Source organism: Uliginosibacterium sediminicola, from assembly GCF_039631295.1.
Classification (GTDB): Bacteria; Pseudomonadota; Gammaproteobacteria; order Burkholderiales; family Rhodocyclaceae; genus Viridibacterium; species Viridibacterium sediminicola.
The window spans coordinates 303,157-359,939 of sequence record NZ_JBDIVE010000003.1; the positions used below are offsets into that span (position 1 = coordinate 303,157).

Annotated in this window: 49 protein-coding genes, 1 tRNA gene and 1 pseudogene (2 of these 51 only partly in view); 26 read left to right on the forward strand and 25 right to left on the reverse strand. The window is 63.7% G+C overall.

The features are described 5' to 3' along the window. From ABDB84_RS08335 to ABDB84_RS08345, 3 genes are all read left to right on the forward strand, one after another. Window positions 1–178 carry the end of a sensor histidine kinase gene (locus ABDB84_RS08335; RefSeq protein WP_345919253.1) on the forward strand. Its footprint begins 902 nt before the window's first position, so 178 of the gene's 1,080 nt are visible here — the last part of the coding sequence; the start codon falls outside the window, past its left edge; its stop codon occupies window positions 176–178. Continuing rightward, window positions 179–943: a LytR/AlgR family response regulator transcription factor gene (locus ABDB84_RS08340; RefSeq protein WP_345919254.1), complete on the forward strand. Its 765-nt coding sequence runs from the start codon at window positions 179–181 to the stop codon at window positions 941–943. Between the two features lie 988 nt (window positions 944–1,931). Next, on the forward strand, window positions 1,932–2,435 hold the full coding sequence (locus tag ABDB84_RS08345) for a hypothetical protein (protein WP_345919255.1): 504 nt from the start codon (window positions 1,932–1,934) through the stop codon (window positions 2,433–2,435). A 22-nt stretch (window positions 2,436–2,457) separates the two neighbouring features. Here ABDB84_RS08345 and ABDB84_RS08350 read toward each other — a convergent pair whose 3' ends face one another. Continuing rightward, entirely contained in the window at window positions 2,458–3,480 is a 1,023-nt protein-coding gene (locus ABDB84_RS08350) for a transporter (RefSeq protein WP_345919256.1), read from the reverse strand. Between the two features lie 109 nt (window positions 3,481–3,589). Beyond that, window positions 3,590–6,352 (reverse strand): phosphoenolpyruvate carboxylase, encoded by a 2,763-nt coding sequence (gene ppc, locus ABDB84_RS08355; protein WP_345919257.1) that lies wholly within the window; start codon window positions 6,350–6,352, stop codon window positions 3,590–3,592. Window positions 6,353–6,585: 233 nt separating this feature from the next. On the opposite strand from ppc, the gene hemC reads away from it, so the two are divergent. The 8 genes from hemC to ABDB84_RS08395 all read left to right on the forward strand — a co-directional run bounded on the left by hemC (window position 6,586) and on the right by ABDB84_RS08395 (window position 14,214). Continuing rightward, entirely contained in the window at window positions 6,586–7,530 is a 945-nt protein-coding gene (hemC, locus tag ABDB84_RS08360; RefSeq protein ID WP_345919258.1) for a hydroxymethylbilane synthase, read from the forward strand. Beyond that, window positions 7,523–8,296 (forward strand): uroporphyrinogen-III synthase, encoded by a 774-nt coding sequence (locus ABDB84_RS08365; protein ID WP_345919259.1) that lies wholly within the window; start codon window positions 7,523–7,525, stop codon window positions 8,294–8,296. The genes hemC and ABDB84_RS08365 overlap by 8 nt, the downstream gene beginning before the upstream one ends. Window positions 8,297–8,305: 9 nt before the next feature. Then, window positions 8,306–9,448, forward strand: a complete 1,143-nt coding sequence (locus ABDB84_RS08370; RefSeq protein WP_345919260.1) for a uroporphyrinogen-III C-methyltransferase — start codon at window positions 8,306–8,308, stop codon at window positions 9,446–9,448. Window positions 9,449–9,454: 6 nt separating this feature from the next. Beyond that, the gene (locus tag ABDB84_RS08375; protein ID WP_345919261.1) at window positions 9,455–10,630 is read left to right on the forward strand and encodes a heme biosynthesis HemY N-terminal domain-containing protein; all 1,176 of its coding nucleotides are present in this window, start codon (window positions 9,455–9,457) and stop codon (window positions 10,628–10,630) included. Window positions 10,631–10,742: 112 nt separating this feature from the next. Beyond that, the gene (locus ABDB84_RS08380) at window positions 10,743–11,795 is read left to right on the forward strand and encodes a YjgN family protein (RefSeq protein ID WP_345919262.1); all 1,053 of its coding nucleotides are present in this window, start codon (window positions 10,743–10,745) and stop codon (window positions 11,793–11,795) included. Continuing rightward, entirely contained in the window at window positions 11,776–12,810 is a 1,035-nt protein-coding gene (locus ABDB84_RS08385; RefSeq protein WP_345919263.1) for a M48 family metallopeptidase, read from the forward strand. The genes ABDB84_RS08380 and ABDB84_RS08385 overlap by 20 nt, the downstream gene beginning before the upstream one ends. A 125-nt stretch (window positions 12,811–12,935) precedes the next feature. Further along, window positions 12,936–13,517 carry a hypothetical protein gene (locus ABDB84_RS08390; protein WP_345919264.1) on the forward strand — a complete coding sequence of 194 codons (582 nt, stop codon included), beginning with the start codon at window positions 12,936–12,938 and terminating at the stop codon, window positions 13,515–13,517. A 13-nt stretch (window positions 13,518–13,530) separates the two neighbouring features. After that, entirely contained in the window at window positions 13,531–14,214 is a 684-nt protein-coding gene (locus ABDB84_RS08395; RefSeq protein ID WP_345919265.1) for a S1C family serine protease, read from the forward strand. 17 nt (window positions 14,215–14,231) lie between these two features. On the opposite strand, the gene hemF is transcribed toward ABDB84_RS08395, so the two are convergent. From hemF to ABDB84_RS08450, 11 genes are all read right to left on the reverse strand, one after another. Continuing rightward, window positions 14,232–15,137 (reverse strand): oxygen-dependent coproporphyrinogen oxidase, encoded by a 906-nt coding sequence (hemF, locus tag ABDB84_RS08400; protein WP_345919266.1) that lies wholly within the window; start codon window positions 15,135–15,137, stop codon window positions 14,232–14,234. 17 nt (window positions 15,138–15,154) lie between these two features. Continuing rightward, window positions 15,155–16,438 carry a phosphoribosylamine--glycine ligase gene (gene purD, locus ABDB84_RS08405; RefSeq protein WP_345919267.1) on the reverse strand — a complete coding sequence of 428 codons (1,284 nt, stop codon included), beginning with the start codon at window positions 16,436–16,438 and terminating at the stop codon, window positions 15,155–15,157. Between the two features lie 18 nt (window positions 16,439–16,456). Then, a complete protein-coding gene (purH, locus tag ABDB84_RS08410) occupies window positions 16,457–18,052 on the reverse strand; it encodes a bifunctional phosphoribosylaminoimidazolecarboxamide formyltransferase/IMP cyclohydrolase (RefSeq protein WP_345919268.1) in 1,596 nt (531 codons plus the stop codon). Between the two features lie 34 nt (window positions 18,053–18,086). Next, window positions 18,087–18,323, reverse strand: coding sequence for a helix-turn-helix domain-containing protein (locus tag ABDB84_RS08415; protein WP_345919269.1), 237 nt, complete (start codon window positions 18,321–18,323; stop codon window positions 18,087–18,089). Then, window positions 18,320–19,360 (reverse strand): tRNA dihydrouridine synthase DusB, encoded by a 1,041-nt coding sequence (gene dusB, locus ABDB84_RS08420; RefSeq protein WP_345919270.1) that lies wholly within the window; start codon window positions 19,358–19,360, stop codon window positions 18,320–18,322. Before dusB ends, ABDB84_RS08415 begins: the two co-directional genes overlap by 4 nt. A gap of 126 nt (window positions 19,361–19,486) precedes the next feature. Then, window positions 19,487–25,876, reverse strand: a complete 6,390-nt coding sequence (locus ABDB84_RS08425) for a hybrid sensor histidine kinase/response regulator (protein WP_345919271.1) — start codon at window positions 25,874–25,876, stop codon at window positions 19,487–19,489. Between the two features lie 50 nt (window positions 25,877–25,926). Continuing rightward, complete coding sequence (locus ABDB84_RS08430) at window positions 25,927–28,140, reverse strand: methyl-accepting chemotaxis protein (RefSeq protein WP_345919272.1); 2,214 nt, start codon at window positions 28,138–28,140, stop codon at window positions 25,927–25,929. A 74-nt stretch (window positions 28,141–28,214) separates the two neighbouring features. Beyond that, complete coding sequence (locus ABDB84_RS08435; RefSeq protein ID WP_345919273.1) at window positions 28,215–28,730, reverse strand: chemotaxis protein CheW; 516 nt, start codon at window positions 28,728–28,730, stop codon at window positions 28,215–28,217. 42 nt (window positions 28,731–28,772) lie between these two features. Continuing rightward, window positions 28,773–29,138 (reverse strand): response regulator, encoded by a 366-nt coding sequence (locus ABDB84_RS08440; RefSeq protein WP_345919274.1) that lies wholly within the window; start codon window positions 29,136–29,138, stop codon window positions 28,773–28,775. A 15-nt stretch (window positions 29,139–29,153) separates the two neighbouring features. Then, the gene (locus ABDB84_RS08445; RefSeq protein WP_345919361.1) at window positions 29,154–29,522 is read right to left on the reverse strand and encodes a response regulator; all 369 of its coding nucleotides are present in this window, start codon (window positions 29,520–29,522) and stop codon (window positions 29,154–29,156) included. Window positions 29,523–29,669: 147 nt separating this feature from the next. Then, entirely contained in the window at window positions 29,670–29,822 is a 153-nt protein-coding gene (locus ABDB84_RS08450; protein WP_345919362.1) for a rubredoxin, read from the reverse strand. Window positions 29,823–30,003: 181 nt separating this feature from the next. On the opposite strand from ABDB84_RS08450, the gene thiD reads away from it, so the two are divergent. From thiD to hemL, 3 genes are read left to right on the forward strand one after another with little or no spacing between them, the layout of a single operon-like run. Then, complete coding sequence (gene thiD / locus ABDB84_RS08455) at window positions 30,004–30,813, forward strand: bifunctional hydroxymethylpyrimidine kinase/phosphomethylpyrimidine kinase (protein WP_345919275.1); 810 nt, start codon at window positions 30,004–30,006, stop codon at window positions 30,811–30,813. 2 nt (window positions 30,814–30,815) lie between these two features. Beyond that, complete coding sequence (gene thiE / locus ABDB84_RS08460) at window positions 30,816–31,430, forward strand: thiamine phosphate synthase (protein WP_345919276.1); 615 nt, start codon at window positions 30,816–30,818, stop codon at window positions 31,428–31,430. 32 nt (window positions 31,431–31,462) lie between these two features. Continuing rightward, a complete protein-coding gene (gene hemL, locus ABDB84_RS08465; protein ID WP_345919277.1) occupies window positions 31,463–32,743 on the forward strand; it encodes a glutamate-1-semialdehyde 2,1-aminomutase in 1,281 nt (426 codons plus the stop codon). 132 nt (window positions 32,744–32,875) lie between these two features. On the opposite strand, the gene ABDB84_RS08470 is transcribed toward hemL, so the two are convergent. After that, window positions 32,876–34,027, reverse strand: coding sequence for a glycerate kinase (locus ABDB84_RS08470; protein ID WP_345919278.1), 1,152 nt, complete (start codon window positions 34,025–34,027; stop codon window positions 32,876–32,878). Between the two features lie 74 nt (window positions 34,028–34,101). Next, a complete protein-coding gene (locus ABDB84_RS08475) occupies window positions 34,102–35,421 on the reverse strand; it encodes an MFS transporter (protein ID WP_345919279.1) in 1,320 nt (439 codons plus the stop codon). Window positions 35,422–35,544: 123 nt separating this feature from the next. Here ABDB84_RS08475 and ABDB84_RS08480 point away from each other — a divergent pair, with 123 nt between their 5' ends. Further along, entirely contained in the window at window positions 35,545–36,678 is a 1,134-nt protein-coding gene (locus tag ABDB84_RS08480; RefSeq protein ID WP_345919280.1) for a sugar diacid recognition domain-containing protein, read from the forward strand. Window positions 36,679–36,886: 208 nt separating this feature from the next. Here the strand turns inward: ABDB84_RS08480 and ABDB84_RS08485 are convergent, their stop codons facing one another. Next, on the reverse strand, window positions 36,887–37,177 hold the full coding sequence (locus ABDB84_RS08485; RefSeq protein WP_345919281.1) for a hypothetical protein: 291 nt from the start codon (window positions 37,175–37,177) through the stop codon (window positions 36,887–36,889). 205 nt (window positions 37,178–37,382) lie between these two features. Here ABDB84_RS08485 and ABDB84_RS08490 point away from each other — a divergent pair, with 205 nt between their 5' ends. Further along, window positions 37,383–38,291: a LysR family transcriptional regulator gene (locus ABDB84_RS08490; protein ID WP_345919282.1), complete on the forward strand. Its 909-nt coding sequence runs from the start codon at window positions 37,383–37,385 to the stop codon at window positions 38,289–38,291. Window positions 38,292–38,399: 108 nt separating this feature from the next. Here the strand turns inward: ABDB84_RS08490 and ABDB84_RS08495 are convergent, their stop codons facing one another. The 4 genes from ABDB84_RS08495 to ABDB84_RS08510 all read right to left on the reverse strand — a co-directional run bounded on the left by ABDB84_RS08495 (window position 38,400) and on the right by ABDB84_RS08510 (window position 42,524). After that, a complete protein-coding gene (locus ABDB84_RS08495) occupies window positions 38,400–40,967 on the reverse strand; it encodes a hypothetical protein (RefSeq protein WP_345919283.1) in 2,568 nt (855 codons plus the stop codon). A 344-nt stretch (window positions 40,968–41,311) separates the two neighbouring features. Next, window positions 41,312–41,387 (reverse strand) — tRNA-Ala (locus ABDB84_RS08500). A 52-nt stretch (window positions 41,388–41,439) separates the two neighbouring features. Next, window positions 41,440–41,712 carry a glutaredoxin 3 gene (gene grxC, locus ABDB84_RS08505; RefSeq protein ID WP_345919284.1) on the reverse strand — a complete coding sequence of 91 codons (273 nt, stop codon included), beginning with the start codon at window positions 41,710–41,712 and terminating at the stop codon, window positions 41,440–41,442. Window positions 41,713–41,825: 113 nt separating this feature from the next. After that, a complete protein-coding gene (locus ABDB84_RS08510) occupies window positions 41,826–42,524 on the reverse strand; it encodes a pirin family protein (protein ID WP_345919285.1) in 699 nt (232 codons plus the stop codon). A 175-nt stretch (window positions 42,525–42,699) separates the two neighbouring features. On the opposite strand from ABDB84_RS08510, the gene ABDB84_RS08515 reads away from it, so the two are divergent. The 3 genes from ABDB84_RS08515 to ABDB84_RS08525 all read left to right on the forward strand — a co-directional run bounded on the left by ABDB84_RS08515 (window position 42,700) and on the right by ABDB84_RS08525 (window position 45,086). Continuing rightward, entirely contained in the window at window positions 42,700–43,704 is a 1,005-nt protein-coding gene (locus tag ABDB84_RS08515; RefSeq protein WP_345919286.1) for a LysR substrate-binding domain-containing protein, read from the forward strand. Beyond that, window positions 43,649–44,524 carry an ADP-polyphosphate phosphotransferase gene (locus tag ABDB84_RS08520; RefSeq protein ID WP_345919287.1) on the forward strand — a complete coding sequence of 292 codons (876 nt, stop codon included), beginning with the start codon at window positions 43,649–43,651 and terminating at the stop codon, window positions 44,522–44,524. Before ABDB84_RS08515 ends, ABDB84_RS08520 begins: the two co-directional genes overlap by 56 nt. Window positions 44,525–44,588: 64 nt before the next feature. Further along, window positions 44,589–45,086: a heme-degrading domain-containing protein gene (locus ABDB84_RS08525; protein ID WP_345919288.1), complete on the forward strand. Its 498-nt coding sequence runs from the start codon at window positions 44,589–44,591 to the stop codon at window positions 45,084–45,086. 164 nt (window positions 45,087–45,250) lie between these two features. Here the strand turns inward: ABDB84_RS08525 and ABDB84_RS08530 are convergent, their stop codons facing one another. After that, window positions 45,251–46,339, reverse strand: a complete 1,089-nt coding sequence (locus tag ABDB84_RS08530; RefSeq protein ID WP_345919289.1) for an RNA methyltransferase — start codon at window positions 46,337–46,339, stop codon at window positions 45,251–45,253. 174 nt (window positions 46,340–46,513) lie between these two features. Between ABDB84_RS08530 and ABDB84_RS20070 the strand changes: the two are divergent. The 3 genes and pseudogenes from ABDB84_RS20070 to ABDB84_RS08540 all read left to right on the forward strand — a co-directional run. Beyond that, a pseudogene (locus tag ABDB84_RS20070) lies at window positions 46,514–46,843 on the forward strand (PAS domain-containing protein); the annotation flags it as partial. 3 nt (window positions 46,844–46,846) lie between these two features. Then, a complete protein-coding gene (locus ABDB84_RS08535; protein WP_428715082.1) occupies window positions 46,847–48,103 on the forward strand; it encodes a methyl-accepting chemotaxis protein in 1,257 nt (418 codons plus the stop codon). A gap of 45 nt (window positions 48,104–48,148) precedes the next feature. Continuing rightward, a complete protein-coding gene (locus tag ABDB84_RS08540; protein ID WP_345919291.1) occupies window positions 48,149–48,553 on the forward strand; it encodes an OsmC family protein in 405 nt (134 codons plus the stop codon). Here ABDB84_RS08540 and ABDB84_RS08545 read toward each other — a convergent pair. Next, a complete protein-coding gene (locus ABDB84_RS08545) occupies window positions 48,542–49,522 on the reverse strand; it encodes a LysR family transcriptional regulator (protein WP_345919292.1) in 981 nt (326 codons plus the stop codon). The genes ABDB84_RS08540 and ABDB84_RS08545 overlap by 12 nt on opposite strands. A 140-nt stretch (window positions 49,523–49,662) precedes the next feature. On the opposite strand from ABDB84_RS08545, the gene ABDB84_RS08550 reads away from it, so the two are divergent. Together ABDB84_RS08550 and ABDB84_RS08555 are read left to right on the forward strand one after the other, a co-directional pair. Further along, a complete protein-coding gene (locus ABDB84_RS08550) occupies window positions 49,663–50,262 on the forward strand; it encodes an FMN-dependent NADH-azoreductase (RefSeq protein ID WP_345919293.1) in 600 nt (199 codons plus the stop codon). A gap of 61 nt (window positions 50,263–50,323) precedes the next feature. After that, window positions 50,324–51,226 (forward strand): pirin family protein, encoded by a 903-nt coding sequence (locus ABDB84_RS08555; protein ID WP_345919294.1) that lies wholly within the window; start codon window positions 50,324–50,326, stop codon window positions 51,224–51,226. 152 nt (window positions 51,227–51,378) lie between these two features. Here ABDB84_RS08555 and ABDB84_RS08560 read toward each other — a convergent pair whose 3' ends face one another. Continuing rightward, a complete protein-coding gene (locus ABDB84_RS08560) occupies window positions 51,379–52,347 on the reverse strand; it encodes an alginate lyase family protein (RefSeq protein ID WP_345919295.1) in 969 nt (322 codons plus the stop codon). Between the two features lie 450 nt (window positions 52,348–52,797). Here ABDB84_RS08560 and ABDB84_RS08565 point away from each other — a divergent pair, with 450 nt between their 5' ends. Then, a complete protein-coding gene (locus ABDB84_RS08565; protein WP_345919296.1) occupies window positions 52,798–54,540 on the forward strand; it encodes a DEAD/DEAH box helicase in 1,743 nt (580 codons plus the stop codon). 99 nt (window positions 54,541–54,639) lie between these two features. On the opposite strand, the gene ABDB84_RS08570 is transcribed toward ABDB84_RS08565, so the two are convergent. Together ABDB84_RS08570 and ABDB84_RS08575 are read right to left on the reverse strand one after the other, a co-directional pair. Next, complete coding sequence (locus tag ABDB84_RS08570) at window positions 54,640–55,140, reverse strand: dihydrofolate reductase (protein WP_345919297.1); 501 nt, start codon at window positions 55,138–55,140, stop codon at window positions 54,640–54,642. Then, window positions 55,137–55,931, reverse strand: a complete 795-nt coding sequence (locus ABDB84_RS08575) for a thymidylate synthase (RefSeq protein WP_345919298.1) — start codon at window positions 55,929–55,931, stop codon at window positions 55,137–55,139. The genes ABDB84_RS08570 and ABDB84_RS08575 overlap by 4 nt, the downstream gene beginning before the upstream one ends. Before the next feature lie 228 nt (window positions 55,932–56,159). On the opposite strand from ABDB84_RS08575, the gene ABDB84_RS08580 reads away from it, so the two are divergent. Further along, window positions 56,160–56,783, forward strand: partial view of a hypothetical protein gene (locus ABDB84_RS08580; protein ID WP_345919299.1) — the beginning only. It continues 801 nt past the right edge of the window; 624 of the gene's 1,425 nt are visible here — the first part of the coding sequence; its start codon is at window positions 56,160–56,162; the stop codon falls past the right edge of the window.

A 56,783-nucleotide genomic window follows, 5' to 3' on the forward strand; every position in this document is an offset into this window, starting at 1 on the left:
TATCAGCAATCCTTTGACCGGCAACCCGCGACGCTCGACGGGTAACCGCATGGCCCTCAACAATATCCGGGAGCGATTGGCCTTGTTCTTTGATCTGGAAGCATTCTTGAGTACCGAAGAGCGGGATGGACAGTTCCGCGTCAGAATCCGCATGCCCTTGCGCAAGGAGGAAAAATAAATGGAGCAGCTCGATACCCTCGACGTGCTGATCGTCGACGACGAAGCGCCCGCCCGCGAACGGCTGCGCGACCTGCTCGGCGATATCGCCGGCGAACAACCGACACGCCTGGTCGGCATGGCCGGCAATGGCGTCGAAGCCCTGCGCTTTCTCGAAACGCAGCGCCCGCACGTGCTGTTTGTCGACATCCGCATGCCAGCCATGGATGGCATCGAATTCGCCCAGCACGCCACGCGTCTGGAAAACCCGCCGCACATTGTCTTCATCACCGCCTACGATGAGTACGCCGTGCAGGCCTTCGAACTCAACGCCATCGATTACCTGCTCAAGCCGGTGCGTGCCGAGCGTCTGGCCCTGGCACTCGACAAGGTGCGCCGCGTGGCGCCGGTGGCGCACGACAAGATCGACCAGTTCGCCGAACCGCGCCGTCACCTCACCTGCAGCGAGCGCGGACGCATCCACCTGATCCCGATTCCCGACGTGGTCTTCCTCAAGGCCGAACTCAAGTACGTCACAGCGCGTACCGCCGAGCGCGAGTTCCTGCTGGAGGAGTCCCTGGTGCAGCTGGAGCAGGAATTCCCAGAGCGCTTCGTGCGCATCCACCGCAATTGCCTGGTTGCCCGAGCGGCCGTTGTCGGCTTCGAGCGTGCGCTCGGCGAAGACGGTGGCGAAGGTCACTGGTCGGTGCGCCTGAACGGCGTGCCCGACGCACTGCCGATCAGCCGCCGCCAATGGGCTCACGTGCGTTCCGTCCTCGGCGGCTAAAAAATACCGCATAAAGCTACTGCGCGACTCAATCTCGAATCTCCGGTGCTCACTGTACTGAAGTACAGTTCCGCGCCTCAATTCGACCTTGAGCCGCTCGCTACGCTTTCTGCGGTATTTTTATCCTGCAAGGTAGTCCAGCGATGAATACTTATACCGTTATCGTGGAGTTGCAGGGGAGTACCTACGTTGCTCAGCTGAGTGCAAAGCGCGAGCTGGACGTTATTCAGCTCTGGTGCGCGCACGTCGCGGAAGACAGGCCATATGGTGCAATGTCAAAGCGGATTGCGAGCGCGGTAGCCAAGTGTATGGACTCTCCTGGCTTGACTCCGGAGTTCGGTGTGCCAAATGTTTGGTGGTTTGCGGCAGTATATAAAACGAAACTGGTGCTGGGCCACATAGTTTTGACAGCTTCGTCCGGTTAAATGCCCACGTAGATCGCTTCAGCATGTTCCGGTGGGGGCTATTGTGGTTCAATCCTCGGCGGCGAAAAGTCCCATGTAGCTACTGCGCGACTCAATCTCGAATCTCCGGTGCTCACTGTACTGAAGTACAGTTCCGCGCCTCAATTCGACTTTGAGCCGCTCGCTACGCTTTCTGCGGTATTTTTCGATGAGTCCAGGGTCTATGTCTATGGAATCAATAAGGCTGTTGCTTGTTTGGATTGAATCAGACGATTTCAGCCGTCCTGACTTTCCCTGAGTTCGGCGCTTTCGCGCGCAGCTTCCTCACATTTCTTTCTTCCAATCGCACAGCCAGTTCGCTTACTTGCTGCGCGATTTTTACGCTGGATGACAAGTTTTAGCGCTTGTTTTGATTTCTGAAGAGCTTGCTTGTTTGCTTGCCTGGATCTAACGCTCATTCACCCAGCTTTACCCGGCGCTATCTCAAGTGCTTCTACCCCTGACCGATGAATGCCACACGGACTCTGCACAGCGATGGGCGTTGTGCGTGAGGCGGCTGTGGCGGATCGATTCAGGGGAAAGACATGAGCATAAGCGTTTATAGCAGCACATCGTCCAGCGTGAGGACGCAGTATTCGTACAGCGCTCAGACAACGGATGGTGACACTCAGCGAAGTGAGTCGAGCAGCGAAAGCGCTGAGCAAGAGATCAGCGAGACGCGCGAAGACTCACAGGAGCTCAGCGATGCGAGCGTCAAGGCTCAGGCCCTGGCTGATGCGCTGGACCGTGTGGCCATGAATGCACGCTTGCAGGCGGGTGGCATGTCGGCGCCGGCAGGGCGTGTGGATGATCCGGGTTTTACCAAGGCTGAACTGGGCCACATGGCTGAGCAGGCATCCGCGCAGGACGCCAAGCGCTCGGCGGATATGGCGTATGTCGCCGCCAATTTCGATGATGCCGATGCGGATCAGAACGGCAAGGTGACGGCCAGCGAGGCCGGCAAGTTTCGCGAGAGCCAGCTGAGTGCGGCGGCGTCGAGTGCGCGCGCGAAAGACGAAGCTGAGGATCCGGATGCCGCAGCGGCTTAGATTGCGGCAATACCGAGGGCGCTCATTTTTTCTTGAACGCCCACCAGGCTGCCAGTCCCGTGAAGCTGGCAATCAGCATCACCACGATCCAGAAGCCATCCTCGTGCTGCGCCAGGGGTATGCCGCCGACATTCATGCCGAGCAAGCCGGCGACGATGTTGATCGGCAGGGCGAGCACGGTGACGATGGTCAGCACGTAAAGGCTCTGGTTGTTCTGCTCATTGACGTGCGCAGCCAGTTCTTCCTGCAGCAGCTTGATGCGTTCCTGCAGCGCGCTCATGTCGCGTAGCACGACGCTGAATTCCTCGGTCGACTGGCGTAGCTCCATGCCGTCGGCCGCGTCGATCCAGGCTGGCGGCACTTGCAGCAGGCGGAACAGCGAAGCCGGCTCGGGCGCCAGCAGGCGCTGCAGGCGTACCAGCAGACGGCGCAGCGCGCCCAGTTCGCCACGGGTGACGCTCAGCTTGCCCGCCAGCAGCTTGTCCTCGACTTCATCGATGCGCTGCGTGACCCGGCGCACGATGCCGACCAGCACTTCTTCCTGATCGCGCAAGAGATGGATCAGCAGGGCCAGCGGCGAGCGGATGATCTCGCCCTGGCGCACCGCTTCGCGCAGGCGGTCGACCGAGCGCAGCGGACGTCGCCGCGCCGAGACCACGCAGCGCGGACCGACCGCCAGCCACAGCGTGGAAATGTCGGAGGCTTCGAAGGAGAAGTCGTAGTGCACATCGTTGATGACGGCTTGCAGCGAGTTGTCGATCAGTTCGATGCGTGTCGAATGCGCGCCTTCGCGCGTGCTCTCGCGCAGGTTCTCGAAGAATTCGTGCGGCAGTCCGGCATGGTTGGCCAGCCATTTCTCGGCGCCGGTGTGGCTCAGATTGAAGTGCAGCCAGAGGAATCCCTCGCCACGTTCAGCCGCTCCTTCTTGCAGCCACTCGGCGGCGCGCTGGCTGCTCAGTTCGCTGGCGGGGGCGTCGGGGTGCAGGATGAAGCCGCAGATCAGGCCGTGCTGATCGGTTCCGTAGCGGGCGTCATGAAGGCTCATTGCAGGCGTGCGCGAATAGGCTCAACCCTGCAGTATCCGGGCTGCGTGTTACAGCAGGGCGTCAACGAAAAAGGGAGCCCGCAGGCTCCCTTGTGCAGTGCGCGCCGGATCAGCCGCTGTTGCGCAGACCGCCGGCGATACCGTTGATCGACAGCAGCACGCCACGGCGCACACGGTCGTCCGCATCGCCGTCGCGGAAGCGATGCAGCAGCTCGACCTGCACGTGGTTGAGCGGGTCGAGATAGGGGAAGCGACCGCGGATCGAGCGCTTGAGTAGCGGATTGCCATCGAGCAGTTCGCTGTTGCCGCTGATGCTGAGCAGGGCGCTGACGGTCTTTTCCCACTCGCTCTTGATGCGCGGGAAGATCTTGTTGCGCAGGGCTTCGTCCTTGACCAGGGCAGCGTAGCGCGAGGCAATCGCCATGTCGCTCTTGGCCAGCACCATGTCCATATTGGAGAGCTGGGTGGCGAAGAACGGCCATTCCTTGTACATCGCCTGCAGCAGCTGCATGCTCGCCGGGCCGTGCTTCTCGACATAGGCGCTGACCGCAGCACCAAAGCCGAACCAGCCCGGCAGCATGACGCGCGCCTGCGCCCAGGAGAACACCCAGGGAATCGCGCGCAGGTCTTCGATGGCCGTGCTCTTCTTGCGCGATGCCGGACGCGAGCCGATGTTGAGGTTGGCGATTTCGGAGATCACCGTCGATTCCCAGAAATACTGCTCGAAGCCTTCGGTCTCGTAGACCAGGCCGCGATAGGCCTTGAAAGCGAAGTCCGAGAGCTCGTCCATGGCCTGCAGGTACTCGGGGCGGGGCGCGGCGTCCGGGTGGGCGAGCAGGGTGGCTTCCATGGTGGCGGCCACCAGCACTTCGAGGTTGCGACGGCCCACTTCAGGGTTGGAGTATTTCGAGGCAATGACTTCGCCTTGCTCGGTGAGGCGGATCTGCGCCTGCACGGCACCGCCCGGCTGGGCGAGGATGGCCTGGTAGCTGGGGCCGCCACCGCGACCGACCGAACCGCCACGACCGTGGAACAGACGCATGCGCACGCCGTGCTTCTTGAAGGCTTCGATCAGCTGGATCTCGGCCTTGTAGAGCTCCCAGCCCGAGGTGAGGAAGCCGCCGTCCTTGTTGGAGTCGGAATAGCCGAGCATCACTTCCTGCGTATCGAGGCGCGATTTGAGCAGTTCGCGATACAGCGGGAAGGACATCAGGCGGTCCATCACCGGTGCGGAAATCTGCAAGTCACCGATGGTTTCGAACAGCGGGATGATGTTGACCGCCAGCTGCTTGGAATGCGGCTGCAGCAGGCCGACTTCCTTGAGCAGCACGGCCAGTTCCAGCATGTCGGAGACGCCATCGGTCTTGGAAATGATGGCATTGGGCACGCAGTTCGGGCCGTAGAGCTTGTGGGCGTCGGCAATGGCCTGGAAGATGGCCATTTCACCGGCGGTATCTTCCGAATAGCTGATTGCCGGCGAGGTCAGCACGCGCGGCGTGGCCAGCTCTTCGAGCAGCACGGCGATACGGCCTTCCTCGTCGAGCGCGAGGTAGTCGATTTCCGGGCGGCAGTAGGACAGCAGCTCGGCCACCGTGCGCTCATGCACATCGGAGTTCTGGCGCACGTCGATGGCGGCCAGGTGGAAGCCGAAGGTGCGCACCGCACGGCGCACCAGGCGCAGGCGGCCACGCGCCAGCTCGCCGGTGCCGTGTTCCTTGAGCGAGGCGCTGATGATGTCCAGCTCGTCGCTCAGTTCCTGCACGCAGCTATAGGGTTCCAGCTCGATGCCCGGCTCTTCGCCGATCGGCTTGCCCAGCAGCTTGACCGCCGTGGCGTGCAGGCGCGCGTAGATGCCGCCCAGGGCACGCCGATAGGGCTCGTCATCACCATGACCATTGCGGCCGGCGGGCATCCGCTCGGCCATCTTGATGACGTCATCGGAGATGTTGACCAGCATGCTCGACAGCGAGAGGCCGGCGCTGAGACGGAAGATCTCGGCGAGGTGGTAGCTCAGTGCCACCTCGGCCTGCATGCGCAGCGCATCGCGCAGGATGCTGGCGGTGACGAAGGGATTGCCGTCGCGGTCGCCGCCGATCCAGCTGCCCATGCGCAGCACGCCGGGCAGTTCAAGGTCTTGCCAGGATTCGTCGTGCTTGGCGAGGATGTCTTCGAGGCGCGCATAGAGGCGCGGCACTTCGCGCAGGAAGGTGTAATCGTAGAAGGACAGGCCGTTGGCCACTTCGTCGAGCACCGACAGCTTGTTGGGACGCAGCATGCGCGTCTCCCACAGGATCAGCACGGCGCGGCGGATTTCCTCGTCATTCTGCGCCAGCTCGTCGGGCGTCATGTCGATGCGGTCGCGACGGTCGAGCAGCTCGGCAATGCGCAGCTGACAGTTGAGGATGCTCTTGCGCTGCACCTCGGTCGGGTGGGCGGTGAGCACCGGGCTGATCAGCGCGTGTTCAAAGAAGTCATTCACCTTCTCGCGCGGCAGGCCAGCTTCCTTGGCCAGCTGCAGGGCGTGCGACACGCTGCCTTCGCGGGCCTGGGCGCCGGCGCGCAGGTGCATGCGCGAGCGGCGGATGTGGTGCTGGTCTTCCGCGATGTTGGAGAGGTGCGAGAAGTAGCTGAAGGCGCGCACGACATGGATCGTGTCGTCACGCGAGAGCGCGTCGAGCAGGGCTTCGAGCTCGTTGCGTGCGGCGAAGTCTTCGTCGCGGTGAAACCGGATGGAGGTTTGGCGGATGCTTTCGATCAGTCCGAAAACGCTGTCGCCTTCTTGTGCCCGGACCGTATCGCCGAGAATCCGGCCCAGTAAACGCGTGTCTTCCCGCAGCGGGGAGTCTTTGTCCTGCTCGCTCAAATCGCTCATCTTCAGCTCTGGCCAAGGTCACGGCGGGTTACGCAGTGACATGTTTTAGGGGAACATCAAGTTTATCAGTCAGCTGCCCACTTCTGGTGCTTCACAGTCTTGCTATTCCAATCCGCAGCGCCCCACAAAGAAGCATGGCGCTGCGTGATAACATCTGAAGCCTCGACAGACGCAACAAGCGTGCCGCCTGCAAGCTGATTTTGCCCTCAGGACGGTGCGCGCCCCTCGTGACCATGAGCCAATTTCCTGCGCCGCAACTGATCCGTATCGCCACCCGTGAGAGCCGTCTGGCTTTGTGGCAGGCCGAGCATGTCAAGGCGCGCCTTGAGGCGGTCTGGCCCGGCTGCAAGGTCGAATTGCTGGGCATGACCACGCGTGGAGACCAGATTCTTGACCGCAGTCTGTCCAAGGTTGGTGGCAAGGGCTTGTTCGTCAAAGAGCTTGAAGAAGCGCTGCTCGACGGCCGTGCCGACATCGCCGTGCATTCCATGAAGGACGTGCCGGCGCAAATGCCCGATGGATTCGCGCTGATCGCCACCCTGGCACGCGAGCGGCCCTTCGATGCTTTTGTCTCCAATCGTTATGACAGCCTTGACGACATGCCGCCGGGCACGCTGATCGGCACCTCCAGCCTGCGCCGCGAAGCACAGCTGCATGCGCTGTATCCGTTTCTCGGCATCGAGCCGCTGCGCGGCAATCTCGATACGCGGCTGCGCAAGCTCGATGAAGGCAAATACGACGCGATCATTCTCGCTGCCGCCGGTCTGCAGCGTCTGGGTCTGGCCGAGCGCATCCGCGCCGTGCTGCCGCCCGAGGTCTGTCTGCCGGCCGCCGGACAAGGTGCGTTGGGCATCGAGGCGCGTGCGGATCGCCCCGAGCTGGTGGCCTGGCTGGCGCCCCTGGTCGATGCTGGCAGCAGCGCCTGCGTGGCGGCCGAACGCGCGCTGACTGCGCGTCTGGGCGGCAGTTGCGAAGTGCCGATCGGCGCATTCTGCGAAGAAATCGAGGGCGCCCTGCGTTTGCGCGCCATGGTCGCGTCGACCGACGGCCAGCAAATCCTCCGCGTCGAAGGGCGCGCCGGCCATGCTGCTGCGCAGGAGCTGGGCGCAACGCTGGCGGACGAACTTCTGGCACAGGGCGCCGATCGCATTCTCGCTGCGCTGGGTGGTCATGCCTGAGTCATCGGCCCTGCAAGGGCGCTGCGTGCTGGTGACGCGTCCGGCGCATCAGGCGCAGACGCTGGTGCAGGGCTTGCGTGCAGCGGGCGCGGAAGCCCTGCTGTTGCCATTGCTGGAAATTCGCCCGCTGGCTGACACGCAGCCACTGGCTGCCTTGGGCGCGCGGCTGGCGGATTATTCCCTGGTCTTTTTTGTCAGCAGCAATGCCGTGCAGCATGCCTTGCAGGTCTTGCCGCGCGCCTTGTGGCCGGCGCAGCTGCGCATCGCTACGGTCGGGCCGGGCAGTGCGCAAGCGCTGCGTGAGGCTGGCTTTGACCAGGTCTTGCTGCCTGAACGTGATTTTGACAGCGAAGGTGTGCTGGCCATGCCCGCGTTCCAGGCCGCCGCGCTGGCCGGCCGGCGTGTGCTGATTTTGCGCGGCAATGGCGGGCGCGAACTCTTGGCCAGCACGCTGCGCGCGCGCGGCGTCGAAGTGGATGTCGTGAGCTGTTACCAGCGCCTGCCCGCCGTGCTCGATGTGCAGCCGGTGTTGCAGCGCTTTGCGGCCGGGCAGCTGGATGCGATCAGTCTGACCAGCAGCGAGGGCGCGGCGCATTTCGTCGCCCAGCTTGGGGAGGCTGCGCCGCAACTGCTGGCAAGCTTGCCGTGTTTTGTGCCGCATCCGCGCATCGCAGCGAAAATGACGGAACTGGGGGCGCGCACCGTCCGTCTCTGTGAAGCGGGCGATGCTGCGCTGATCAGCGCCCTCCATGATTACTTTGGGTAGAATCCACGCATGAGCGATATCCAGCAAGACCCTTCACAAACGCCGCCGTCCGCCTCGCCAGCCGAGCCCACGACGCCCTCGAATCCCGCCCGGCGGGCGCTGCCCGCGCTGCGCAATCTGTGGCCTGCACTGGCGGTGCTGGCCGTGCTGGTGATGGCCTGGCAGCTGCTCGACACGCGTTATGCCCTGCATGCCCTGCACGAAGATGTGGCGCGGCGCTTCGCCGAAGTCGATGTGAGCAGCCGCGAGGCGCGCCAGCTGGCGCGCAACGGGCAGGACACCGTGCAGAGCTTGCAGGCGCGCCTGGCGGCGCTCGATAACCGCGTGGTCGATGCCGAGGCGCAGCAGACTGCGCTGGAGCGCCTCTATCAGGATTTCTCGCGCAGCAGCGATGACCGCGGCCTGCAAGAGGTGGAACAAGCCATCATCATCGCCGGTCAGCAATTGCAGCTGGCGGGCAATGTGGCCGCCGCGATCAATGCCTTGCAGTCGGCGGACAGCAAACTGGCCAGCATGGGCCAGGCGCGTCTGCAGCCTTTGCGCCGTTCGCTGGCGCAGGATATCGAGCGCCTCAAGGCGCTGCCGCTGGCTGATGTGAATGGCATGGCGCTGCAGATCGAAAGCATGCTGGGCGATGTCGAATCCTTGCCGCTGGCCTTTGAGCACAGCCCGGCTGATGCTGCCAAGCTGGCCAGCAAACAGGCCACACCGCGCGTGCCGCGCACGGCCAAGTCGCCAGCAGCGGCGGCTTCGGCGCCGCTGGCACAGAGCGAAGCGGCCAGCATTGCTGAACAGTTCAAGCGTTTCGGCGCCGATTTGTGGAGCGATTTCAGCCAGCTGGTGCGCGTGCAGCGTCTGGATCGGCCCGACCCGGTGCTGCTGGCGCCCGGCCAGGTCAGCTATCTGCGTGAGAATCTGCGTCTGCGCCTGCTCTCGGCCCGTTTGTCCCTCCTGCAGCGCAATGGCCGCATGTTCGTCACCGACATCCAGCAGTCGCGCCTCTTGCTGCAGCGTTACTTCGATACCGATGCGCGTCAGGTCAGTTCGCTGGTCGACAATCTGCGGCAGATGGAATCAGCGCGGCTGGTCGTCGAAGTTCCCCCTTTGAGCGAAACCGAGGCGATCCTGCGTCGTCTGCGTCTGACGCGGTAAGCTGCCATGCTGAAAGCATTGATCTGGTTGTTGGCCCTGTTTGCCGCCGCGGTGGGGATTACGCTCGCCTCACGTTACAACGATGCCTATGTGCTGCTGGTGTGGCCGCCGTGGCGGGTGCAGATGTCGGCCAATCTGCTGTTGCTGGCCTTGCTGATGGGCTTCGTGGCGATCTACGCCTTGTCCGACGTGGTGGTGCAGACCGTGCGCCTGCCCGGTCGCGTCAAACAATGGCGTGAGGAAAAGCGCCGCGAGCATGCGCAGCGCCTGCTTGCAGATGCGCAGCGTCTGTATCTCGAAGGGCGCTATGGCCAGTCCATGCGCCATGCCGAATCGGCCGTCGAGGCTGGCGCCGCGCAGGGCCTGGCGGCGCTGCAGGCAGCGCGTGCGGCGCAGGCGATGCGCGACTACGAGCGGCGTGATCGCTGGCTGGAGTTCGCCCGCGAACACGACAAGGATGTGCGCATGGCGCGCCTGATGCTGGAAGCGGAGTTCGCCATTGCCGAACGACGCTTCGAAGATGCTGCCGTCAGCCTCGATCAGCTGCGTGCCGCGGGCCATCGCCACATCGCGGTGATGCGTCTGGCGCTGCAGGCCGAGCAGGCGCGTGGCCGCTGGGATGAAGTGGCACGCATCGCCCGCCAGCTGCGCAAGGTTCAGGCGCTCAGTCCGGAGCAGGCAGCGCCCTTGATCCGTCGCGCGAATATCGAGCAGTTGCGTGAGGCCGAGGGCGAGCTGGAACAGATGCAGCGCATCTGGAACAGCATCTCCGCCGACGAGCGGCACGACACCGGCTTGCTGCTGCGCGCCGTGCCTTACCTGATTGCTTCGGGCGACCTCATCCTCGGCGTCAGCGCGATCGAAGCGGCGCTGGACAAGGAATGGGAGCCCGAGCTGGCGGTGCTGTATGGCCGTTGCCGTACCCTCGATCTGCATCGTCAGCTGGTTACCGCCGAGGCCTGGCTGCGCCAGCACCCCGATGATGCCGGCCTGTTGCTGACGCTGGCACGCCTGTGTTTGCGCGGCCAGCTGTGGGGCAAGGCGCAGAGCTATCTGGAAGCTTCGCTGTCGATCATGCCGACGCGTACAGCGCATCTGGAACTGGCCAAGCTTAGTGAGTCCCTCGGTCAGACCAGCGAGGCGCAGACGCACTACAAGGCGGCGGCCGAGCTGGGGGCCTGAGTCGCGGCGTCTTGCTTTGCGCCTGATCAGAACTGCCCGGATGTCCCGGCGGCTGCCTGCCGTGTTGCGTGCATAATGCCGACACGATAAATACAGATCAGTGCGGGGGCGTATGGACGGCATGCAGGAGCAGGGCGCAGTGCGGCGGGAGTTCAGTTTCACGGGCGAAGGCGGCGAGTACTTCCGCATCTGGATCGTCAATCTTCTGCTGTCGATCATCACCCTGGGCATTTATTCGGCCTGGGCCAAGGTGCGGCGCGAGCAATACTTCCACCGCAATACCGTCCTCGATGGCTCGGCGCTCGAATACCACGGCCAGCCGCTGGCCATCCTCAAGGGTCGTCTGCTGATTGTCGGCTTGCTGGCGTTTCAGCAGATTGCCGGCGGTATCAGCCCTGTAGTGGCCGCCTTGCTGTCGCTGGCTTTCTCCATCGCCTTGCCCTGGATCATCTGCCAGGCGATCCGTTTCCGCGCCTGGAATACCAGCTGGCGTGGCGTGCATCTTGGCTTCACCGGCAGCTTTCGCGGCATGGCGCGCGTCTACTTCCTCAATGGCTTGCTCGTTGTGGTGACGCTTGGTCTGGCCACGCCCTGGTGGCTGAATCGTTTTCAGCGCTACATTTTTTCCAATCTGCGTTTCGGCGGCGAGCCCTTTGAGGCTGAGCCGCCGGTCTGGGATTACTACAAGCCCTTGCTGGTTCTGGCCGTGGTCTTTATTGCAGGGCTGGGTCTGCTGGTTGGCAGTTTTTTCGCCTCGGTTATGCATGGGGGGGCAGGCGCTGCGCCTTCAGCGACGGCAATGAGCTCCTTTTCGTTCATGCTGATCGTGTTTTATTTCGTGCTCTACCTGGTGGGCGCCAGCTACGTCAAAGCCCGTCTGGCCAATGCCTTGTGGAATCACACCCGCGTCGGTGAGCATCAATTCCACAGCAGTTACAGCAGCCGCAAACTGTTCACCCTCACGCTGAGCAATAGCATCGCCATCGTGCTGAGCCTCGGCCTGTTCCTGCCCTTCGCCAAGGTGCGCCTGGCGCGCTACCGTGCGCAGACCATGGCGCTGGAGAGCGACAGCGATCTGGACTCTTTTGTCGCTCAGCAGGAGGAACAGGCGCGTGCCGTGGGCGATCAGGCGGCAGAATTGCTCGATGTCGACCTCGGCTTCTGAACCTGTCTCGCGCAGCGGGCGTTATTTCGACGGACGCAGTACGCGTCCGGCAGAGGTGAGCCTGCGGATCGATGCGCAGCAGCTGCAGCTGGAGGGCGTGCTGACGCAGCGCTGGGCACTCGCCCAGCTGTCGATCAGCGAGCGTCTGGGGCACGCGCAGCGGCGCATCCTGCTGCCCGGCGGTGCGTTCATCGAGGTCGCGGACGATCCGTGCTGGGACGTTTTGCCGCAGCAGTGGGGGCGCAGCGGCCTGCGCCTGGCCTGGCTGGAGTCGCGCTGGCGTCACGCGTTGGCGGCCCTGCTGGTGCTGATCGTGGTCTGCGTGAGTGGCTATCTGTATGCCTTGCCCTGGCTGGTCGAGCGTATTGCGCTGCAGGTGCCCGCCACCTGGGTCAGCGAGCTCTCGCGTGGCACCCTGGACCTCATTGATCGCTTCTACACCGCCCCCAGCAAGCTGCCCGCGGCGCGCCAGCAGCAGATCCGCGCAGCACTTGCCGCCTGGCGCCCGGCTGGCGAGCCTCTGCCGGCCTACCGTTTGCACTTTCGTGATGGGCTGAGGATAGGGCCGAATGCATTTGCCATGCCCTCGGGCGATATCGTGGTGACCGATCAGCTGGTGGCGCTGGCCAGCGACGACCGCGAAGTGCTCGGCGTGCTGGCGCATGAGATCGGCCACGTGCAGCGTCGCCATGCCCTGCGCCAGCTGATGCAGGGCGCGACCCTGGTGATTGTAATCAATATCCTGCTGGGCGATATGGGGGACATGAGCGGCAATATGGCGGCTCTGATGAACCTCACTTACTCGCGGGATTTCGAGCGTGAGGCGGACGACTATGCGGCGGCGCTGATGCGCGCCAATCATGTCGATCCGCGCCGTCTGGCCGATCTTCTGCAGCGTCTGGACCCCGCAGGCGCCAAGGAGAGCTCCGCCCTGATCGGTTATTTCCAGAGCCACCCGGTGACCGCCGAGCGCATCCAGCGCCTGCGCGCCCCGGCGCAGGGTGTTGAGCGCTGACCTGGTGTTTTTGTGATCGTCTTCGCGGAGGGCCTTGAGTGTTGTGCTTGAGCTGGATTCATCTTGCATGCAAACTGCAGCACACCTCTGTGTGCAGAAACCATAAATATCGAGAGCCGCGCCCGATGAAATCTTTTCGCCTGATCTGTCTTGCTGCGGCATTGGCAGCTTGCTCGACCATGTCGGGCTCCGAGTATCAAGCGCCGACCAGCGGTGCGCTGGCCACGCTGCAAATTCGTGGCAATGCCCTGCTGGGCCGGACTGATCTCTATAGTTTTGATGATCAGCGCAATTGCGCGGGTACCCGTCTGCTGGTGAGCAGCACAGGGATTCCCGGGCAAATCAAGAAGAGCCTCAAGGTGAGGGCTGATGAGCCCTTTTCGCTGTTGTTGCAGAGCACATTGGGCTCGCAGCGCTGCACCGTTGTGGCCACCATGAAACCCGCTGTGGACAAGAGCTATCTTGTTGATATTCGCGCCATTGGGGGGATTTGCGGGATGGTGCTGCTGGATGTGAGCGATCCGGCCTTTCCCAAAAACGGGCAGTCCTTGGTGTCGCGGACTTACGTACAGACCTCCGATTGGCGTAATGCGCGTTGCAAGGAGGAAGATGTCGATGCCTTGCTCGTACGCCCCGTCAATCGCAGTGGGCTGAAGATGAGTGACATCAAAGATCTATTGCCGCCAGCAAGCAATGCGGCCAAGTGAGCGGGAGCACGTCATGTTGAAATGGTTTCTCACAGGTCTTGTGTCTCTGGGGATGGTGATGCCGGCCTGGGCGCTCGATTCGGATCAACTTTTCCGCGTGCTGGCGCCCAGTGTATGGCTGGTCCGCACGCTTGATCGCGATGGTTTGCCGCTGGGCATTGGATCGGCGGTGGTGGTCAGCCCCAAGCAGCTGTTGAGTAATTGTCATGTGCTCAAGGGCGCCAAATCCTTCCTGCTGGTCAAGGAAGATGTGAGCTTCAAAGGCAGGCTGGAACAGGTGGATCTGGAGCGTGACATGTGCCTGCTGGCCGTCAGCGCGCCGGACTTCAATGCGCCGGCAGTGGCGCTGGGCGATAGTGACAAGGTGCAGGTGGGGACACGTGTTGTGGCGCTAGGCAATCCGCGCGCCTTGGAGCTGACCTTTTCGGAAGGCCTGGTATCGCGCCTCGAAAAGAGCGAGCGCACGGGTTTGCTGGACAAGATCCAGACCTCGGCGCCTATTTCGCCGGGTTCCAGTGGCGGCGGGCTGTTTGATGCGGAGGGGCGTCTGATCGGCATCACGCAGAGCGCCCTCATTCAGGCGGGTTCGCAGAATCTGAACTTTGCCTTGCCGATCAACTGGCTCAAGGATTTGCCGGCGCGCAGCGCTGAACAACTCGCGGCCTATTACGCCGAGCAAGCCAAGCTGCGCAAATAGGCGCCGCCGGTGAGCATTTACACCCAGTCGCGTGCGCTGAGGAACTCTTCGTAGAGCCGGGCTTCGGCGCTGCCCGCTTCGGGCTGCCAGTCGTAGCGCCAGCTCACTTCGGCAGGCATCGACATGAGGATCGATTCGGTGCGACCGCCGGACTGCAGGCCGAAGTGTGTGCCGCGGTCGAAGACCAGGTTGAATTCCACGTAGCGGCCGTGACGATAGGACTGGAAGGCGCGTTCGCGCTCGCCCCAGGGTGTGTCGCGACGGCGTTCGATGATCGGCAGGTAGGCGCTCAGGAAGGCGTCGCCCACGCTTTGTGTGAGGGCGAAGCTGTGGGCGAAGTCCTGCTCGTTGAAGTCGTCGAAGAACAGACCGCCGATGCCGCGTGGCTCGTTGCGATGCTTGAGGAAGAAGTAGCGGTCGCACCAGGCCTTGAAGCGCGGATAGAGTTCGCTGCCAAAGGGGGCCACGGCATCGCGGCAGACGCGGTGGAAGTGCTGCGCGTCTTCGACAAAACCGTAGTAGGGCGTCAGATCCATGCCGCCGCCGAACCACCAGACGGGCGCGGCATCGCTGCCATCGGCAGGACGCGTACTGAAAAAGCGCACGTTCATGTGCACCGTCGGGCAGTACGGATTGCGCGGATGCAGGACCAGGGAGACGCCCATTGCCTCGAAGGCGGCGCCGGCTAGCTCGGGCCGGTTGGCGGTGGCCGAAGGCGGCAGCTGGCCGCCCATGACATGCGAGAAATTGACGCCGCCGCGTTCGAAGAAGTTGCCGCCTTCGATCACCCGCGTCAGCCCGCCGCCGCCATCCGGGCGCTGCCAGCTGTCGCTGCGGAAGCTTTTGCCATCAAAGGCTTCCAGCGCGCGGACGATGCGCGTTTGCAGATCGACGAGGTAGGGGCGGACGAGGGCGGCAGACATCTGTGGCGTACTCCGGCTCAGCGCTTGATGGCGCGATGGCCGATGTCAGTGCGGTACTGCATGCCATCGAAGTGGATGTGGCTGATCGCCTCGTAGGCGCGGTGCTGCGCAGCCTTGACCGAGTCGCCCAGCGCCGTGACGCAGAGCACGCGGCCGCCCGTGGTGCGCACCGTGCCGTCTTCGGCGCGGCTGCTGCCGGCGTGGAAGACATGCACGTCTTCGGTCTTGAATTCCAGACCCTTGATGACATCGCCCTTGCGCGGATTTTCCGGGTAGCCGGCCGCGGCGAGCACGACGCCCAGCGCGACGCGTCTATCCCATTCGGTATCCACGGTATCGAGCTTGCCGGCGACGGCCGCTTCGATCAGGTCGACGAGGTCGGTTTTCAGGCGTGCCATGATCGGCTGCGTTTCCGGGTCGCCCATGCGGCAGTTGAATTCGACCACGCGCGGCGCGCCATGCTCGTCGATCATCAGGCCGGCGTAGAGGAAGCCGGTGTAAGGCACGCCTTCCGCAGCCATGCCGGCCAGGGTCGGCTGGATGATTTCGCGCATCACGCGCGCATGCACTTGCGGCGTCACCACCGGCGCCGGCGAGTAGGCGCCCATGCCGCCGGTATTCGGGCCGACATCGCCATCGCCCAGACGCTTGTGGTCCTGACTGGTGGCCAGCGCCAGCGCATGCTTGCCATCGGCCAGCACGATGAAGCTGGCTTCTTCACCCTGCATGAATTCTTCGATCACCACGCGCGCGCCTCCGGCGTCGTATTGCACGCCGAGGCTGTTGCTGCCGAGCATCATGTCGATGGCGGCATGCGCTTCGTCCAGGCTCATCGCCACCACCACGCCCTTGCCGGCGGCCAGGCCATCGGCCTTGATGACGATGGGCGCGCCTTCGCGATCCACATAGGCGTGGGCCGCTGCGGCGTCGCTGAAGGTCTGGTATTTCGCGGTCGGAATATTGTGGCGGACGAGGAACTGCTTGGCGAAATCCTTGGAGGATTCAAGCTGGGCCGCAGCGCGCGTCGGGCCGAAGATCGGCAGGCCGGCAGCGCGGAAGGCATCGACCACGCCAGCGGCGAGCGGCGCTTCGGGGCCGACCACGGTGAGGCCGATCTGCTCCTGCTTGACCCAGGCCACCAACTCATTGATGTCGGTGATCGGCAGGTTCTCCAGCTCGATCTCGGCGGCGGTACCGGCATTGCCGGGCGCCACATAGACCTTCTGCATGCGCGGCGATTGCGAGAGTTTCCAGGCCAGTGCGTGTTCGCGGCCGCCTGATCCGATGACGAGAATTTTCATGAAGCGCTACCCGTGAGCTTAGTGGCGGAAATGACGGAAGCCGGTCAGCACCATGGCGATGTTCTGCTCGTCGGCGGCGGCAATCACCTCGGCGTCGCGCATCGAGCCACCGGGCTGGATGACGGCGGTGGCGCCGGCTTGCGCCAGCACGTCCAGACCATCGCGGAACGGGAAGAAGGCGTCCGAGGCGACCACGCAGCCGGGAATGCTCAGGCCCGCGTTCTCGGCCTTGATCTTGGCGATGCGCGCGGAATCCACGCGGCTCATCTGGCCGGCACCGACGCCGACCGTCATGCTGTCCTTGCAATAGACGATGGCATTGGATTTCACGTACTTGGCCACGCGCCAGGCGAACAGCAGGTCGGCCAGTTCCTTGTCGGACGGCGCACGCTTGGTGACCACCTTGAGGTCGCTCACGGCGAGCACGGCATCGTCATAGGTCTGCACCAGCAGGCCGCCGGCGACGCGCTTGTAATCGGTCTGGCTGATCTTGCCGAGCGGGCAGCTGAGCACCCGCACATTCTTCTTGGCGGCCAGCAGGGCCAGCGCTTCGGGCGTGTAGCCGGGGGCGATGCAGACTTCCATGAACTGGCCGGAGATCGCATTGGCCGTCGCTTCATCCACGATGGCATTGAAGGCGATGATGCCGCCGAAGGCCGAGGTCGGGTCGGTCGAGAAAGCCTTGCGATAGGCTTCTTCCGGCGTCGCGCCGAGTGCCACGCCGCAGGGATTGGCGTGCTTGACGATGACACAGGCGACCGAGCTGCCGGCATCGAAAGCCTTGACGCATTCCCAGGCGGCATCCGAGTCGGCGATGTTGTTGTAGGACAGCTCCTTGCCCTGCAGCTGGCTGTAGGCGCCGATGCCGCCGGGCTGCGCAGTCGGATCGCGGTAGAAGGCCGCGCTCTGGTGCGGGTTCTCGCCGTAGCGCAGATCCTGCACCTTGTCGAAGGCCAGTTGCAGCTTTGCCGGGTAGGCGGCGCGCACCGGGGCGGTGGCAGGTGCGAGCTGCTCGGCATCGACCGCGGTCAGCCAGTTGGCAATGGCCGAGTCGTAGCGTGCGGTGTGGGTGTAGGCCTTGCGAGCCAGCTCGAAACGGGTTTTGTAGGACAGCTCGCCAGCCGCTTGCAGCTCGGCGATGATGTCGGCGTAGTCGGCCGGATCGGTGACGATGCCCACGCCACCGGCTTCGCTGCCATGGTTCTTGGCCGCCGAGCGGACCATTGCCGGGCCGCCGATGTCGATGTTCTCGATGGCGTCCTGCAGCGTGCATTCGGGATTGGCGACCGTCGCTTCAAACGGGTAGAGATTGACCACCACCAGGTCGATGCGCGGAATCTGGTGCGCTTCCAGCGTTGCCAGGTGCTCGGGCAGATCGCGGCGCGCGAGGATGCCGCCATGCACCTTGGGATGCAGGGTCTTGACGCGGCCATCGAGCATCTCGGGGAAGCCGGTGTAGTCACCGACGTCGGTCACCGGCAGACCGGCATCGCGGATGGCCTTGGCCGTGCCGCCGGTCGACAGCAGTTTGACGCCGAGGTCGGCGAGCTGGCGAGCGAAGTCTACGACGCCTTGCTTGTCGGAGACGCTGAGGAGGGCTTGGGTGACTTTCATGAATGACTTCCGCGAGTGATGATGGGGCGAGCGCTCAGAGCAGACCGTGTTCGGTCAGCTTGCGGCGCAGGGTATTACGTGTGATGCCGAGGATGTCGGCAGCCTGGGTCTGGTTGCCGCCGGTTTGCTGCATGACGGATTGCAGCATCGGTTTTTCGACCTCGCGGATCACCATGTCATAGATGCCGGCGGGCTTTTCACCGTTGAGGTCGGCGAAATAGCGCTCCAGCGCTGCGCTGACACACAGCGAGATTTCGTTTTTGGGACTCATGCTGCAAGGGCTTCCACTTCGTTGGCCGGAGGATTGAAAGGGCTCGCGTAGCTGAGGGTTTCGCCACGCGCCGCAAGTTCGCCGAAGAACTGGTCGACGGCCGCCAGTTGTTCGGTCACGCTTTCCAGCAAATACATTTGCTGGCGGAAGGCATTCGAGCCTGCCAGGGTCTTGGTGTACCAGCTGATGTGCTTGCGCGCCACGCGCAGGCCGCTGTCTTCACCATAGAAATCGTAGAGATCGAAGAGATGCTCGCGACAGACGCGATGCACTTCGCTGACGGCAGGCGGTGCGAGCAGCTGGCCGTGGGCAAGATAGTGCTCGATCTCGCGGAAGATCCACGGCCGGCCTTGCGCGGCGCGGCCGATCATCAGGCCATCGGCACCGGTGTAGTCGAGCACCTGCTTGGCCTTTTGCGGCGAGTCGATGTCGCCATTGGCAATCAGCGGAATGCGAATGCGTGTCTTGACCGCCGCGATGGTGTCGTACTCGGCTTGGCCCGTGTATTGGTCGCAGCGCGTGCGGCCGTGGATGGCGATCAGGCGGATGCCGCTGTCTTCGGCAATGCGGGCGATGCGCTCGGCATTGCGCGAGTTGCGATCCCAGCCGGTGCGGAATTTCAGCGTCACCGGCGTGTCGGGCACGGCGCGCACCACGGCATCGAGAATGCGCGCGACCAGGGCTTCATCGCGCAGCAGGGCCGAGCCGGCGGCGACATTGCAGACCTTCTTGGCCGGGCAGCCCATGTTGATGTCGATGATCTGGGCGCCACGTTCGGCATTGAAGCGTGCCGCGTCGGCCATCATCTGCGGGTCGGCGCCGGCAATCTGCACGCTGATCGGATCGACCTCGCCAATATGGTTGGCGCGCCGCTGCGTCTTGGTGCTGCCATAGAGCAAGGCGTTCGAGGTGACCATCTCGGAGACCGCCAGACCCGCGCCCATTTTCTTGCAAAGCTGGCGGAAAGGGCGGTCCGTCACGCCAGCCATCGGCGCGACAAACAGGTTGTTCTTGAGACGGATGCCGGCAAATTCCATCAGGGCGAACGCCTGCTGGACAGGCGGGTGTGTAAGGCGGGAAGGGGCGAATTCTACTCTGCCCGGGCCCCCTGCGGGCAAGCTGTCCAAAAGTTCCCGGCTTTTGGACAGCACCTTCCCCTCGCCTCAGCGGCGATGCGCAGCGGTGACGAATTCGTCGATCAGGCCCAGCAGCTGGTCTTCCTGGTAGGGCTTGCCGAGGTAGTGATTGACGCCGATTTCCATCGCGTAATTGCGGTGCTTGTCGGCCATCCGCGAGGTGATCATGATCAGCGGCAGATGGCGCAGACGCGCGTCGCCACGGATATTGCGCGCCAGATCGAAGCCGTCCATGCGCGGCATTTCGATATCTAGCAGCATCACGTCGGGCAGCGTTTCGGTCAGCTGTTCGAGCGCATCGACGCCGTCCTTGGCGGTGATCACCTTGTAGCCTTCGCGTTCGAGCAGGCGGCTGGTGATCTTGCGCACCGTCAGCGAATCGTCGACCACCATGATGATCGGCGTGTAGGCCGTGCTGACTTCGCTGGCCTGCTGGCTCTGCAGATCGCTGTCGAGCGTGCTGCCGCCCTGGCGGCCGGCCAGCACCACCGGGTTGAGGATCAGCGAGATTTCGCCATTGGGCAGCACCGTGGCACCGGTGTAGCCATGCAGACGCACGAATTGCGGCCCGGCGTTCTTGACGATGATTTCCTGGTTGCCGAGCAGGGCGTCGATGTAGAGGCCGAGCTGGTCATTGCCGGCGCGCAGCAACAGCACCCAGTGGAAGCGCTTGGTTTCCGGCTGCGATTCGGTGTCGCCGAGCAGGCGCGGCAGGTAGCGCACCGGGTAGCGCTGGCCCTTCCATTCGGCGTAGCCCTGGCTGCGGTAGGCATTGAGCACGTCTTCCTTGACCTCGATGGCTTGCTCGACCATGTTCGAGGGAATCGCGTAGGTGCGTGCGCCGACGCGCACCAGCAAAGCCTGGGTGACGGCCAGGGTGAGCGGCAGGTGGATCAGGAAGCGCGCGCCCTGACCAGGGGTCGAGGACACATCGATGCGGCCGCCGACCGACAGCGCTTCGTTCTTGACCACGTCCATGCCGATGCCGCGACCGGCCAGGCCGGTCACCTGTTCGGCCGTCGAGAAGCCCGGTTCGAAGATCATCTGGGTCAGGCGGTTCTCGCTGACCTCCTCGTCGGCGCCGAGCAGACCGCTGCTGCGCGCACGCGCGGCGATGCGCTGGTAATCGAGACCATGACCGTCATCGGCCATTTCCAGCGCGATTTCATTCGACAGCTGGCTCAGCTTGAGCGTGATCTGGCCGGTTTCCGGCTTGCCGGCGGCGAGGCGTTCGGCCGGGCTTTCGATGCCATGGGCGATTGCATTGCGCAGCAGATGCTCGATCGGCGCCACCATCTTGTCGAGCACGCCACGGTCGATTTCGATATTGCCGCCGATGATGTCGAGGTTGGCGCGCTTGTCCATCTCGCGCGCGCTCTGCCGCACGACGCGGTAGAGACGGTCGACGACATCGTTGAAGGGCACCATGCGCACGCCCATCAGCGCCTGCTGCAGGTCACGCGACAGGCGGCCTTGCGCGTGCAGGGCCGAGTCGGCGCCGTCGAGGTTGCGCAACAGGGTTTGCTGGATGGTCGTTACGTCACCGACCGACTCGGCCATCATCCGCGTGAGTTCCTGCAGGCGCGTGAAGCGGTCGAATTCGAGCGGGTCGAAATTGGCGTGCTGTGATTCGGCGGCGGCGATGCGCGACTGCATCTGCGATTCGGCCGAGATTTCCACCTCGCGCAGCTGATTGCGCAGACGGATGACGTTTTCCGTGAGGTCCAGCAGCGAGCGGCGCAGGGTCCGCATCTCGCCCTCGACCCGTGTGCGGGCAATGCTGATTTCGCCCGCCTCGTTGACGAAGCGGTCCACCAGATCGGCACGCACACGCACCAGGGCGCGCGGTGTGGCTGGCGCCTCGGGCGTGTCGGCTGGCGGCGCGGCGCGCAGCACGGCGGGGATGTCGGCATCGCTGCGTGGGGCGGGCACGCTGTTCGGCGCCTCAGCTTCGGCGGCCGGGCTCGCCTCGGGGATGCGCTCATCGCCGGTCACCAGCGTATCGGTGCTGCTTTCCGGCAGGGCACTGGCGGCGACCGCGGCATTCGGGTCGCGCAGGGCGCGCAGGATATTGCCGACCTGGTCGAAGCCATTTTCGAGCTCGTCGATCAGCGCGTCCGAACTGTTCGCGCCGGCTGCTTCGAGGCGGCTTTCCAGGCGGTGCACGGCTTCGCCCAGGCGCATGGCGCCGGCCATGCGCGCACTGCCCTTGAGGGTGTGCATCAGGCGCGCCAGCGCGTTGCGCGGCTCTTCGTTGAGCGGATCGCTGCGCAGCTGGCGCAGCGCGTCGCCGATTTCGGCGGACAGCTCGTCGGCTTCTTCAAAGAAGATCGGCAGCAGCTGTTCGTCGAGCTCATCGCTGACGAGGATTTCATCTTCCTGCGCGGCGCTGCCAAGCTCGGCTTGCAGCGCCGCTTCAGCCTCGATGGCGCTGGTGGCAGGCAGTTCGCTCAGTGCTGCGTCGTGTTCCGCTTGCGGTTCCGGCGTTGCGTCGAGCGCGGGTTCGGTGAAAGCGGGTTCGGTGAAGGCGGGTTCGGTGACAACTTCGTCGGCAAGGGCTTCCTCGGCGAGATCGCCATCGGCCAGACCCAGCCAGTCGCTGGCCGGTTCGGGCAGATGCGCTTGCAAGCTGTCGAGCTGGCTGGCCAGGTCGGACATCACATAGGGCATCAGCTGCGCGGCGATTTCATCGCGCATCACTTCCAGTGCGCCGATGGCGGCATCGATCACCGCTTCCTGTGCGGCATCGGGGGCGACCTGGGCTTCGTTGAAGCGATGCAGGCAGTGCTCCAGCGCCTTGCCCAGCAGATGCGGGGCTTCAAAGCGTGTGGTGCCGGAGATGCCGCCCAGCGTATGTGCTGCGCGCACGGCATCCTTGCTCGGTGGCAGGGTGGGGTCGGCCAGGCGCTGTTGCTGGTCGGCGCGCAAGCTGGCCAGATGCTGCGCGGATTCATTGAGATAAAGCTCGTAGAGGCCGCGCGAGAGCGTGCTGCCGCCGATCTGCACATCGCTGTCGGGGATGCTCTCGGGGAAGGGCTCCGGCTCTGTCTCGTGTTGGCTGGGCGGAACGGCCGCTGATTCGAGATTGATCACCGGCAGGCCGATGTCTTCATCGTCGTCTTCGATGGAGACCTCTTCAAGCGCGGGCTCCAGCACCGGTTCGGGGTAGTGGTCCGCTGCGCTGTCCGGCACGCTGGCGGCAGGCGGCACTTCACCCAGCGCTTCGATGCTGTGCGCCGGCCCGGTCTCGGGAATGTGCAGCAGATCGTCGAGCGCCGTGCTGCTCAGATCCGTTTCAGCCTGAGCCTCCTCCGGCGTTGCGGTGTCGGGCAGCAGCAGGCTGTCCAGCTCGATCTCTACTTCTGACGCGGCTTCTGACCCGCTTTCTGCCTCCGTCTCAAGAGACGTGGTGGGCTGCGTCTCGGCGGGGATTTCGTCGAGCAGGTCTTCCAGCGAAGTGGCCGTCAGGTCCAGCTCGTCGAGCGCAGCCGTTTCGGCGGGGCGGGCGTCGTGCTCATCCTGCAGCTGCAGCAGGCTGTCATTGAGCAGCGAAGCGGCCAGGTCCAGCTCTTCCTCTGCCGGCGCTTCTTCTGCGGCGGGCGGCGGCTCGACCCCCGGATCGAGATCGAGGTCCAGATCGGTGCCGGTAAACAGCGCATCTTCCTCGCCGTTTGCCGAGGTCTCGCCAGGTAGGTCTTCGAGTTCGGTTGCCGTCAGGTCGAATTCGCTCAGCGGTTCGAGCATCAGCTCGCTGTCCTGGCCGAGCTCACCGACATGCGGCATGTCATGGATGTGTGAGGCTTCGAGCGAGCTGTCGTAGTGCTCAGCCGCGCTGTCCGGCGCCGATTCCGGCAGCTCGGGCAGCGACAGAAGTCCCTCCGCCTGGCTGAGCGGATCGAGGGACTCATCTGCAAGACTTGCGCCCGACTGCGCGGTGGCCGGGTCTTCTGCCACCGCGCGCTCAGGGTGCGGTGGGCGTGTGGGGGTCAGGGTGTTGGGCAGATAGGCTTCGTCCGGCGCCGGGTCCAGCGATGCCAGCAAGGCCTGGGCGTGTTCGATCAGCGCTTTGGCGTCGCGCCAGGCGCTACCGCCGGACTTGAGCTGCTCGACCCAGGCGCCGAAATTGGCGACGCCGGCGTCGATCAGGCTGAGCAGATCGATCGTGGTGTCCTTTTCCAGCTGCAGCCAGCGGTTCATCGTCATTTCGACCTGACGCGCCGCTTCCGAGAAGGCTTCCAGGCCGACCATGCGGCTTGAGCCCTTGAGCGTGTGGAAGCCGCGGCGGATGGTCACCAGCGCTTCGTGGTTATGCGGTTCGCGTGCGGCGATGGCGCGCTGTGCGCTCTGGTTGGCAAGCACTTCCTGAGCTTCTTCGAGGAAGATTTCCAGCAGTTCGGCGTCGAGTTCTTCAACGCTGACCTGCATCAGGCGTTCGGCTTCTTCGGAGTGCTGCGGTGCTGCCGGCGAGGCGACCGCCGACAGCGCTTCCTGGATATGCGAAGACGATACCGAGCCGCCGGCCTTGAGGTCGGCAATCACATCGCTGGCTTGTTGTTCCAGATTGCGGTCGGCGAGCAGGTGGGCGTCGTCGCGGATCGCTTCGAGATTGCTCACCAGCTGCTCGCGCAGCGCGCTGTTTTCCGGTTCGTCGCGCAGGGCTTCGACCAGCGACTGCGTCTCGCGCGATTCGCGCAGCAGCTGCGCTTCGACGGTGCCGCTGGCGGCATCCTTGGCGGCTTCGGCGGCAAAGCGGCCGGACGGATCGAGGAAGTCGTCGAGGCGCGCCGGGCCGTTGCGCAAGGCTTCGACATAGAAACCGAGCGCCGAGAGATTGTGCGCCAGGCTGTCGCAGGCCTCGCGTTCCGGCGGCGTGTTCTGGATCGAGAACTGGCGGATCTGCGCTGCGCTCTCGCCGACCAGCTGTGCGGCGCGGTTCTCGCCGAGCATCGACAATGCGCCTTCGACCTGCTTGAGCGGCGCAGCCAGCGCGGCAAGGCTGTCGCGTTGCTCGGGGGCGCGGAAGAAGGCGTCGAGCGCCTGCTCGATCTGCCCCAGATTGGTCTGGATTTCACGCGCCAGCTGGTTGAAGAACAGGCGTTCCTGAGCGCGCGTGGAGGCGTCACCGAACAGCGAGGCATCCATGGCCGGCGGGCGGCCGCCCTTGCTGCGGATGTCGTAAATCGTGCTCAGCATGTCGACCTGACGCTGCAGCAGCGACTTGTCGTAGGCCGGCGACTGGATGGCGTGTTCGGCGATCAGCAGGCCGGTGGCCAGCTCCATCGACACAGCCTCGTTTTGCCGCAGCGGATCGTCGCGTAGCCAGCTGCCGACGCGGCTCATGCTGCCGAGCAGGGGCTCGATGAGCGGCATGTTGAGCGCCTGCACACGCTTGAGCAGCTCGTCGAGCTGGTCCTGAAATTGCGGCAGGGCAATGGCGGCACCTGCGCTGAAGCGGTTCCAGGCGTCCTTGCAGGCTTCGAGTGCTTCCTGCGCGCGCAGGATCAGCGGTTGCCGCAGGGTGCTGGAGATTTCCTGGTCCGGCGTCGGCAGGGCGGCGGCCAGTTTGTAGACCTCGCGCACCGATTGGGCGTGCGGCGTCGACACATTGGCGGTGGCCACGAAGTACAGCACGTCGCGCACCAGGCGCTCGGCGACGACTTGCGAGCCCTCGATGATGCGGCGCATCTGCGTGTCGATGCGGCGGCACAGGCGTTGCGTGCTGCGCTCAACGGCGATCACGCCCTCGGCCAGGCCTTCAAAAAAGGCAATCGACGCCCACCAGAAGGCGCGCGTCGCCGGCTGCGACTGGATGCGTTCGATGCCTTGCACGGCGCGCAGCATTTCTTCCGCGCCGGCGCGGCTGTGCGGCTGGCGCAGCCACTGCAGCAAACCCTTTTCGAAGCGGCCGCGCAGCACGCGCAAATCATGCGCAGGATTGGCGGACGTCACGGTTTCGCGGGCGTCCAGCTGGGGCCGCACGCTGATGTCGGGGAAGAACAGTTCGGAGGCTTGCGGGGCATCTTCACCGCGGGCGATGACCAGTTCGCGATAGGCCGGGAACAGGCGCAGCGGCTTGTGCTCGGCGCCGGCGATCAGTTCGCTGAGGTAATTGGCGAGCACCGCCAGGCTGCGCTTGGCGAGCTGGAGCTGTTCGCTGGAGGGCGCGTCTTCGGCACCGGCCAGCGCCGAGAGCAGCTTGTCGATGGCTTCGGAGAACTGCGCCACGCCGTCGAGGCCGACCACGGCGAGGGCGCCGCTGGCCTGGTGCACGTGGTTCTGCGCAAAGCGCAGCGGTTCGCGCTGTCCGGGTTGCGCCAGCGCTTCGTCGAGGCTGGCCGTGGCACGGCCCAAGGCCGCGTCCAGCTCTGCTTTGACCCAGCTCAGCGGTCCAATATCGAAATCGGTCACTTGACTCATCTGTTCCTCTCGGAGCACTTCAGGCCCGCAGGCTTATTTCACTGCCGCTCTCAGACCTTGAAGCCGGAGACCGAGCCCTTCAGTTCAACCGCCAGATCGGCCAGCTGCCCGATCGACAAGGCCGATTGCTGGGTGCCACGGGTGGTCTGTTCGGTAATGGCGAGAATCTCGCGCATCGACTCGGACACCTCGGTCGCCACCGAGGCCTGCTTTTGCGTGTCGGCCGAGATGCGTTCAACCAGGGTGGCCATTTCCACCGACACGTCGCCGATCTCACCGAGCGCCTGACCGGCGGCGTCGGAGAGCTTGGCGCCTTCGACCACACCGCGGGTCGAGTTTTCCATAGCGGCCACGGCGTCCTGCGTGTCGGTCTGAATCGTCTTCACAATCGCGGCGATCTGCTTCGTCGCTTCGGCCGAGCGTTCTGCAAGGCGCTGCACTTCTTCGGCAACGACCGTGAAACCGCGGCCGGCTTCACCGGCGGAGGCGGCCTGGATGGCGGCGTTGAGTGCCAGCACGTTGGTCTGTTCGGTAATGTCCGAGATCAGTTCCACGATTTCGCCGATCTCCTGCGAGGATTCGCCGAGGCGCTTGATGCGCTTGGAGGTTTCCTGGATCTGCTCGCGGATTTCGTTCATGCCGGAGATCGAGTCCTGCACGGCCGTGGTGCCCTTGCGTGCGGCTTCCAGCGAGCGGCGCGCCACCTGCGCGGTCTGCAAGGCGCTGCTCGATACGGTACTGATCTGGCGCGCCATTTCCTGAATCTGTGCGCCGGCATGCTGGATGTTGCGCGATTGCCGCTCGGAGGCGTCGAGCAGTTCGCCCGACATGCGCTGCGCGGATTCGGTGGCTTGCGTCACGCGGTTGGCAGCGTCGTTGATGCGGCGGACTAGCACCGAGAGTTCTTCAATCGTGTAGTTCACCGAGTCGGCGATGGCGCCGGTCACGTCTTCGGTCACTGTCGCGCGGATCGTCAAGTCACCGTCAGCAAGGTCGCCCATTTCATTCATCAGGCGCAAGATGGCCTGCTGGGTGCTGTTCTTTTCGCTTTCAGCCGAGGCGCGCTGTTGTTCAGCTTCCTCGCGGCGCTTGGACATGTCGTCGCGATAGACGATACCCATATAGACCAGGACCAGCAGGGCCAGCACGGCCAGCACGATGATCAGGAAGATCTGCAGCGTCGCACCGGTATAGGCATGGCGATAGGCTTCGGCCAGCGCATTGGCGGCGTCGAGCAGGGGGACGGAGTCCTTGAAGATCTGCAGACCGGCACGCTTGGCTTGCACCATCGGCTGCACGTTCGACAGGATGCCGCCGACGGCCAGCTGGTGGCGGGCTGCAAACTTGCCCAGGCCGGCGAGCTTTTCCTGCATGTCGGCATTGCCGCTGCCGCTCATGTGGCTGAGTTCTTCGAGACGCTGGGCGAGGGTGTTGGAGTCCTTGCCGAGCAGGAACACGATTTCCGGATCGACTGCTTCAGAGGCTTGCAGCGCATTGGCGTTCTTGGCCATGCGCTGGGTGAGCATCACCACCTCGTTGGCGGTGGCGATCTCGGCGGACGGCGCACCCAGCTGCAGCTTGAGGGCGGCCACCTGCTGCGCGTAGTCGAGCAGCTCGGCGTTGTTGGCATTGATGATGTCGACCGCGCCACCGAGGCGCGTGATGCTGATCTGCTGGCTGGTCAGCTGTTCGGCGTTCTTGCTGACCTTGTCCCACAGTGCAGTGAGGTCATCGAGCGCTTTCTGGGCCGAGCGCGGGCTGCGCTGCACGCTGACGCCATCGACCTCGCCGCCGTTGGTGACCGCTTGCAGCAAGTCGGCAAAGCGGTTGCGCGATTCCTTCAGTTCGGTAAAGCCCGAGCCGCCGCGTGCGCCGCTGGCCTGGATCGAGGCGCCTTCGCGTGAGCCGCCGGTCACGGTGATCTGTGCTGCCTTGGCGAGCACCTGGGATTGCGTACCCATCTGCGTGGCGGCGGACACGAAGGCCGTGCCCTGTCCGGCCGCGCGGATCTGGAAAATCATCAGCACCACGGCGGCAACGGTCAGCGCACCGAAGATCAGACCCAGGGTCCGCAGCTGCTCACCGACCGGCTTCTCGGCCAGCCATTGCAGCCAGGGCAGACGCGCACGCGCGCCCGTCGCGGCGCTGGCGCCATGGTCCATCTCGGTGGCGCGGTCCAGGATGGTGCTTTCCTGGCCGGACTCGGTGACACCGTCGAGCTCGTCAGCGCGCTTGAAGCGTTCGAAGAATTTCTTAAGTCTCATGCTGTTACTCCGGTCATGCCAGGGTAGTTGTTGTCATCCAAGCTGCTGAACGAGCGCTGTCTGGCTGCTTGCTGCTAATCGAGTGAGGCATCCAGGAAAAGACTGTCCGCCAACAGCGGGCGCACGCTGAGCTTGCGCCACAAACGGTTCTGCGAATCGCGTACGGCACCGCTGACCCAGCTGCGCTGATCCACGGTCTGGTCGTCGGCATCGAAATCTTCGGGGTTGCGCAGGCCCAGGGCGCGACTGACCAGCAGCGCGGTATTGACGCCATGCTTGGTGCCGATCAGCAGGATGCGCGCCTCGCCGGTCATCGGCGTCTGTCCTTCGCCGCAGTAGGCGGCGAAGTCGACCACGCTGTAGAGATTGCCGCGCACATTGGCCAGACCGCGGAACCAGTCGCGCGTCATCGGCACTGGCGTGAGGGTCGGCGTGATGATGATTTCCCCGGCTTCCGACAAATCGAGCAGCCAGTTGCTGCTGCCGGCGCTGACCGCCAGCAGGGCCGAGCGGCGGCCGCTGTGCTTGACCTCGGTGAGGCGTCTGGTCAGGTCTTGCTGAAATTCCCGCAGGCTTTGTCGTTTGGCCATCTTCTCTATGTTCTCGGGGAATGTGTGCAGCGCCTTGCTTGCTTAACCGATGGAGGAGATCTTGCGCAGCAGCTCGTCGTGGTTGATCGGCTTGACCATGTAGTCGAAGGCGCCTTGGCGCATGCCCCAGATCTTGTCGGTCTCCTGATCCTTGCTGGTGGTCATGATCACCGGGATGCTGCGCGTCTGTTCGTCGCGCGAGATGGTGCGGGTGGCCTGGTAGCCGTTGATGCCGGGCATCACCACATCCATCAGGATCAGGTCCGGCTGCTCGCTCTTGGCCTTGGCGACGCCTTCTTCGCCGTTTTCGGCGGTGACCACGGTAAAACCGTTGTGGCTGAGGAATTCGGTCAGCGCGAAGCGCTCCGTCGGAGAATCATCGACAACGAGAATTTTCTTGATCGGCATGATGCTTACCTCGGATTACAGGCGCCCGCCGCGCAAGGCGGTGTGGGCGGAGACGGCCTTGAGCAGGCTGTCTTTGGTGAAAGGTTTGGTCAGATATTCGTCCGAACCGACCATGCGGCCGCGCGCGCGGTCGAACAGGCCGTCCTTGGACGAGAGCATGATCACGGGGGTAGCGGCAAAGCGCGGGTTCTTCTTGATCAGCGCACAGGTCTGGTAGCCATCCAGGCGCGGCATCATGATGTCGACGAAGATCAGGTCAGGGTGATGGTCGGCAATTTTCGACAGCGCATCGAAACCATCCTCGGCCAGCAAGACCTGATAGCCGGCTTGAGCCAGGAAGATTTCGGCGCTGCGACGAATCGTATTGCTGTCGTCGATGACCATCACTTTGACGCCACTGACGTCCGGTCCTTCTGCCAACGCGCTACTCCTCTTGTTGATCTGATCTGCCGCGGCCTGCTGCAGGCACAAAGTTTTCAAACAACCTTGCGGCATTTTGCCGCAATGTCAGCGCTTTGGCCCGTACGTCTGTCAGATTTCCATCAATTCAAAATCATCCTTGCGGGCGCCACATTCGGGGCAGGTCCAGTTCGGCGGAACATCACTCCAGCGGGTTCCGGGGGGCAGACCCTCTTCGGGAGAGCCCGCTGCTTCGTCATAGATCCAGCCGCAGATCAGGCACATCCAAGTTTTGTAAGGCAAGGCACTATCAGTCATGAGGCGCTTAATCAGTTAAAATCGCGACGATCTTAGCGCATTTTTGTCAGGCGACATGCCGCAGTGCATCGGCATTTACCCGTCAATTGTCCTGTATTTGCGTTGCCTTGCGACGCTTTCCTCGTTCCCTGTCCTGATCTTCATCAATATGCCCACGCCCAAGCCTCCGGTTGTTTTGTCCTTTGCCGCCTTTGATCCGACTGGAGGCGCAGGGGTACAGGCGGATATCCTGACCATCGCCGCGCTCGGTGCCCATCCGCTGTCGGTGCTGACCGGCATGACCGTGCAGGACACGCGCGGGGTCGAGGAGATGCAGCCGGTCGATGATGACTGGGTGGTCGACCAGGCGCGCGTGCTGCTCGAAGACATCACCGTGCAGGCATTCAAGATCGGCGTGCTCGGGAATGTCGAAAACGTGGCCGCGGTCGCCGAGGTGATTGCCGATTATCCGGATATCCCCGTGGTCTTCGATCCGGTGATCGCCTCCGGCCGTGGCGATCCGCTGGCCGACGAGGAAGTGCTCGCCGCGATGAGCGAACTGCTGCTGCCGCTGACCACCGTGCTCACCCCGAACAGCCTTGAAGCGCGCCGCCTGGTACAGGAAGAGGACGATGCCGACGACGATATGCCGCTCTCCGAGTGCGCGCGCTTTCTCGTCGAACTCGGCGCCAGCCATGTGCTGATTACCGGCACCCACGAGCAGGCGCCGCAAGTGGTGAACACCTTATATGGCAAGCATGGCGTGATCAGCACCGATGCCTGGGAACGCCTGCCGGGCAGCTACCACGGTTCCGGCTGCACCCTGGCCTCGGCCATCGCGGTGATGCTGGCGCGTGGCATGGATGTGCGCGAAGCCGTGCAGGCTGCGCAGCGCTACACCTGGGAGACGCTGGCGCACGCCATCCGTCCGGGCATGGGTCAAGCCATCCCCAACCGTTTCTACGCGCACAAGATCTGATCATGCGCGGTCTCTATCTCGTCACGCCGGACTGGGACGACACCGCGCGTCTGCTGGCCGCCACCGAGGCGGCCATCGAAGGCGGTGCAGTCTGTGTGCAGTACCGTCACAAAAGTGCCACGCGCGATCTGCGTCTGGCGCAGGCGCAGGCGCAAGCCTTGCGTACGCTGACCCGCAGGCTGGGCGTGCCCTTGCTGATTAATGATGATCTGCCGCTGGCGCAGCAGGTGGCCGCCGATGGCGTGCATCTGGGGCGCGAAGATGGCGAACTGGCGGCGGCGCGCGCCGTGCTGGGTGCGCAGGCGATCATCGGCGCGTCTTGTTACAACAGCCTTGAGCGTGCCCGTGCGGCGCAGGCTGCGGGCGCCAGCTATGTGGCCTTTGGCGCCATGTTCGCGTCGCCGACCAAGCCTGAAGCCGTCGCTGCACCGCTTGAACTGATCGCCCAGGCCAAGGCCGAACTGGGCTTGCCGGTGGCCTGCATCGGCGGCATCACGGCCGATAATGCACCGCTGCTGGTGGCGCAGGGCGCCGACTTGTTGGCGGTGATCACCGACATCTATGCTGCCTCCGCACCGCAAGCGCAGGCCGCACGATTCGCCGCACTCTACGCCTGAGCCCCACTCACCACTCCCCACTCCCGACCACCATGTCCCGTAACGAAGAACTCTTTGCCCGCGCCCAGCTGAGCATTCCCGGCGGCGTCAATTCGCCCGTACGCGCTTTCCGCTCGGTGGGCGGTACGCCGCGCTTCCTCGCACGTGCGCAAGGCGCCTATGTCTGGGATGCCGATGGCCAGCGCTACACCGACTACGTTGGCTCTTGGGGGCCGGCGATTCTCGGCCACGCGCATCCGCAAGTAGTCGAAGCAGTGCAGCGCGCTGCTGTTGATGGTTTGTCCTTCGGTGCGCCGACCGAGGGCGAGATCGAGATGGCTGAGCTGCTCAAGACCTTGCTGCCGAGCATGGAAATGCTGCGTCTCGTTTCCTCCGGCACCGAGGCGACGATGAGTGCTATCCGTCTGGCGCGTGGTTTCACCGGGCGCGACGCGATCATCAAGTTCGAAGGCTGTTACCACGGCCATGCCGACAGCTTGCTGGTCAAGGCCGGCTCGGGCTTGCTGACTTTCGGCAATCCTTCATCGGGCGGCGTGCCGGCTGACTTTGCCAAGCACACCATCGTGCTCGACTACAACAATGCGACGCAGCTCGAAGAAGTCTTCGCTGCGCGTGGCAGCGAGATTGCCGCCGTCATCATCGAGCCGGTGGCCGGCAACATGAACCTCGTGCGCCCCTCGCAAGCCTATATGGATACGCTGCGTGCGCTGTGTACCCAGCACGGTGCGGTGCTGATCTTCGACGAAGTGATGACCGGCTTTCGCGTCGGCATCACCGGCGTGCAAGGTCTCTACAACATCACGCCGGACCTCACCACGCTGGGCAAGATCATCGGTGGCGGCATGCCGGTAGGCGCCTTTGGCGGGCGTCGCGAGATCATGGAAAAGATTGCGCCGCTCGGTTCGGTGTATCAAGCCGGCACCTTGTCCGGTAGCCCGGTGGCGGTGGCGGCGGGGCTTGCCACGCTGCGCCTGATCCAGCAGCCGGGCTTCTATGAAGCCTTGTCGGCGCGCACTGCAGACTTCGTCAACGGCATTGCCGCTGTCGCGCGCAAACAGGGTCAGGCGTTCTCGGCACAGGCGGTCGGCGCGATGTTCGGCCTCTACTTCTCGGCCGAAGTGCCGCAGAGCTTTGCCGATGTCATGGCCAGCGACCGCGAGCGTTTCAACCGCTTCTTCCACCTCATGCTCGATGCCGGGCATTACCTCGCGCCTTCGGCTTTCGAAGCAGGCTTCGTCTCGGCGGCACACAGCGAGGCGGATATTGCCGCGACGATTGCTGCAGCGGACAGCGCATTCGCCCAACTGTCCTGAGCGCTGGGGCGCCAGACAACAGGCCGGGGCGTATGCCTCGATGCGCTTTGGTGAACGACAGAAGGTCCGCAAAGGGAAGCATGAATCGCTTTCTCTTTGCGGACCTTTGCTTTGTCTTCGCGTCCTTCGCGTCTAAATATCGGCGCGCAGTTTCTGGCCGATCTGCAGTGTCGCGGCGATATTGCGGGCCAGGCTGCGGATGTTGAAGCGTGCGTCGCGCAGCGCTTCCTCGACTGAACAGGCGCGGCGTACCGAGCTGAATACGGCGGCAATGCCTTCGCCATGCACGGCGCTGGCGTCTGGCGCCAGGCAGCCGCCCAGGCCGATCACCGGCACGCCGTGACGGGCGGCCACGCGGGCGACGCCCATTGGCGTCTTGCCATAGATGGTTTGTCCGTCGATGCGGCCCTCGCCGGTAATCACCAGGTCGGCATCGCGCAGCTGTTCGTCCAGCCCCACCGCTTCGGTAACCACTTCGCTGCCCGGCCGCAGCCGGCCGCCGAGCACCGCCAGCAAGGCTGCGCCCATGCCGCCGGCAGCGCCCGCGCCGGCCAGCGCGGCGACATCCTGACCGAGTTCGCGCTGCAGTACTTCGGCAAAGCGGCGCAGCGCGGCGTCGAGCGTCGCCACCATCTGCGGTGTGGCGCCTTTTTGCGGACCGAACACGGCCGAGGCGCCGGTGGGACCGACCAAGGGATTGCTGACGTCACAGGCCACTTCAATCTTGCAGGCCCGGATGCGCGGATCGAGCGCCGAGATGTCGATATGCGCCAGGCGGGCGAGGGCCGCGCCGCCGGCTTCCAGTTCGTGCCCGCTGTCGTCGAGCAGGCGGACGCCGAGTGCTTGCAGCATGCCGGCGCCTGCGTCATTGGTGGCGCTGCCGCCGATGCCGATGATCAGTTGGCGGGCACCGCTCTGCAATGCATCGCGGATCAGCTCGCCGGTGCCGTAGCTGGTGGTGATCAGCGGATTGCGTTGCGCGGGGGGCACCAGCTCCAGGCCGCTGGCCGCCGCCATTTCAATGACGGCGAGGGCGCGGGCTGCGGCGTAGCCGTAGCTGGCCTTGACTGTGCTGCCCAGCGGACCGACGACGGCCAGCGTCCTGAGCTCGCCGCCGGTGGCGTCGATCATCGCCTGGACGGTGCCTTCGCCGCCGTCGGCAACGGGCAGTTTGCAGTAATCGGCGTGCGGGAAGATCTCGCGGAAGCCGGCTTCGATCTCCTCGGCCACGGCCAGAGCGCTGAGGCTTTCCTTGAAGGAGTCGGGTGCGATGACGATTTTCATGGCTGGATGATCTTGCAGAAGGTTGAAGGCGTGATGGACAAGGGCGGGGGAGGGGAAGGCCCTTGTCCGTTCGCTCAGCGATTGACGGTTTTGGCCGGAATGCTCAGCACGATCATGGCGCCGCAGAACAGCACGGCGGACAGGATGTAGAGCGCCACATGGGTGCTGCCGGTAGCGTCCTTGAGCCAGCCGACCAGGTAGGGGCTGACGAAGCCGGCGATTTGTCCCAGCGAGTTGATCAGCGCCAGACCGCCCGCGGCGGCGGCACTACCGAGGAAGGCGGCCGGCAGTGGCCAGAACATCGGCAGACCGGTCAGCGCGCCCATGGTGGCAATGCTCAGGCCGAGGATGGCCAGCGCGGGGGAATCGGCAAAGCTGGTGGCGATGAGCAGGCCGGCAAAACCCATCAGCATCGGCACGCTGAGGTGCCAGCGGCGTTCGCGGCGGCGGTCAGCCGAGCGACCGACCAGGATCATGAAGATGCTGGCGGCAAAGTAGGGGATCGCACTGAGCCAGCCGATCATTGCCGGGTTCTGGAAGCCGAGCGACTTGATGATCGAGGGCAGCCAGAAGTTGATCGCATAGACGCCCATCTGGATGCTGAAGTACACCGCACCGAGCATCCACACATTGCGATTGCGCAGCACGCTGGCAAAGGAGTCGACCGACACCGTGCCGGCGCTGCGGCGCTTTTCGTCTTCCACCAGCGCGGTTTGCATGGCCTGCTTTTCGGCGGAGCTGAGCCATTTGACCCCGGCCACGTTGTCATGCAGCACGAAATACACGGCGATGCCGAGCAGCACGGTGGGCAGGCCTTGCAGCAGATACAGCCATTGCCAGGCGGCGAGGCCGCCTTGACCGGCCTGGAAGTGGTTGAGCATCCAGCCCGACAGCGGGCCGCCGAGCACGCCGGAGATCGGGATCGCCGACATGAACAGCGCCATCACGCGGCCACGGCGCTCGGCCGGGAACCAGTGGGTGAAGTACAGCACCATGCCGGGGAAGAAGCCTGCTTCGGCGATGCCGGTGAAAAAGCGCAGGATGTAGAACGACTGCGCCGAGCTGACGAACATCAGGGAGGCCGATAGCGCGCCCCAGACAATCATCAGGGTGCCGATCCAGCGCCGGGCACCGACCTTGTGGAGAATCAGGTTGCTGGGCACGCCGGCCAGCACGTAACCGATGAAGAAAATCCCGGCGCCGAGGCCATACACGGTCTCGGAGAGCTGCAGCGCGTCGAGCATTTGCAGCTTGGCAAAGCCGACATTGACGCGGTCCAGGTAGTTGAAGAGATAACAGATGAAGATGAACGGGATCATCCGCCAGATGGTCTTGCGATAGGCGCCTTCGAGAAGGGCGTCAGGCGCCTGGGCGCCGGGGCTTGCGGTGTTCATGAGTGTCTCCTTTTTTGGTGTCTGCCTAATAGAAATACTAATGAGCTCATAAACGTATTGCATTGTATAGTCACACAATAAAGTGGTTTATTTGTGTAACTTTTTTGTGAAAGTGCACTGCTCATGTTTGCGCTCGACGCCCGTATCGCCCAGCAGATCGTCGCCCGCACGATGCAGATCATTCCGTTCAATGTGAATGTGATGGATGCGCGCGGCGTCATCATCGGCAGCGGTGAGGCCGAGCGCCTGGGCTGTGTGCATGCTGCGGCCCAGCTGGCTATCGCCCAGGGCCGCACGGTCGAGGTCGATGCCGAGGCCACGCGCTATCTGGCCGGGGCGCGGCCGGGGGTGAATCTTTTGCTCACCGTGCGCGGGCAGTTGTGCGGCGTGGTCGGCCTCAGCGGCGAGCCCGAGGCGGTCCGCCAGTTCGGTGAGCTGGTGCGCATGACGGCCGAGATGATTCTCGAGCAGAACCTGCTCAACCGCGATCTGCAGCGCGATGTGCGTTACCGTGAGGAATTCGTGCTGCAGCTGATCGATGCCGACAAAGCCGGCAGCGCCGAGCTGCAACGCTGGGCCAGCCGTCTGGAGATCGATCTGACGCGGCCGCGCGTGGCCCTATTGCTGCGCCTGGATGGCGAACTCAGCCCGGATGCTGCGCTGGCCGAGATACAGCACTGCCAGCAGCGGCTGGCCGCCGTGCATCCGGACTACCTGAGCGCCGCGCAATCGGCGACTTCACTGGTCGTGTTGTTGCCTTTGGCCGATGTTCAGCCTGACAGCGCCCGGGCTGCGCTGGAGTCCTTGCACACCTGGTTCAAGCGCGAATGCAGCGTGGCGTTCCAGCTGGCCATGGGCATGGTCTTCACTACCGTCGAGGGCGCGGCGCCTTCCTGGCAGAGCGCCCAAGCAACGCTGAAAATTGCCGGCACGCGCAAGCTGCGCAGCACGCAATTGTCGTATTACGACTTGCGCCTGCCGGTGCTGCTCTCGACCCTGGGCAGCGGCTGGCGTGCCGAGCAACTGCACGCGCCCTTGCAGCGCCTCGATGCGGCAGACCGTCGGCAGGGGCTGTTGCGCAGCACCCTGCAGGCCTGGTTCGCCGCCAATGGCAATCTGGCCCTGACCGCGCAGCGCCTGCACATCCATCGCAATACCCTGGATTACCGCTTGCGGCAGATCGGCGAGATCACCGGCCTGGACCTGGCGCGCGTTGACGATCGCTTCCTGCTCTACGTCGCCTTGCAGCTCGAATAGAGCAGTGCAGTCCTCCTGCAGCCCAAAAGCAAAAGCCCGATCCGTGGATCGGGCTTTTGCTTTTGCTGGACGCCTTGCCCTGGCGTGTAAGCGATTGCCGGCACTCGGCCGGCGGCGGCTGGCTACGGCCAGCGAACTGGCTGCTGCCATGGGCTGGGCCGCCTGAGTTTGCCCGTTTTGAACTGCTGGGCAGGCAAGGGGTCAAGGCTCAGTAGTCAGCCTTCTTGATAGCAACGTTGATCACCTTGTCGGTCTTGTTGTCGATGTCGACATAGACGCGGGCCATGGCATCGCTGTTGAGCGAGTAGGTCAGCGAGCGCGTGCCGTTGTTCCAGTTGGCGGTGCCTTCCTGCTTGCCCAGCAGTTGTTGCACTTCGCTGGACGAGATGCCGGCCTTGACGCTGTTGAGCTGGTTGCTGCTGACCGTCGAGGCGAAGGCCGAGCTGCTCAGAAGAACGCCGGCAATGCTGGCAAGTGCGAGGGTGTTGAGGTTTTTCATGGTCATGCTCCATTCAATTTGAGGGAAGGGTCATGCAGACACATCTTGCGTTTTGGCCGCGGCGGATCAAGCCCGTCGTGTGTGTGCTGCCTGTCGTCTGCACTGCTGCGGGCGGGAAAGCCTTGCCGCGGTGAAGACAGTTCCATATTATGGTTTGCATGCTAATCGATCCAATGGATTGATCGTATTTTGGATTATTGATTAAATGAATTTACGCGCAATAGACCTGAATCTGCTGACCGTACTCGATGCCCTGCTCGATGAGGCGCATGTCACCCGTGCCGCCGAACGGCTAGGCATGTCACAGCCCGCTGTTTCCAACGCACTGGAGCGCTGCCGCCACTTGTTCAAGGACCCCCTGCTGCTGCGCGGGCAGGGCATGATGCGGCGCACGCCCAAGGCGGACAGCCTGCGCCTGCCGCTCAAGAACCTGTTGGCCGACGCGCTGGCCCTGGTTGAACCCGTTGCGCCGGACCTCATGCAGCTGCAGCAAACCGTGCATCTGAACATGCCTGACTTTGCAGCCAGTCTGGTGGTCGGCCAGCTCTATGCCGACGTGGCCCGCACGGCACCAGGTGTCGACCTGGTCATCTATCCCTGGCGCGGCCCGGCGGCGGTGCTGGATGAACTGACCAAGGGTACGGTGGATCTGGCAATGGCCACCTTGCCGCCGCCCGGTGCGTCGTTCCGCATGCGCGAGTTGCGGCGCACGTTCTATCGGGTCGTGATGCGCAAAGGGCACCCGGCGGCGGCGGATTTCTCCTTGCAGCGCTGGCTCAGCCACCCGCATGTCAGTGTGTCGGCCAGCGGCGACACCGAGGCCTCGGTCGACCGCGCCCTGCTGGCGCATCAGCTGGAGCGCCGCGTCAGCCTGATCGTGCCGAGTTTCCTGATGGTGCCAAACCTGCTGCTGCAGTCAGACCTGATCGCCGTGGTGCCCAACCGCTTTGTGCCCAAGGACGACGGGCGTTTCGCCGTGTTCGAGCCGCCCATACCGCTAGACAGCTTCCCTGTGCACATTGCCTGGCACGTGCGGCGCGACAAGGACGTGGTCGTCCAGCACGTCGCCGGCTTGCTGGCTGATGCAATCAGCAACGACAGCGGTGAGGTCTAAGCACTGGCGCACGCACGCACGCACGGGGGGCGGAGCGTCTTGCGCCGCGCAACAATAAAAAAAGGATGGCCGAAGCCATCCTTTTTTGTTGCTGCCAGAACTACCGGATCAAGGCTCCGGCGTCCAGCCGATTGGCTTGAACACGCTTGCACGGTCACCCAGATCAGCCGACGTCACTTCAGCCGCCGTCAGCTGTTTGCTGGTCGTCGAGCGGCCCGAAACATCCAGCGGAACACCACCCAGCGTCATGCTGTTGTATTCACGCCAGCCCTTGGTAGCCGTAGCGGTCGAGGGGTTCGGATTCGGGTTGCCCGCGACGTTGGCCGCCCAGCCCGCGCTTGCAATGTGGGTATCCATGCGGCAATTGATGAAGGCAATGTTGTCTTCCCAGCTGCCGGAGGCTGCACGTGCCAGATAGGACGCGGCATTTGCACCGGTCGCTACCTTGACGCCTGTCGGGCCATCGGCATTGGTCAGCGTGCTGTTGAGGAACACGAAGCCCTTGGCACCTGCATTGACGCGTGCTTGCAGGTAGTAGCCGCCCGTGCCGTTGGCATAACCGGAGGTGGTGGCCGGATACTGCGAGTCACCGATCATCTCGATCACGCTGTTTTCGAACAGTGCGATGTTGTTCTGCCCCCAGATGAAGTCGACGTTGCCCGAGATCCGCGTGTTGTAGAACCAGGAATAGCCCGTCACGTAGATCGTGTCCTGCTCACTGTAGAAGTCAGCATTCTTGGCGACCAGTCGATGCGTGTTGTTGCTCGACTTGTACATGATGGTTTCAGCCTGGTTCGAGTACAGCGAACTACGGGTGTGCGTGTTCTTCAGCGTTAGCGTGTCGAGCGTGAGCAGGTCACTGTCTTCCGCGAGGAACACACCGCGACCACCACCCGATGTTGCAGAGGCTGCACCCGAGCCACCACCACTGTTGAGCGTATCGTAGTTGTTGTACTGGATGATCACGCCGGTGCGGCTCTCACCCTTGATCGTCACATTGGCGCGGCTGTTCAGGTACAGCAGTTCGTTGTACGTGCCGTTTGCCACGTTGATGACAGGGTTGGCAACACTGGTGTTGGTCATGTAGTAGTTGAGCGCGGATTGCACCGTTCGGAAGTCCGCCGTCGTCCCCGTTGCGGCAACCGACACCGAAGCCAGACCCGCTGCAGGCGTCGAAGCCTTGGTGGTGAAGCTCCAGTTTGCTGCCTTGCCGATGCCGTTAAAGGCTGTGCCGGCCAGGGTCGCACCCGTGAAGGCTGTGCTGGAAATACCGACGTAGTAGGTGGTGCCGGCAGCGAGCTTGCCACTGTGCGGGGTGATCGTCACCGTATTGCCACTGATCTGGATCGGCGTGGTATTGACACCCCGTTGCTTTGCGCCGGTCCCGATCGAGTCGGTTTCACCACTGAGCTGGAGCTTGTCGACCAGCGAGTCATCGCTCTTCTTGAAGATGCGGATGGTGCCGGAAGTACCCAGAGTCGGTGTCGAATCGAAGGTCAGTTGCAGCTTGTCGTCGGTGTAGGCGGCGGTCTCACCGACGGCCGGCAGCACTTTGCCGGTGAGGGTGTAGGTCGTCGTCGAGTCGACGTACTTCGGCGAGATCGTGGCGGTGATGGTCTTGACCACGGTCGGATCTGAGCCACTGACAAACTTGATCGTCGAGCTGCCTGCTGTGAGCGGAGTCAGCGTCACCGTCGTACCACTGACCACAGCGGACACCACACTCGGGTTGCTCGACGTGACCGTGAAGGTGTCTGCCGAGCTATCCGTCTTCAGTGCAGTGACCGTAATCGGCAGGGCCGCATCGCCGGCTTCGGCGATGTAGGTCGTGGCGCTGGTGCTCAGCGAGAGCTGTGTCGGCTTGACGCTCGGGTCCCCCACCTTTACATCATCGATCAGGAAGGACTTGTTGTAGGTGAACAGACCGATCTTGCCGGAGGTGAAGCCGCTGGTCGAATCGGTGATCGAGTCGGCCGAGCCCATGTACACCTTGTCGCCGTCCAGATACATCGTCAGCTTGGTGCCGATCATTTCAAGGCGCACTGTGTACCAGCTGCCGTTGCTGATCGGCTTCTTCGACTGGAAGGCGCGGTTGATCGAGCCCGATACCGTGTAACCGGCTTCCACCTGGGTGCTGCCGGTGCTGTTCTGGACATTCAGACCGCCCAGATTCCAGTTCGAGTTGTCCTTGTAGCGGCCAATCATGTACAGCTGCTTGTTGCCGGTCGTCGAGTTGGTTTGCGGCTGGATGCGCATTTCGACGTAATAGTCTCCCTTGGTGCCGACCTTGGCGGCCCACACGGTGTCCTTGATCAAGGCCACCACGCCGCTGGACGCTGCACTGAGGACGCTGAGGGTGCCTGCGGTGTATTGCAGGGCTTTGGTCGTTGCGCCATTGACGTCTGTCGCATCGACCACGGCGAATGACGCATCCGAGCCGTTGGGCGTCAGATCCCAGTTGTCCGACTTGCCGTTCTGGAAGTCATCGCAGAAGTACAGCGTGGTGCTGGTCGCCGGGCAGCTGATCGGCGTTGCCGCGACTGCTACCGATGAGCTCGATGAGCTTGCGGTCGAGCTGCTGTCATTATTGCTGCTATTGCCGCCGCAGCCGGCCAGAGCCAGCGCGCACAGTAGCGTTGATGCGGCATAACCGCCGTATTTTCTTAACGCTTTCAATTGTGTCTCCTCACATCATATAGATAGGCATTCTTGCCTTACCCTCGAACGGGATGCGCGGCGACAAGAGCTACATCGCAGTGCTTCCCATGAGCTGATAAGCCGTACTCCGACGGCTTTCGGCGTCGATGTTACCGGAAACATAAAAATATTTACTAAATAAATATCAAAATTTAATTATCGTTCGGAGTGTGACGGAAGTTGCGTAACTGCTGTGTGCTGCCGTACCGGATGGGCGATGCGCACGGCCTGTGGCGCAGCCAGGCGCCCCCCGAAATCGTGGCCGCAAAGCAAAACAGCGCAGGCATCTGACGATGCACTGCGCTGTTTTATATGGGAATTCGTGGTGGAGAGGAGGAGGATCGAACTCCCGACCTTCGCATTGCGAACGCGACGCTCTCCCAGCTGAGCTACCCCCCCACGTGAGCGAACGATTCTAATCCGCGTCCGCTGGCTTGCCAAGCGCGGCCGCTCAAGTTTGCGCGGGCGTGCTGCCGAGCAGGGCGTCGAGTTCGCCGGCGCGTTCGAGCTGGGCGAGGTCGTCGAAGCCGCCGACGTGATGGCTGCCGATGAAGATCTGCGGCACGGTGCGCCGGCCGGTGAGGCTCATCATCTGCGCGCGCGCTTCGGGCAGCTCTTCAATATTGATCTTGTCGATCTGTGCGACGCCTTTGCGCGCGAGCAGTTGCTCGGCGCGCAGGCAGAACGGACACCAGTTGGTGCTGTACATCGTGACGTGTTGCATGGCGGACTCCTTGGCCGTCCGGAAGGCGGCCGATCTGCGCCGAAGTGGCGACCTGATGCTGATTAGATCAGGCCGCCAGCGGGGCGTTCAAGCTATGGTCGTGATAGCCATCCTCAGGCGACGTCGACGAGGACCACTTCGGCATCGCTGAGGGCGGTGACCTTGAGTACCTCGACGTCCTCAATCGCTGCGCCGTCGCGCGTGTCGATGCGCACGCCATTGGCTTCGACTGCGCCGACGGCGGGCACCAGATAGGCGCGGCGCTGCGTGCCGAGCGCGTATTCAGCGCTTTGCCCGGCTTTCAGCGTGACGCCCAGCACGCGCGCATTGGCGCGGATGCGCAAGGCGCCGCTGTCGGCCGGCAGACCGCTGGCGAGGACGGCGAAGTTGCCTTCGCGCTCGGCCTTGGGGAAGGGCTTGGCGCCCCAGGTCGGCTCGCCGCCGCGCTGGTCCGGCTCGATCCAGATCTGGAAGATGCGCGTCCTGCCCGCCTCATGGTTGTACTCGGAGTGGCGGATGCCGCTGCCGGCGCTCATCACCTGCACATCGCCAGCTTCGGTGCGGCCGCTGTTGCCCAGATTGTCCTTGTGCGAGATGGCGCCTTCACGCACATAGGTGATGATTTCCATATTGGCGTGGCCGTGCGGCGGAAAGCCGGTGCCGGGGGCGATCTCGTCGTCGTTCCAGACGCGCAGGGCGCCGTGACTCATGCGCGCCGGGTCGTAGTAATCGGCAAACGAGAAGTGGTGCTTGGCCTTGAGCCAGCCGTGGTCGGCGCCACCGAGTTCTGCAAAGGCTCTGCGTTCGATCATGATGCTCTCCTGTCAGGGCGGCGCGTGACGAGCTGCCGCTTAGTCGGTGCGGCGTATCGAGAAGTCTGCCGCGACAACTGCAGTCTAGTGGCGCAACAGTTTTTAAAAAACAAGCGAATTTGTCATTGAGCTTTCTATTTTTGCAATAATTCTGCTTTAACGCCGGAGCCCCGCCATGCAAGACCTCAATGACATGTTCCTGTTTGCCAAGGTGGTCGAGCATGGCGGTTACAGCGCGGCGGCACGGGCGCTCAAGCTGCAGACTTCGATGCTCAGCCGGCGCGTGCAGCAGCTTGAAGAGCGCCTGGGGGTGCGGCTCTTGCAGCGCACGACGCGGGCCGTGTCGGTGACCGAGATCGGCCAGGCCTATTACCGCCACTGCGCGGCACTGGAGGCCGAAGCCCTGGCCGCGCAGGACACCATCGACCGCACGCGTTCCAGTCCGCAGGGGCTGATCCACGTTGCCTGCCCGATTGGCGTGGTGGAGAGTCACGTCGCCGCGCTGGTGGCACGCTACCTGGCGGCCAATCCCGGCGTGCAGGTGCGTCTGGAGGCGACCAATCGCCGCGTCGATGTGGTCGAGGAGGGCTTCGATCTCGCGTTGCGCGTGCGCCGGCCGCCGCTCGAAGCCTCGGAGCTGGCCATGCGCCCGCTGGGCCACAGCTATCGCAAGCTGGTGGCCAGCCCCGCCTTCATCGCCCGCTACGGCAGCCCGACGCACCCGCGCGAGCTGGCGAATGTGCCGACCGTCGCAGGCACCCTGCGCGGTGGCGGCAAGCAGATCTGGCACTTCCGCAGTGGCGACGGCAGTTATATCGAAGTGAGCCACCAGCCACGGCTGATCAGCGACGATTTCAAGGCGCAGCTGCGTGCGGCAATCGCCGGCATCGGCGCCGCCTATCTGCCGGATACCGCCTTGCAGGGCGCACTGGACTCGGGTCAGCTGATCCAGCTACTACCGGACTTCAGCCTGCCCGAAGAACTGATCCACGTCGTGTTCCCCTCGCGGCGCGGCATGGTGCCGGCGGTACGTGAATTCATCGATGTACTGGTGCAGGGCTTTGCGGCGCACAATCAGCCTGAGCAGGACCCCAGCCAAGCGCTTGCCGACTTCGAGGTGCACCATGAAAATCCATCCGCAGAAATTTCGCGTGGCGGAGGGCCAGCGCGTCAAGCTTGATCAATGGCCGACGCGCATCAAGCCGCTGTGCCGCTCCAGCGCGGAGGGCGAGGCGCGGCTGGCGCGCGATGTCGCGCTGCTGAGCGCCCAGCAGCAGCTGCTTTACGCCAGCGATCAGCATGCGCTGCTGGTGATCTTTCAGGCCATGGACGCGGCGGGCAAGGACGGTGTCATCCGCCACGTACTCTCTGGCATCAATCCGCAGGGCTGCCAGGTGTTCAGTTTCAAGCACCCGAGTCTCGAAGAGCTGGACCACGACTTCCTCTGGCGCAGCATGCGCAGCTTGCCCGAGCGCGGGCGCATCGGCGTCTTCAACCGTTCGTACTACGAGGAAGTGCTGATCGTGCGCGTGCATCCGGAAATACTGCAGGCGCAGCGCCTGCCCGATGCGCAGAAGCATGCCAAGGACATCTGGCGGGAGCGCTTCCGTTCGATCCGCGATTTCGAACAGCACTTGCATGCCAATGGCACGCAGATCATCAAGTTCTTCCTCCATCTCTCGAAAGAAGAGCAGCGCCAGCGCTTCATTGCGCGCATCGACGAGGCGGAGAAGAACTGGAAGTTCAGCCAGGCGGACATCGTTGAGCGCCGCTTCTGGGATCAGTACATGCACGCCTACGAAGAAGCGCTCACCGCGACCAGTACCGAGCAATCGCCCTGGTACGTGGTGCCGGCGGACGACAAGCAGAGCGCACGCCTGATCGTTGCGCGCATCCTGCTCTCGCACTTCAAATCGCTCCAGCTGGCGTATCCCAAGACCACGGCCGCGCGGCGCAAGGAGCTGCTGCAGATCCGTGCGCAATTGCTGCAGGAGGATTGATGCCCGGCGCTCGGTCGGCGTGCTTCCGGGCTACACTCGGCGCCTTTGATACGGAGCGGCAGACATGGCACTCGACGACGACCTCACCCGCCTGGCCTTGCAGGAGGAGCGCCTGCAGTTCGAGCAGTTCAATGCCGAGACGGCGCTGGCGATCGGTCTGCGCCTGAAGGATTACATCGCCTCCTTGGGCAAGAAGGCGGCCATCGACATCCAGCTCGCCGGCCATCCGCTGTTCTTCTACGCCATGCCCGGTACCACGCCGGACAATGTCGACTGGATCCGCCGCAAGCGTAATGTCGTGATGCGTTTCCACAAAAGCTCCTACGCCTTTGCGCTGAATGTGCAGAAGAATGGCTACTCGCTGTTCGAGCGCTTCGGCGCCGGGGCTGACGAACTGGCGCTGTCCGGCGGCGCGTTCCCGATCCGCCTGCGTGGCAGCGGCTGTGTCGGCTCGATCATCGTCTCCGGCCTGCCGCATCGCGATGATCATGGCGTCATCGTCGCCGTGCTGGCCGAATTCCTGGGGCAGGATATTGCCGAGCTGGCGCTCGACAAGGTCTGAGGCGCTTTTTATTGTTTGTGAATGCGTTCAAGCAAGGCATTTTTGACGCGAAGGACGCGAAGAAAAACAAGGAAAGTTTCGCAAAGGAATCTGCTCAAGCGCTTCCTGCGACTTGAGCCTTTGCGAAGCTTCGCTTTTCTTGGCGTCCTTCGCGTCAGAGACCGCTATCTGACATCGTGGCCTGACTGATCCAGAGATTGCGAACCGCCACTAGAAGCGCCGCCCGCCTTGCGCCGCTGCAGGGTGATCTTGTGTGTGGCCGCCTCACGTGCGCGTAGCTGGCCGCAGCCGCCGTCGATGTCCTGACCCGCCGAATTGCGCAGCTTGGTCAGCACGCCACGCGCGTGCAGGCTGCGCGCCAGCTCACGGGCGCGTTCCCAGTCCGGGCGCTTGAAGCCCAGTTCCGGCACGGTGTTGTAGGGAATCATGTTCATCAGCGCGTACTTGCCCTTGAGCAGGCGCACGATGCCGTCCATTTCTTCCGCGCTGTCGTTCACGCCTTCGATCAGCGTCCATTGATACTGGATCGGGTAGCCGGTGCTGCGCGCGTAGTGCTCGCCTTCAGCGACGATCTCTTCCGGCGTCATGCGCGGTGCGCGCGGCAGCAGCTCGGCGCGCAGATCGGCGCGCGTGGTGTGCAGCGATAGCGCCAGCGCTGGTTTGACCGGGCCGCGCGGCAGGCGCTCGAAGACGCGCGGATCGCCGACGGTCGAGAAGACCAGGTTTTTGTGACCGATGTCGCCCAGCGTGCCGAGCATTTCGATGGCGTCGAGCACATTGTCCAGATTGTGTGCCGGCTCGCCCATGCCCATGAAGACCACCTTGCGCACCGTGCGGCGACGGCGCGCCAGCACGACCTGGGCGAGGATCTCTGCGCTGCCGAGCTGGCGCAGCAAGCCGTCGCGTCCCGTCATGCAGAACACGCAGCCGACTGCACAGCCCACTTGCGAGGAAACGCACAGCCCCTCGCGCGGCAGCAACACGCTCTCCACCGTCTGCCCGTCGGCGAGCTCGACCAGCAGGCGCTCTGAGCCATCCGCGCTGGGATGTACGGAGCGCAGGCGGGCCAGGCCCTGCAGGGTTTCGTCCAGCGCCGGCAAGGCATTGCGTAACGCCAGTGGCAGGTCGTGCTCGGCCGGGCGCGGGCCGTGGTCGAGCGCCTGCGCGCGCAGCCAGGCACGCAGCACGCGCTGGCGGTGAACGGTTTTGGCGCCCAGGCTGGCAAGGCGCTCGTCGATGTCATGGATCTGCATGGAGCGGCGATGCTAGCACTGCCGGCGCGTGGCGCCCAGTGCAGCGGTGCGGCGCTGCGCCGGTACGCATCACTGAGGGTTAACCTTAATGCCGTACAAATATGCTTAAAGCTTTGTAGGAGAATGACGTAGGAATTCATGTTCAAGCTGCCTACCCATTATTCGGGAGTTTTCATGAGAAAGAATCTTCCTGTCACGAGCACCGAACGCTTTCTGGTGCCGGGCCGCCCCATCGTCACCAAGACCGATCTGCAGAGCGTCATTACCTATGTCAATGAATCCTTCCTCGACATCAGTGGCTTTACGCGTGAGGAGCTGATCGGTCAGCCGCATAACATGGTGCGTCATCCGGACATGCCGCCGGAGGCGTTTGCCGATATGTGGCGGGTGCTCAAATCGGGTAATCCGTGGCGCGGCATGGTCAAGAACCGCTGCAAAAATGGTGATTTTTACTGGGTGGATGCCTATGTCACACCGCTAACCGAGAACGGTCACCCCGTAGGTTACATGTCGGTGCGCCTGGTGCCCTCGCGTGCCCAGGTGGCGGAGGCCGATGCCTTGTATGCCGCCATCCGCAACGGCAAAGCCGCTTTCCCGGCGACCCCGAAGAACAGCACCTGGCCGCTGGCGCGCGTGCTTTCGTATGCCGTGCCAGCGGGCGTGGCGGTGCTGAGTCTGCTGGCGGGCTTTACCGACGGCGCCCTCAGCGCGGCGGCCGGCCTGATTGCCGCGCTCACGATTGCGGCCTATGGCGCCTGGTGCGGTGTGGTACAGGCGAGCACGCTGCGGCAGATTGCCGAAGCCATCCGCGCCATCGACGAAGGCAAGCTCGACGTGCCGGTGCATGTGCCCAAGGGCTTGTTCCAGACAACCTTCTCCTTGCTGGAGACGACGCGCATCCACCTGCGTGCGGTGTTCGCCGACGTGCTGCTCGCGGCGCGCAAGGTTGAACAGCGCTCGGTCGAGCTCGATGGCGCAATGCGCTCCTTCGTCGAACAGTCGGCGCAGCAGTCCTCGCGCATCATGGAAGCCGCGGCTGCGATGGAAGAGATGAGCGTGGCGATCAATGAGCTGACCGAGAGCAATCGCGGCAGCCTGACGGCGGTGGAACGTACCCGCGAATGCGCCGGCGAAGGCTTGTCGGTGGTGAAGGTCGGCATCTCCAGCTCGCAGCAGGCCGTCGAGGCGGCGCAGGCGGCGCAGGGCAAGATCCGCGAAGTGAATGAAACCATCAGCCTGGTGGCGCAAACGACCGGCATCATCCGCGAAATTGCCGACCAGACCAATCTTCTGGCGCTCAATGCGGCGATCGAAGCCGCCCGCGCCGGCGAACAGGGCCGCGGTTTTGCCGTGGTGGCGGACGAGGTACGCAAGCTGGCCGAGCGCACCGCGCTGAGCACGGCTGACATTCACAAGGCGATCAATGCCATCACCGCGCAGTCTTCGCAGGCGGTGTCGAGCATGGACGGCGTCTCCGATAGCATCGTGCAGAGCACTGGCGACATCCGCCGCAGCTGCGAGCAGCTGACCGAGATCCACACTGCCAGCGAGGAAGCGACGCGCCTGTCGGGGGACATCTCCAACATGCTGCACCAGCAATCGCTCGCCTCGCACGAGTTCGCCAACAATATGGAGCGCATTTCCTCGTCGCTGGAGAGCAATGACGCAACGATCCAGAGCGTTGGCAATTCGGCGCAAGAAATGCGTCTGACCTCGGGTGAGCTGATGCGCCTGATCCAGCACCTGGAAGCCGCCCTCAAATAGCTGCGCTACACTGGCTGCCACGAGATCAGCAACAGGTGAGACGAGATGGCGACACAGGCGAGCTGGACCCAGGTCAGCGGCAAGACGGCATGTGAGGTGAGTTTCGGTGCGGACGCACTGAGCGTGGATATCGACCCCGCTGCCGGCGGCAGTGGCGTGCATCCGGATCCGCACGATCTGCTCGATGGCGCACTGGCCTCCTGTACAGCGCTCACGCTGGAGCTGTATATCAAGCGCAAGGGCTTCGCCGTGCAGTCGATCAAGGTTTCGGTCAGCCACAGCAAGTCGCCGGAAGGCGTCGTGCTCAAGCGCCTGCTCGAAGTCGAAGGCACGCTCAGCGAGGAGCAGAAAGCCTCCTTGCTGCGCATCGCCGATATGTGCCCGATCCACAAAACCCTGCTCGGCGAGATATCGATCCTCACCGAGCTGAGCATGCCGCTAGACGCCTGACAGGCCTCCTGGCAGGCCCGGGGCGAGCAGGGCGGGGGGCAGCCGCAAGCCCTGATCGCGCACCGAGGAGCAGACCTGGATGGCGCTGATTAGCGCATCGAGAAACACCCGTGTGCGCGCCGGCATCAGCTTGCGTCCGGGCATCACCGCCCACAGCACCACGGTCGGCGCCGACCATTCCGGCAGCACGCGTTCCAGCCGTCCTTCATCCACGGCGGCCTGCATGAAGCGCTCGGTAAACGGCGCGATGCCCAGGCCGTGGGCGCACATCTGCATCACCAGCTCGATGGCGTTCGAAGCCAGCGGCCCGTTGGGCAGGCCTTCCCAGCGCTCCTTGCCGCGCAGCAAGCGCCAGGGCGGGTTGTCACCTGTGCTGGCCAGCATGTGCAGAGCGGTGTGCTGCAGCAGTTCATCGGGGTGCTGCGGGCGGCCGAAGCGGTTGAGATAGGCCGGGCTGGCGTACAGCCCGCAGGGCAGGTCGGCGATGCGCCGGGCGATCAGGGTGGCGTCGTCAGGCAGGCTGCTGGCAATGCGGATCGCCAGATCGAACTGCTCGCCCAGCAGATCGACGCGGCGCGCGGAAAGGTCCAGCTCCAGGCGAATCTCGGGATAGTCGGCGCAGAACTGCAGGAAAAAGCTGCTCAGGATGAAGTGTTCGGTAAAGCCCGGCGGCAAGGACACGCGCAGGCGGCCGCGCGGTGTGGCCTGGCGGTGTAGGGCGAAGGACTGCGCCGCCTCGGCTTCTTCAAGCAGGCGGCGGGCGTGTTCGAGCACGCCGCTGCCGAATTCGCTCAGCGCCAGCTGGCGCGTGCTGCGCACCAGCAGACGCTCGCCCAGCTGCGCTTCCAGCGCCGCAATGCGCCGCGAGACGGTGGACTTGGGCAAGCCGACGCGTTCGGCCGCCTGGGTAAAGCTGCCCGCTTCGACCACGCGGGCGAACAGCAAGAGGTCATTGGCGTCCAGTTCCATGGCAAACCCTCATCGTTTGTCTCATTGATGGAACAATGTAATCCATTTCGATGTCTTCTGTCCCGTTTTTGCCGGCGTTACAGTTCGTCCATGCGCTGCACTCACAGCGTCAGACCAACCCACCGCCACGGAGAACGAACATGAACATCCTGCAAATCAATTCCAGCGTCCGCGCCACAGCCTCCCACTCCAGCCGCCTCGCCGACGAAGTGGTCGCCCGTCTGCAAAGCCTGCATCCGAATGCATCCCTGGTCCTGCGTGACCTCGGCCGCAACCCGCATCCGACCCTGGACGAAGCCGCGCTGGGTGCTTTATTTACGCCGGCTGATCAGCGCACGCCCGAGCAAGTGGCACGCGTGGCCCTCGACGATGCCGCGATCCGCGAAATCGAGAGCGCCGATGTGGTGGTGCTCGGTGTGCCGATGTACAACTTCGGCGTGCCGGCGCAGCTCAAGGCCTGGATCGACGCCATTGCACGCGCACAGGTAACGTTCCGCTACACCGCCAATGGTCCTGAAGGTCTGCTCAAGGGCAAGAAGGTGTACGTGGTGCTGGCGCGCGGCGGTCTGTATCGCGACACCCCGGCCGATTCGCAAGTGCCTTATCTGCGCGCCGTGCTGGGCTTCCTCGGCATGACCGATGTGCAGTTCATCTACGCCGAGGGTCTGGCCATGGGTGAAGAGGCTGCGGCCCGTGCGCTGGCCGATGCGCGCAGCGACATTGCCGCGATTAGCGCTTAAGCTTGTAGCCGCGTCATCCCCGCATTTCCGGGGATGACGCGGACAGAACGAGGAGAGCAACATGAATGCCCCCGAACAGAGAATCCAAGAACAAACGATCGCCCGCTCGCGCGCCGTAGAGCGCCTGGTGCAGGGCGTGGCGACCTCGGATGGCGCCGGCGTCAAGCTGACCCGCGTACTGACGCAGCCGCTGCAGCGCCGGCTCGATCCCTTTCTGATGCTCGACGCCTTCCGCAACGAGAATCCGGAAGACTATATCGGCGGTTTTCCCGATCATCCGCATCGCGGCTTCGAGACCGTGACCTATATGCTCGCCGGGCGCATGCGTCATCACGACAATGCCGGCAATGAAGGTTTGCTCGGTCCCGGCGGTGCACAGTGGATGACGGCGGGTAGCGGCCTGATCCATTCCGAATTGCCCGAGCAGGAAGATGGCCTGATGGAAGGCTTCCAGCTGTGGCTCAACTTGCCGGCCAAGAACAAGATGATCGCGCCGTTTTACCGCGACATCCCGAGCGAGCACATTCCCGAGTTTGTCACCTCCGCCGGCGTAACGGTGCGTGTGATTGCGGGCGAGAGCCATGGCGTGCAGGGCGCGGTGACGCGGCCGGATACCGAACCGCTTTATCTGGACGTGCATCTGCCGGCCGGCAGCCGCTTCAGCCAGCCCTTGCCGGCGGGACACAATGTCTTCCTCTACACCTATCGCGGTGAAGTGAATGTGGCCGGCAAGCCGGTGGCCGATCGCTACATGGCGATCCTCGCCAATGACGGCGCCGAAGGCGTGCTCATCGAGGCAGCGCAGGATGCGCGCGTCATCCTCGTCGCAGGCCAGCCGCTGAATGAGCCGATTGCGCAGTACGGCCCCTTCGTCATGAACTCGCAGCAGGAGATCATGCAGACCCTCGCCGATTATCGCGATGGCAAGTTCGACGCGGTGACGGTGCAGTCGCTGCCGGGCTAGCGTGTGTTGGCGGCGTGTCGCTGCGTTTGATTGCGATGTCTTTGACGCGAAGGGCGCGAAGAAAGACAAAAGGGCCGCAAAGGAAACCACAAAAATTGTTTTCTTTGCGGCCCTTTGCGTTTCCTTTGCGCCTTTGCGGTGAAGGGGGGCGTTCAGTGGTGCAGCGCTGCAGCCAGGCTCACCACACTCCCGCCGAAGTGGTTGTAGCGGCAGGCGCCTGGCGGCGCGAGTTCGGCTTTGCCGGCCAGTAGCGCCCAGCATTTGACGGCGCCCTCGACCGGCTTTTGCTTCACTCCGGTGCGCTGCTGGAACCAGGCCGGATCTTCGATGCCGCTTGCCGTGCGTGCGATCAGTAATGACAGGCGCTGATCGCGGCGCGCGTACCAGTCCTCGCCTTTGTGTTTGGCCAGCTCGGCCATCAGCACCAGCGGCGCCAGCGCAAAGTTGTGATAGTGCAGGGCCATGCCGGCTCGATCCATTTCCATCGGCAGGCTGCCATCGTCGGCGATGTCGTCCAGCGCCTTGTCGAACACCGCGCGCGCTTTGATGAGATGCGCAGCGCTGTCGGTGGCGACCGCCGTGCCCATCACCGCCAGACCGACCCAGTAGTAATGATTGTTGCGCTTGTGCTTGGGCGAATCGAACAGCGCCAGGGACTGATCGGCGATGTCCTGCATCCAGGCCGCGATGTGTTGCGCCTGCTCGGGCGTGGCCAGCTCGCGTACCTTGAGATAGGCCAGCGACAGGCCGGCGAGCAGCCATTTGCGTTCGAACTGCGCCTGCGTATCGCCGCGCCCGTTGATCATCCTGCCCTGCAGCGCGCCGCCTGTAGCCCAGGCGTCGAGCCAGCTGATCGCGCAGCGGCCCGCTTCGTCATCGCGCTTGTCGATGCGCTGGTCCGCCAGTGCCGCGACCTTGCGCAGATAGTCTTCGAGCGGCTTGATGTTGTCGTGGTATTGCTTTTCGAGCGCCTTGTCGATCAGCGAATGATGTTCGTCGGTATAGAAAGAGTTGGCCTCGATGTCGCGGATCGGCGCCGGGGCCGCCGGGCAGGCTGCGCGGGCGAAAAGGGGCAGCAGCAGGGGCAGCAGGACAAGCAGGCGGGCGAGGAGGCGCAGCATGGTGTGAATCCGCTTGGGCAGAGCGCTGATTGTCCTGGCAAGCGAGGTGTTGTTGTGGGCAAATTCATCAGCATTGCGGGTCGTTTTACACATCTTGACGAGAATCCAATAGAAAGTTCTTGTGCTGGTGGCGTGTTTATGGAATGATGCGCGGCCTTGTGCAATGCATCAGTCAATGCACAAGCTTTGTAGCATCGTCCCCAGCATGGCTCCCAAGGTATCAGATCGAGGAGCCGATCTTGCAGCCCGTCCTGCTGCACTTTCCGTCTGTTGGTCGATGTTGTGACCAACCTGGCATGCGCGATGAGATCGCATGCCGATGACGGAGCGCTTCATTCGCCTCCAGTCCGCACGCGCCAGCAAGACGGCGCATGGAATGCTTTTGCCTATGCCTTTGCGGCATCGGTGATTGACGCGTTCGGGCTTGGCTGTGGCTGAAGTGATTTGCACATGAACGACGTAGTTAACAATACAGAAAACACCTCCCCCGAGCTGGCTGCCCCGGCAGTTGAAAACGGTTTTGCTGCTTTTGGTCTGGCCCAGCCTCTGCTGCGCGCCATCGAATCCCTGGGTTTCACGCAACCGACGCCGGTGCAGCGCGAATCGATTCCTGCTGCCATGAAGGGCGGCGACTGGATGGTCAGCGCGCAAACCGGTAGCGGCAAGACCGCCGCCTTCCTGCTGCCGACCATCAACATCCTGCTCAGCGAAGCCAATACCAAGCTCAACACTTTCCTCGGCCCGCGCATCCTGGTGCTGTGCCCGACGCGCGAACTGGCTGCCCAGGTCGCTGCGGATGCCATCAATATCGTGCGTCATGCACGTGGCGTGCGTATCGCCACCGTTGTCGGCGGCATGCCTTTCGGTAAGCAGATTGCAGCGCTCAAGGGCGCTTCGGTGGTGATTGCCACGCCGGGTCGCCTGCTCGACCTCGCCAACCGCCGCCAGATCCGCCTCGACCACGTCGCCAGCCTGATCGTCGACGAAGCCGACCGCATGCTTGACCTGGGCTTCTCCGAAGATCTGGAAGCGATCCACAAGCTGTGCGAAGCGCGTTCGCAAACCCTGATGTTCTCGGCCACTTTCGCGCCGCGCATCATGCAGCTGGCTGCGCGCCTGATGAACGAGCCGGGCCGTCTGGAACTGGCCTCGGCCGGTGACAAGCACGCCGACATCGCGCAAACCCTGCACTGGGTCGATGGCTTCTCGCACAAGCGCAAGCTGCTCGACCATTGGCTGCGTGACACCACCATCGATCAAGCCATCGTGTTCACCAGCACCCAAGCTGATGCTGACACCCTGGCAGGCGAACTCGAAGCCGAGGGCCATAGCGCTGCGGCCCTGCACGGCGCGATGCCGCAAGCGGTGCGTAATCGCCGCCTGAAGAGCCTGCGTGACGGCCGCATCCGCGTGCTGGTGGCTACCGACGTTGCCGCGCGCGGCATCGACGTGCCGACGATCAGCCACGTGATCAATTTCGGCCTGCCGATGAAGGCCGAAGACTATGTGCACCGTATCGGCCGTACCGGCCGTGCCGGTCGCAGTGGCGTGGCGGTGACGCTGGCCGAGTACCGCGACCGTCCGAAAGTGATGGCCATCGAGCGTTACACCCAACAGCGCTTCAACCCCAGCGTGATCGCCGGTCTGGAACCGCAACCGCCGAAGCGTCGTGAGCCGCGTGATGGCGCACCGCGTCGTAGTTTCGGTGATGCACCGCGCAGCTTTGGCGACGCACCGCGTCGTGACTTCGCCGACCGTCCGCGTCGTGATTTTGGCGATGCGCCGCGTCGCCCGTTCAACGACTCGCAAGCCCCGCGCCGCTTTGAAGATCGCGCACCGCGTTCGTTTGACGATGCTGCGCCGCGCAGCTTCGGCGATGCACCGCGCCGTCCCTTCAATCCGGATGCACCGCGTCGCAGCTTTGGCGATGCGCCGGCCCGTTCGTTCAGCGATGCACCGCGTCGTGAATTCTCGGATCGTCCGCGTCGTGACTTCGGCGATGCGCCGCGTCGCAGCTTCAGCGATGCACCGCGTCCTGCCGGCGACAGTCGTCCGGTCGATTCGCGTCCGCGCTTCAATGCGGGCTCGGCCGACAGCCGTCCTGCTGCACGTCCTGCGGCGGATTCGCGTCCGGCGCCGCGTCGTGATGGCGAGCGCAGCAACTTTTCGCGTTCGCGTCGCGATGAGCGTTGATTGAATCGATTGACCGGCCGCCTTCGCGCGGCTGATCGCCCGAAGTGAAAACGGCGTGACCTCGCAAGAGGCCACGCCGTTTTTGTTTGGGCGGATGTTTTAAAGCGCTTTGCGCGTCAGCACGCAGGTCTCGAAAGCGTGCTCATTGAAGGCGTCAGCCGCCTGCTGCTGGACGATGCGCTCTTCCCAGGCCTGGGCGTCGAGCGGCGGGAAAAAGGCATCGCCCTCCGGTGTGCAATGCACACGGGTGAGGTGGATTTCGCTGGCAAGTGGCAGCGCCAGGGCGTAGATCTGCTCGCCACCGATCACGAACAGCGCAGCCTCGTCGGCACACAGGGCCAGCGCTGCGTCGAGTGAAGCTACCGTCTCGGCGCCTTCGGCGACAAAGTCCGGCTGGCGTGTGATGACGATATTGCGCCGCTGCGGCAGCGGGCGACCGACCGACTCCCAGGTCTTGCGCCCCATGATCACCGGGTGGTTGAGCGTGGTCGCGCGAAAGTAGCGCATGTCCTCGCGCAGCCGCCACAGCAGCGCATTGTCGCGACCGATCACGCCGTTGTCGGCGGCGGCGACGATGAGTTTGATCTGCGCGCCGCTCATACGGCAATCGGCGCCGCAATGCCCGGATGCGGCTCGTAGCCGCTGAGCGTGAAGTCCTCGAAGCGGAAGCCGAAGATGTCGCGCACCGCCGGGTTGAGCGTCATCGTCGGCAGCGCGCGGAAGTCACGCGAGAGCTGCAGGCGCGCCTGATCGAGGTGGTTCAGGTATAGATGCGCGTCGCCCAGGGTATGCACGAATTCGCCCGGCTGCAGATCGCAGACCTGGGCCACCATCAGGGTCAATAAAGCATAGCTGGCGATGTTGAAGGGCACGCCGAGGAAGATGTCGGCGCTGCGCTGGTAGAGCTGGCAGGAGAGCTTGCCGTCGGCAACATAGAACTGGAACAGCGCGTGGCAGGGCGGCAGGGCCATGCGTGATACTTCGGCCGGATTCCAGGCGCTGACCAGGTGACGGCGCGAGTCCGGATTCTTCTTCAGCCCCTCGATCAGCTGACTGATCTGGTCGATAACCTGGCCGTCAGGCGTCTCCCAGCGTCGCCACTGCTTGCCATAAACGGGCCCCAGGTCGCCGTTTTCGTCCGCCCATTCGTCCCAGATCGAGACGCCGTTCTCCTTGAGGTAACGGATATTGGTATCGCCCTGCAGGAACCACAGCAACTCGTGGATGATCGAGCGCAGGTGCAGCTTCTTGGTGGTCAGCAGCGGAAAGCCGGCGGCCAGGTCGAAGCGCATCTGCCAGCCGAATACCGACAAGGTGCCGGTGCCGGTGCGGTCGGTTTTGCGGTGCCCGTGTTCGAGCACGTGGCGCATGAGTTCATGGTACTGGCGCATGGATTTCCTGTTGCAGTGCGGTAGTCGTTGACTTGGCTTAAGCCTCGATTCTAACGCGGATGACTTATCGCACAGAGTGTGACGAACGGTCTTGGCATTCGGCATTCTGTCGGTAAAATAAATTCGACAAAACAAACAAAATCAATACTGAGGGGAGCTGCAGTGTTGTCGATGAGCGATCTGACGCGAGGCGTAACCCGCCCGCCGGTGTCACCTGAAGGAGCGGGCTTGGCAAGTCCGCTGCTGGTGCTTCAGCACATGGACCCCAACCAGGCCCTGCAGCAGGTTGTCGGCCAGGTGCACGCCGCCCGTGCGCGTAGCGATCTCCCTCACGCCGCGCGTCTGCGCCACATTTTCGAACTCGACAAAGCCGTGCAGCGTCAGGCGCGTACCGCGCTGGAACGTTATCTGAGCCTCAGCGCTACGCTCTCGCCGGCGCGGCATGGGCTGTGGCAGATCGTGCGCCGTTGCTGGGGCGAGCTGTTCGAGACCTACGCCGAGAGCCTGATGGCGGTGGAGGCCGACACCGAGGCTCTGGCGCGCAGCGAGATCGCCGAGCTGTCGATCCGTGCCATCCGTGCCGGCACCCAGTGCATCAAGTGGGATGCCTTCCAGCACGGCCCGATCCAGCCCAATACCTGGGCGGTGCTCAACCAGGCTTACCGGCTGGCGCTGCTGGCCGATGTGGCGCAGCGCAATGTCCAGCTGCGCAGCGACCGCGGGACCGAATCCACGGTCGAGCGCGAATACCTGCGTGCGCTGGCTTTCAACAGTCTGGGTGTCGATCAGCTTGATGCCTTCCGCCTGGAAGTCTCCTCGCGCCTGATCCAGTATGTGCTGCCCTATCTTGAG

Coding starts and splice junctions, on each gene's coding strand:
- ABDB84_RS08340 (WP_345919254.1), top strand. CDS start 179: ATGGAGCAGCTCGATACCCTCGACGTGCTGATCGTCGACGACGAAGCG.
- ABDB84_RS08345 (WP_345919255.1), top strand. CDS start 1,932: ATGAGCATAAGCGTTTATAGCAGCACATCGTCCAGCGTGAGGACGCAG.
- ABDB84_RS08350 (WP_345919256.1), bottom strand. CDS start 3,480: ATGAGCCTTCATGACGCCCGCTACGGAACCGATCAGCACGGCCTGATC.
- ppc (WP_345919257.1), bottom strand. CDS start 6,352: ATGAGCGATTTGAGCGAGCAGGACAAAGACTCCCCGCTGCGGGAAGAC.
- hemC (WP_345919258.1), top strand. CDS start 6,586: ATGAGCCAATTTCCTGCGCCGCAACTGATCCGTATCGCCACCCGTGAG.
- ABDB84_RS08365 (WP_345919259.1), top strand. CDS start 7,523: ATGCCTGAGTCATCGGCCCTGCAAGGGCGCTGCGTGCTGGTGACGCGT.
- ABDB84_RS08370 (WP_345919260.1), top strand. CDS start 8,306: ATGAGCGATATCCAGCAAGACCCTTCACAAACGCCGCCGTCCGCCTCG.
- ABDB84_RS08375 (WP_345919261.1), top strand. CDS start 9,455: ATGCTGAAAGCATTGATCTGGTTGTTGGCCCTGTTTGCCGCCGCGGTG.
- ABDB84_RS08380 (WP_345919262.1), top strand. CDS start 10,743: ATGGACGGCATGCAGGAGCAGGGCGCAGTGCGGCGGGAGTTCAGTTTC.
- ABDB84_RS08385 (WP_345919263.1), top strand. CDS start 11,776: ATGTCGACCTCGGCTTCTGAACCTGTCTCGCGCAGCGGGCGTTATTTC.
- ABDB84_RS08390 (WP_345919264.1), top strand. CDS start 12,936: ATGAAATCTTTTCGCCTGATCTGTCTTGCTGCGGCATTGGCAGCTTGC.
- ABDB84_RS08395 (WP_345919265.1), top strand. CDS start 13,531: ATGTTGAAATGGTTTCTCACAGGTCTTGTGTCTCTGGGGATGGTGATG.
- hemF (WP_345919266.1), bottom strand. CDS start 15,137: ATGTCTGCCGCCCTCGTCCGCCCCTACCTCGTCGATCTGCAAACGCGC.
- purD (WP_345919267.1), bottom strand. CDS start 16,438: ATGAAAATTCTCGTCATCGGATCAGGCGGCCGCGAACACGCACTGGCC.
- purH (WP_345919268.1), bottom strand. CDS start 18,052: ATGAAAGTCACCCAAGCCCTCCTCAGCGTCTCCGACAAGCAAGGCGTC.
- ABDB84_RS08415 (WP_345919269.1), bottom strand. CDS start 18,323: ATGAGTCCCAAAAACGAAATCTCGCTGTGTGTCAGCGCAGCGCTGGAG.
- dusB (WP_345919270.1), bottom strand. CDS start 19,360: ATGGAATTTGCCGGCATCCGTCTCAAGAACAACCTGTTTGTCGCGCCG.
- ABDB84_RS08425 (WP_345919271.1), bottom strand. CDS start 25,876: ATGAGTCAAGTGACCGATTTCGATATTGGACCGCTGAGCTGGGTCAAA.
- ABDB84_RS08430 (WP_345919272.1), bottom strand. CDS start 28,140: ATGAGACTTAAGAAATTCTTCGAACGCTTCAAGCGCGCTGACGAGCTC.
- ABDB84_RS08435 (WP_345919273.1), bottom strand. CDS start 28,730: ATGGCCAAACGACAAAGCCTGCGGGAATTTCAGCAAGACCTGACCAGA.
- ABDB84_RS08440 (WP_345919274.1), bottom strand. CDS start 29,138: ATGCCGATCAAGAAAATTCTCGTTGTCGATGATTCTCCGACGGAGCGC.
- ABDB84_RS08445 (WP_345919361.1), bottom strand. CDS start 29,522: ATGGTCATCGACGACAGCAATACGATTCGTCGCAGCGCCGAAATCTTC.
- ABDB84_RS08450 (WP_345919362.1), bottom strand. CDS start 29,822: ATGTGCCTGATCTGCGGCTGGATCTATGACGAAGCAGCGGGCTCTCCC.
- thiD (WP_345919275.1), top strand. CDS start 30,004: ATGCCCACGCCCAAGCCTCCGGTTGTTTTGTCCTTTGCCGCCTTTGAT.
- thiE (WP_345919276.1), top strand. CDS start 30,816: ATGCGCGGTCTCTATCTCGTCACGCCGGACTGGGACGACACCGCGCGT.
- hemL (WP_345919277.1), top strand. CDS start 31,463: ATGTCCCGTAACGAAGAACTCTTTGCCCGCGCCCAGCTGAGCATTCCC.
- ABDB84_RS08470 (WP_345919278.1), bottom strand. CDS start 34,027: ATGAAAATCGTCATCGCACCCGACTCCTTCAAGGAAAGCCTCAGCGCT.
- ABDB84_RS08475 (WP_345919279.1), bottom strand. CDS start 35,421: ATGAACACCGCAAGCCCCGGCGCCCAGGCGCCTGACGCCCTTCTCGAA.
- ABDB84_RS08480 (WP_345919280.1), top strand. CDS start 35,545: ATGTTTGCGCTCGACGCCCGTATCGCCCAGCAGATCGTCGCCCGCACG.
- ABDB84_RS08485 (WP_345919281.1), bottom strand. CDS start 37,177: ATGAAAAACCTCAACACCCTCGCACTTGCCAGCATTGCCGGCGTTCTT.
- ABDB84_RS08490 (WP_345919282.1), top strand. CDS start 37,383: ATGAATTTACGCGCAATAGACCTGAATCTGCTGACCGTACTCGATGCC.
- grxC (WP_345919284.1), bottom strand. CDS start 41,712: ATGCAACACGTCACGATGTACAGCACCAACTGGTGTCCGTTCTGCCTG.
- ABDB84_RS08510 (WP_345919285.1), bottom strand. CDS start 42,524: ATGATCGAACGCAGAGCCTTTGCAGAACTCGGTGGCGCCGACCACGGC.
- ABDB84_RS08515 (WP_345919286.1), top strand. CDS start 42,700: ATGCAAGACCTCAATGACATGTTCCTGTTTGCCAAGGTGGTCGAGCAT.
- ABDB84_RS08520 (WP_345919287.1), top strand. CDS start 43,649: ATGAAAATCCATCCGCAGAAATTTCGCGTGGCGGAGGGCCAGCGCGTC.
- ABDB84_RS08525 (WP_345919288.1), top strand. CDS start 44,589: ATGGCACTCGACGACGACCTCACCCGCCTGGCCTTGCAGGAGGAGCGC.
- ABDB84_RS08530 (WP_345919289.1), bottom strand. CDS start 46,339: ATGCAGATCCATGACATCGACGAGCGCCTTGCCAGCCTGGGCGCCAAA.
- ABDB84_RS08535 (WP_428715082.1), top strand. CDS start 46,847: ATGTCGGTGCGCCTGGTGCCCTCGCGTGCCCAGGTGGCGGAGGCCGAT.
- ABDB84_RS08540 (WP_345919291.1), top strand. CDS start 48,149: ATGGCGACACAGGCGAGCTGGACCCAGGTCAGCGGCAAGACGGCATGT.
- ABDB84_RS08545 (WP_345919292.1), bottom strand. CDS start 49,522: ATGGAACTGGACGCCAATGACCTCTTGCTGTTCGCCCGCGTGGTCGAA.
- ABDB84_RS08550 (WP_345919293.1), top strand. CDS start 49,663: ATGAACATCCTGCAAATCAATTCCAGCGTCCGCGCCACAGCCTCCCAC.
- ABDB84_RS08555 (WP_345919294.1), top strand. CDS start 50,324: ATGAATGCCCCCGAACAGAGAATCCAAGAACAAACGATCGCCCGCTCG.
- ABDB84_RS08560 (WP_345919295.1), bottom strand. CDS start 52,347: ATGCTGCGCCTCCTCGCCCGCCTGCTTGTCCTGCTGCCCCTGCTGCTG.
- ABDB84_RS08565 (WP_345919296.1), top strand. CDS start 52,798: ATGAACGACGTAGTTAACAATACAGAAAACACCTCCCCCGAGCTGGCT.
- ABDB84_RS08570 (WP_345919297.1), bottom strand. CDS start 55,140: ATGAGCGGCGCGCAGATCAAACTCATCGTCGCCGCCGCCGACAACGGC.
- ABDB84_RS08575 (WP_345919298.1), bottom strand. CDS start 55,931: ATGCGCCAGTACCATGAACTCATGCGCCACGTGCTCGAACACGGGCAC.